General features: G+C 61.4%; 33 protein-coding genes and 1 pseudogene. 17 read left to right on the forward strand and 17 right to left on the reverse strand.

Annotated elements, in window-relative coordinates:
* Together VL202_RS09310 and VL202_RS09315 are read right to left on the reverse strand one after the other, a co-directional pair.
* Positions 1 to 369, reverse strand: a 369-nt coding sequence (locus tag VL202_RS09310) for an AAA family ATPase (protein ID WP_325463845.1), incomplete at its 3' end; no start/stop codon positions are given.
* 8 nt (positions 370 to 377) lie between these two features.
* On the reverse strand, positions 378 to 1,304 hold the full coding sequence (locus tag VL202_RS09315; RefSeq protein ID WP_325463846.1) for a GNAT family N-acetyltransferase: 927 nt from the start codon (positions 1,302 to 1,304) through the stop codon (positions 378 to 380).
* Positions 1,305 to 1,473: 169 nt separating this feature from the next.
* Between VL202_RS09315 and VL202_RS09320 the strand changes: the two genes are divergently transcribed.
* From VL202_RS09320 to VL202_RS09335, 4 genes are all read left to right on the forward strand, one after another.
* A complete protein-coding gene (locus tag VL202_RS09320) occupies positions 1,474 to 2,373 on the forward strand; it encodes a tyrosine recombinase XerC (protein WP_325463877.1) in 900 nt (299 codons plus the stop codon).
* 103 nt (positions 2,374 to 2,476) lie between these two features.
* Entirely contained in the window at positions 2,477 to 3,562 is a 1,086-nt protein-coding gene (locus VL202_RS09325) for a TraB/GumN family protein (protein ID WP_325463847.1), read from the forward strand.
* Between the two features lie 677 nt (positions 3,563 to 4,239).
* The gene (locus VL202_RS09330; protein WP_325463848.1) at positions 4,240 to 4,692 is read left to right on the forward strand and encodes a DoxX family protein; all 453 of its coding nucleotides are present in this window, start codon (positions 4,240 to 4,242) and stop codon (positions 4,690 to 4,692) included.
* Positions 4,693 to 4,805: 113 nt separating this feature from the next.
* On the forward strand, positions 4,806 to 5,636 hold the full coding sequence (locus VL202_RS09335; RefSeq protein WP_325463849.1) for an alpha/beta hydrolase: 831 nt from the start codon (positions 4,806 to 4,808) through the stop codon (positions 5,634 to 5,636).
* 168 nt (positions 5,637 to 5,804) lie between these two features.
* Here the strand turns inward: VL202_RS09335 and VL202_RS09340 are convergent, their stop codons facing one another.
* On the reverse strand, positions 5,805 to 5,975 hold the full coding sequence (locus tag VL202_RS09340; RefSeq protein WP_325463850.1) for a hypothetical protein: 171 nt from the start codon (positions 5,973 to 5,975) through the stop codon (positions 5,805 to 5,807).
* A 338-nt stretch (positions 5,976 to 6,313) separates the two neighbouring features.
* Between VL202_RS09340 and leuB the strand changes: the two genes are divergently transcribed.
* The 3 genes from leuB (at position 6,314) to VL202_RS09355 (ending at position 8,439) form a co-directional block, all read left to right on the forward strand.
* Complete coding sequence (leuB, locus tag VL202_RS09345; RefSeq protein ID WP_325463851.1) at positions 6,314 to 7,426, forward strand: 3-isopropylmalate dehydrogenase; 1,113 nt, start codon at positions 6,314 to 6,316, stop codon at positions 7,424 to 7,426.
* A 183-nt stretch (positions 7,427 to 7,609) separates the two neighbouring features.
* A complete protein-coding gene (locus VL202_RS09350) occupies positions 7,610 to 7,744 on the forward strand; it encodes a hypothetical protein (RefSeq protein WP_325463852.1) in 135 nt (44 codons plus the stop codon).
* On the forward strand, positions 7,741 to 8,439 hold the full coding sequence (locus VL202_RS09355) for a phosphatase PAP2 family protein (RefSeq protein WP_325463853.1): 699 nt from the start codon (positions 7,741 to 7,743) through the stop codon (positions 8,437 to 8,439). Before VL202_RS09350 ends, VL202_RS09355 begins: the two co-directional genes overlap by 4 nt.
* Before the next feature lie 75 nt (positions 8,440 to 8,514).
* On the opposite strand, the gene VL202_RS09360 is transcribed toward VL202_RS09355, so the two are convergent.
* Complete coding sequence (locus tag VL202_RS09360; protein ID WP_325463854.1) at positions 8,515 to 10,401, reverse strand: MFS transporter; 1,887 nt, start codon at positions 10,399 to 10,401, stop codon at positions 8,515 to 8,517.
* 494 nt (positions 10,402 to 10,895) lie between these two features.
* On the opposite strand from VL202_RS09360, the gene VL202_RS09365 reads away from it, so the two are divergent.
* Both VL202_RS09365 and VL202_RS09370 read left to right on the forward strand, forming a co-directional pair.
* Positions 10,896 to 11,930, forward strand: a complete 1,035-nt coding sequence (locus tag VL202_RS09365) for an aspartate-semialdehyde dehydrogenase (protein ID WP_325463855.1) — start codon at positions 10,896 to 10,898, stop codon at positions 11,928 to 11,930.
* 261 nt (positions 11,931 to 12,191) lie between these two features.
* A complete protein-coding gene (locus tag VL202_RS09370; RefSeq protein ID WP_325463856.1) occupies positions 12,192 to 13,013 on the forward strand; it encodes a lytic transglycosylase domain-containing protein in 822 nt (273 codons plus the stop codon).
* Positions 13,014 to 13,328: 315 nt separating this feature from the next.
* Here VL202_RS09370 and VL202_RS09375 read toward each other — a convergent pair whose 3' ends face one another.
* Both VL202_RS09375 and pdxY read right to left on the reverse strand, forming a co-directional pair.
* Positions 13,329 to 13,970 carry a carbonic anhydrase gene (locus VL202_RS09375; protein WP_325463857.1) on the reverse strand — a complete coding sequence of 214 codons (642 nt, stop codon included), beginning with the start codon at positions 13,968 to 13,970 and terminating at the stop codon, positions 13,329 to 13,331.
* A 232-nt stretch (positions 13,971 to 14,202) separates the two neighbouring features.
* On the reverse strand, positions 14,203 to 15,078 hold the full coding sequence (gene pdxY, locus VL202_RS09380; RefSeq protein ID WP_325463858.1) for a pyridoxal kinase PdxY: 876 nt from the start codon (positions 15,076 to 15,078) through the stop codon (positions 14,203 to 14,205).
* A gap of 285 nt (positions 15,079 to 15,363) precedes the next feature.
* Between pdxY and VL202_RS09385 the strand changes: the two genes are divergently transcribed.
* On the forward strand, positions 15,364 to 20,151 hold the full coding sequence (locus VL202_RS09385) for an NAD-glutamate dehydrogenase (RefSeq protein WP_325463859.1): 4,788 nt from the start codon (positions 15,364 to 15,366) through the stop codon (positions 20,149 to 20,151).
* A gap of 39 nt (positions 20,152 to 20,190) precedes the next feature.
* Complete coding sequence (locus VL202_RS09390) at positions 20,191 to 21,582, forward strand: MFS transporter (protein WP_325463860.1); 1,392 nt, start codon at positions 20,191 to 20,193, stop codon at positions 21,580 to 21,582.
* A 105-nt stretch (positions 21,583 to 21,687) separates the two neighbouring features.
* Here the strand turns inward: VL202_RS09390 and purH are convergent, their stop codons facing one another.
* The 4 genes from purH to htpX form a co-directional block, all read right to left on the reverse strand.
* Positions 21,688 to 23,301: a bifunctional phosphoribosylaminoimidazolecarboxamide formyltransferase/IMP cyclohydrolase gene (gene purH / locus VL202_RS09395; protein WP_325463861.1), complete on the reverse strand. Its 1,614-nt coding sequence runs from the start codon at positions 23,299 to 23,301 to the stop codon at positions 21,688 to 21,690.
* A gap of 121 nt (positions 23,302 to 23,422) precedes the next feature.
* Positions 23,423 to 25,108, reverse strand: coding sequence for a heparinase II/III family protein (locus tag VL202_RS09400; protein ID WP_325463862.1), 1,686 nt, complete (start codon positions 25,106 to 25,108; stop codon positions 23,423 to 23,425).
* 299 nt (positions 25,109 to 25,407) lie between these two features.
* The gene (locus VL202_RS09405) at positions 25,408 to 26,832 is read right to left on the reverse strand and encodes an RsmB/NOP family class I SAM-dependent RNA methyltransferase (RefSeq protein ID WP_325463863.1); all 1,425 of its coding nucleotides are present in this window, start codon (positions 26,830 to 26,832) and stop codon (positions 25,408 to 25,410) included.
* A complete protein-coding gene (htpX, locus tag VL202_RS09410) occupies positions 26,829 to 27,788 on the reverse strand; it encodes a zinc metalloprotease HtpX (RefSeq protein WP_325463864.1) in 960 nt (319 codons plus the stop codon). Before htpX ends, VL202_RS09405 begins: the two co-directional genes overlap by 4 nt.
* Before the next feature lie 118 nt (positions 27,789 to 27,906).
* Between htpX and VL202_RS09415 the strand changes: the two genes are divergently transcribed.
* Both VL202_RS09415 and VL202_RS09420 read left to right on the forward strand, forming a co-directional pair.
* A complete protein-coding gene (locus VL202_RS09415; protein ID WP_325463865.1) occupies positions 27,907 to 28,107 on the forward strand; it encodes a DUF1674 domain-containing protein in 201 nt (66 codons plus the stop codon).
* A 50-nt stretch (positions 28,108 to 28,157) separates the two neighbouring features.
* Complete coding sequence (locus VL202_RS09420; RefSeq protein WP_325463866.1) at positions 28,158 to 28,631, forward strand: thermonuclease family protein; 474 nt, start codon at positions 28,158 to 28,160, stop codon at positions 28,629 to 28,631.
* Between the two features lie 118 nt (positions 28,632 to 28,749).
* On the opposite strand, the gene acs is transcribed toward VL202_RS09420, so the two are convergent.
* Positions 28,750 to 30,699 (reverse strand): acetate--CoA ligase, encoded by a 1,950-nt coding sequence (gene acs / locus VL202_RS09425; protein WP_325463867.1) that lies wholly within the window; start codon positions 30,697 to 30,699, stop codon positions 28,750 to 28,752.
* A gap of 233 nt (positions 30,700 to 30,932) precedes the next feature.
* On the opposite strand from acs, the gene VL202_RS09430 reads away from it, so the two are divergent.
* Positions 30,933 to 31,634, forward strand: a complete 702-nt coding sequence (locus tag VL202_RS09430; protein WP_325463868.1) for a DUF1013 domain-containing protein — start codon at positions 30,933 to 30,935, stop codon at positions 31,632 to 31,634.
* A gap of 69 nt (positions 31,635 to 31,703) precedes the next feature.
* Here the strand turns inward: VL202_RS09430 and VL202_RS09435 are convergent.
* The 3 genes and pseudogenes from VL202_RS09435 to VL202_RS09445 all read right to left on the reverse strand — a co-directional run.
* Positions 31,704 to 31,877, reverse strand: a pseudogene (locus tag VL202_RS09435) (ectoine synthase); the annotation flags it as partial.
* Positions 31,878 to 32,012: 135 nt separating this feature from the next.
* Positions 32,013 to 33,920, reverse strand: coding sequence for a propionyl-CoA synthetase (locus VL202_RS09440; protein WP_325463869.1), 1,908 nt, complete (start codon positions 33,918 to 33,920; stop codon positions 32,013 to 32,015).
* A gap of 90 nt (positions 33,921 to 34,010) precedes the next feature.
* A complete protein-coding gene (locus VL202_RS09445) occupies positions 34,011 to 34,670 on the reverse strand; it encodes a YggS family pyridoxal phosphate-dependent enzyme (protein ID WP_325463870.1) in 660 nt (219 codons plus the stop codon).
* A gap of 214 nt (positions 34,671 to 34,884) precedes the next feature.
* Here VL202_RS09445 and leuS point away from each other — a divergent pair, with 214 nt between their 5' ends.
* The 3 genes from leuS (at position 34,885) to holA (ending at position 39,225) form a co-directional block, all read left to right on the forward strand.
* Complete coding sequence (leuS, locus tag VL202_RS09450) at positions 34,885 to 37,515, forward strand: leucine--tRNA ligase (RefSeq protein ID WP_325463871.1); 2,631 nt, start codon at positions 34,885 to 34,887, stop codon at positions 37,513 to 37,515.
* The gene (gene lptE, locus VL202_RS09455) at positions 37,502 to 38,020 is read left to right on the forward strand and encodes an LPS assembly lipoprotein LptE (RefSeq protein ID WP_325463872.1); all 519 of its coding nucleotides are present in this window, start codon (positions 37,502 to 37,504) and stop codon (positions 38,018 to 38,020) included. Before leuS ends, lptE begins: the two co-directional genes overlap by 14 nt.
* A gap of 170 nt (positions 38,021 to 38,190) precedes the next feature.
* A complete protein-coding gene (holA, locus tag VL202_RS09460; RefSeq protein ID WP_325463873.1) occupies positions 38,191 to 39,225 on the forward strand; it encodes a DNA polymerase III subunit delta in 1,035 nt (344 codons plus the stop codon).
* Positions 39,226 to 39,273: 48 nt separating this feature from the next.
* On the opposite strand, the gene VL202_RS09465 is transcribed toward holA, so the two are convergent.
* The 3 genes from VL202_RS09465 to VL202_RS09475 all read right to left on the reverse strand — a co-directional run.
* Positions 39,274 to 40,161 (reverse strand): ParB/RepB/Spo0J family partition protein, encoded by an 888-nt coding sequence (locus VL202_RS09465; protein WP_325463874.1) that lies wholly within the window; start codon positions 40,159 to 40,161, stop codon positions 39,274 to 39,276.
* Positions 40,162 to 40,205: 44 nt separating this feature from the next.
* Entirely contained in the window at positions 40,206 to 41,003 is a 798-nt protein-coding gene (locus tag VL202_RS09470) for a ParA family protein (protein WP_325463875.1), read from the reverse strand.
* 14 nt (positions 41,004 to 41,017) lie between these two features.
* A partial coding sequence (locus VL202_RS09475; RefSeq protein WP_325463876.1) for a 16S rRNA (guanine(527)-N(7))-methyltransferase RsmG occupies positions 41,018 to 41,350 on the reverse strand: 333 nt, incomplete at its 5' end.

Below are 41,350 nucleotides of genomic sequence, written 5' to 3' on the forward strand. Positions count from 1 at the left end.
CAACTCCTCCTCCTTCACCTGTGGCTCGAAGGCGAAACCGGCCGCGTCTATCGGTGGTCTCAACCCGGCCTCCACCCGGTAGTGAAAGCTCAGAGCCCGTTCCTCATCCAGAAGCTCCGCCTCGAGCTTGATGCGGACCGGGTCGCCGCTGCGACGCCTGCCGCTCCACAGGGTCGAGGCCATACCGCCTTCGCGGGCAATCTCGTGGGCAAGCCTGCCGCGCACCGAGGCCTGGACAAGCTGCAAGGCACGATAGAGATTGGACTTGCCGACACCGTTTTCACCGATGAACAGGTTGACACCCGCCATGTCCATTCGGATGGATTTCAGGGAACGATAATTGGCGGCGAACATGGAGCGAATCTGCATGACGCAGATTACCTGATCGTCTCGACAGGCGGAACCGGATTGCCGAACACCGCATCCCCATCCCGCGCCAGATCGAATACCGTGTGCCGCTCCAGGGCCCGTGTCACCTCCCCCGGATCGCCGTCGAGGGCATCGGGCGAAATGAGGTTGCCGATGGTGAAGTCGAACCGGTTGCCCTTCTTGTTCAGGAGCTCGTGAAAGACGGTCATGTCGCGCAGCTCGGTCGACCATTTGGCCAGCCAGTAGAACAGGCCGGAATTGCGCGCCGCCATGTGAACCGGAAGGATCGGCAGGTTGTACTTGCGGGCAAAGCTGACGGCCGATGTCTTCCACGGACGTTCGTTCAGCCGCCCCTCTGCCCAATAGGCAATGCGGCCGGAAGGAAACAGCACGGTCGCCTTACCGTCCGAGATCGCCCGGTTGGTCACCTGCAGCGTCTCGCGCGCCTTCAGCTTGCTCTTGTAGTCATCGCGCCATTCGACCGGGATGACCATCTCGACGAAACGCGGATTGACCCGGATGGCGTCACGATTGGCAAAGAACATCATGTCCGGGCGGCGGCTCTTCAGGAGATCGAAGACGGCAATCCCGTCGGCAATGCCGGTCGGATGATTGCTGACCATCAGGAAGCCACCGCTCCGGGGGATACGGTCACCATGGCGGACGCGGATATCGAGCGCCAATGTTTCGCTCAGATACTGGAAGGCCTGGAAACCCGGCAGGTTGGCAACACCATCGGCGAACTCGATCGCCTTGCGATAATTCAGAAGCGTGTAGAGAAACGGCCGCATGACCGGCCACAGCGGGTGCTTGACGATGCGCTGGCCGCGCTCGGCGATCAACGTATCGACTATATGCCCGGGCTGTCCTTGCGAGACCAGCGCGACCGTCTCTGCGAAATGCGTGAAACCGCCTGCCAAATCCCGTCTTGCCATGGTGTTATCCGCTGTGTTCGGCTGAGCTATCGCAGGTGAATATGATCCCACCATGACAAATTCCAAGGGCGTTAGGAAAAACATAACGGCCCGGCGCGCAAAGTCGGCCGATTACCTATCGCGGAGCAAGTGAGTGAACGAACTCCTGATCATTGGCCATCCCGAACTGATGGCCGAGCGCCAGAAATGGCTGGCGAGCCTCGACAACGAGCGTCGCCTGTCCAGCAAGACCGTCGAGGCCTATGAGCGGGATACGCGGCAGTTCCTGCACTTCCTCACCGGGCACCTCGCCGGTCCGGCAAAACTCAGCGACATCAGCGCGCTGCGGCCGGGCGACCTGCGCGGTTTTCTCGCCGCCCGCCGCCGCGATGGTGCCGGTGCGCGCACCCTTGGACGCGGCCTTGCCGGTCTTCGCTCTTTCCTGCGGCACCTGGAAAGGAAGGGTTTGGCCAACGCTGCCGGCGCCAGCGCCGTGCGTTCGCCGAAGCAGCCGAAATCCCTGCCGAAGCCACTGACCGCCGCGGATGCGCTGACGGTTGTGACCAATGACGCCCAACTGGCCGAGGAGCCCTGGATCGCCGCCCGCAATGCCGCCGTGTTGACGCTGCTCTACGGCTGCGGCCTGCGCATCTCGGAAGCGCTCGACCTGACGCCCGGAGATTTCGCCGGCACGCCGACCGCGCTGCGCATCCACGGCAAGGGCGGCAAGACCCGCGTCGTGCCGCTGATCACCGTGGCGGTGGACGCCGTCCGTGCCTATCAGACACTCTGCCCTTACCATCTCGGCGAAGACGGCCCGCTGTTTCGCGGCGCCAAGGGTGGCAAGCTGCAGGCAGCGATCATCCAGCGCGAGATGCAGAAGATGCGCGGCGCCCTCGGCCTTCCCGACACCGCGACCCCACATGCGCTGCGCCACTCCTTCGCCACCCATCTTCTCGCCGGCGGCGGCGATCTCAGGACCATCCAGGAACTGCTCGGCCATGCCAGCCTGTCGACCACCCAGGTCTATACCGGCGTCGATTCGGCCCGGCTGCTGGAAATCTACGACCGCGCCCATCCGCGCGCTTGAATTTCAGCCACGAACCACTGTTAACCATTTTCGTTAAGCCGGTCGTGAACCTTGCGCCGCTAGGGTTCTCGCAATCACCGAAATAGCGCGGACAGGACGGATCATGTTCCAGCAGTTTACAAAACCGGCGCGTGAGATCGCGGAGCGACTGGGCGACAACATCCTTGCCCTGATCGCCACCCTGCATGTGCTGTTTGCCGTCAGCCTGATCGCGACGCTGCTGTCGATCTCGCCGGCCCATGCGGCGAGCGATGGTTCCTGTGGCGGTAAGGATCTGATTGCGGAAATGCAGACCTCCGATCCCGTGCGCTATGCCGGATTGCAGAAGGAGGCGGCTGCCATTCCGAACGGCAAGGGCACGTTCTGGAAGATCGAGAAAGCCGGCGTCCCGACGTCCTACCTGCTCGGCACCATGCATGTGACCGATCCGCGTGTTCTGGCCATGCCGAAGGGCGCAGCGGCGGCCTATGAGACTTCGAAAACCGTCATCGTTGAATCCGACGAAGTGGTCGACGACCGCAAGGCGGCGGCGACCATGATGATGCAGCCGCAACTGATGATGCTGACCGATGGCAAGTCGATCAAGGATTTCCTCAAGCCCGAGGAAGAGCAGAAGCTCGCCGAAGGCCTGAAGGAGCGCGGCATTCCGCTGGCCGCCGTCTCCAGGATGAAACCCTGGATGATCTCCAGCTTCGTTGCCCTGCCCGCTTGCGAGATGAGCCGCAAGGCCGCCGGCGCCTCTTTCCTCGACAAGAAACTGGCCGAGGACGCCATCAAGCAGGGCAAGACCCTGAAGGGTCTGGAAACCATGGTCGAGCAGTTGCAGGCGATGGATTCGCTGCCGATCCAGTTCCACCTGCAGGCCCTGATCGAAACGCTCGAACTCGGCGATATCGTGGCCGACGTCATGAAAACGACCACCGACCTCTATCTCGCCCAGGAGATCGGCATGATCATGCCATTGATGAAATCGGTTTCCGAGGAAAAGTCCCAGAGCGCCGATGATGGCTATGCGGATTTCGAGCAGCGCATCGTCACCGATCGCAACAGGACGATGGCGACCCGCGCCAGGCCGATCCTGGACCAGGGCGCCGTCTTCATGGCCGTCGGCGCGCTGCACCTGCCGGGCAAGGACGGGCTGATCGAACTCCTGCGCAAGGACGGGTTTACGATCACCGCAGTGAACTGAATACGGCCAATCCGCCCCGCGCGGTGACCGCCGTGGTTTTGAATCTCTGCATCATTCGGACGGGGGCACTGGAAATCGCCTCTAACGAATGAAATATGACTGACGCCTTCCAGCGCCCCGTTTGGCGTTCTCTCGGGAGCTTTCCTCCCTACAGACCCCGACTTCGAACCCTCTGCCTCGGGATGATTGCGTTCCGTCGTTCTCCGGGACCGGCATTCAGCAACACAGCCCGGTACGTCACGCATCTTCTCCCGACATGTGCATCACACAGATGCGCCCACCCCATAAGGACGGAGGGGGTCCATGTTCCGGGGGCTCTCCTTCCGTTCCGCCTGACGTTCGCGGTCTTCCCATCGAAGACCCCGAGACTTTCCGTGGAGCGCCAGCCCTGCCTCGCCGCAAACGTCTTGCGGTGTATCCGCGGCAGGACGGGATGATCATGGCACGGGATCGGAGGGGCGGGGATGGACGGGGATGAGATTTGTGGAATTCGCGGTAGTGAACCGGGCATGTGGTTGTAGCCTTCGGCCCCTCATCCGACGCTCTGCGCCACCTTCTTCCGATGGAGAAAAGAGGAGCGGCCACTCCAAGCCCAAAAAACTTACCCTCACCATCTGGACCTCAAGACATGGCGATGTAGCATCCGGGCAAGTTGGATTACATTCAGGGGAAACACGATGCTGCTGAGAATGGAAGCGAAGCTTGCCGGCGCCTGCACGCCGGTTTTTACCAGCCATCCCGCCCGCTGGGCCGGGCTTCTGGCATTGTGTTCTCCGCATATCATCACCGGCGTGAACCGGCTTCTGGATTTCAGTGCGGCTGCCCGGGAAATGGAAGGATACGGATTGTTGCCGGGGCGGCCGATCGCCGCCGTGGTGATCCTTTTGCAACTGAGTGCGGCGGCGATGATCGTCAGCGGGTTTTGCCGCTGGATCGGCTCACTTTCGCTCTGCGCCTTCACGGTCCTGGCGACCTTCATTGCCTTTCGTTTCTGGGAAATGCCCATGGGAGCCGAGCGATTTACGGCAATGAACGTATTTTTCGAGCATATGGGGCTGGCCGGCGGTTTCCTGCTGGTGGCTTGGTACGACCTGCACAAATGGCGACGTGGCGGGCGCGACTGGAGCTGATCCATAAATAAGTATGACTTTTCCAAGGATGAGCTTTCGGCGTATTGCGGCTGACATGGACGACAGGCATTGTGCACTCGCTTTTCATCCCGCTCTCGAAAAGGAACCCGCAGATGAGCACGATCACCACCAAGGACGGAACGGACATTTTCTACAAGGACTGGGGTTCGCGCGATGCGCAACCGATCGTCTTTCATCACGGCTGGCCGCTGAGCGCCGACGACTGGGACGCCCAGATGCTCTATTTCCTGTCGCAAGGTTACCGCGTCATCGCCCATGACCGCCGTGGCCACGGCCGGTCCAGCCAGACATCGGGCGGCCATGAAATGGATAGCTATGCCGCCGACGTGGCGGAACTGACTGATGCGCTCGACCTCAGGAATGCCTTCCATGTCGGCCATTCGACGGGCGGTGGCGAAGTTGTTCATTACGTCGCCCGCGCCAAGCCCGGTCGCGTCGGCAAGGCCGTCATCGTCGGCGCCGTGCCGCCGGTCATGGTGAAATCCCCCACCAACCCCGGCGGCCTGCCGATCGACGTGTTCGACGGACTTCGCAAGGCGCTGGTCGCCAACCGCGCCCAGTTCTTCATCGACGTGCCGACCGGCCCCTTCTTCGGCTTCAACCGCCCCGGCGCCGAAATTTCGCAAGGGCTGATCGACAACTGGTGGCGACAGGGCATGATGGGCGGTGCGAACGCCCATTACGAATGCATCAAGGCGTTCTCCGAGACCGATTTCACCGAGGATTTGAAGGCGATCGACGTTCCCGTTCTCGTCATGCACGGCACCGACGACCAGATCGTGCCTTACGAGGATTCGGCCGTGCTGGCGGTGAAGCTTTTGAAGAACGGTACGTTGAAGAGCTACGACGGCCTGCCCCATGGCATGCTCTCGACGCACCCGGATATTCTGAACCCGGACATGCTGGCGTTTTTCAAGGGGTAACGGGAGCGCTGTTTTGCCCCTCACCCAACCCTCTCCCCGCATGCGGGGGGAGGGGGACGACGGGCTTGCCGCTTGTCCCTTCTCTCCCCATCGTGATCGAGAAAAGGTGGCCGAAAAGCCGGCCGCAGGGACAGCCGGGTGTGTTCGTGGAGGAAGTCAGCAGAAAGCTTAGTCGCAGATGCGGACCTTCTTGATGACCAGATTGCCGTAATAGTCGTAGGCGCGGACCTTCTTGATGTAGCAGGTGGGCCCGCAGTCGTCGGAGCCGGCCTGCGAGGGAGCGACGAAGGAAACGGTGGCGATGAGGGCGGCGGCCGTGGTCAGGATGAAGCTGCGCATGTGGTCTCTCCTTGATGTCTCTTGGGAATGCCCCTTGGGAATGCCCCGCTGGATGAGCCTCCCTCCCTCTTATGACCCGACTATCCCCCGAGACCGCGCTGCGCGCTGTTTCGGATGGAACAGGAAGGTCTGAAGTTCAAAATCCCCCCATTTTCCCGTGAAGGAACCATGTCCGGCGTTGCGGCAAGCGATACCGTCGCGGTCAGGCCGATGATTGGCTCACACGTACAATTCTTTCCGCAACCGCATTTTCCTTGAACGGAAGTTGCGCTAAGAACGCGCCAACAATTCCCCGTCCTTCGATGAGACAACCACCTTCGACTTAAAAGGAATGCCCCATGACAGTGCGCAATCTTTTCCTCCTGCCCGGCGACGGCATCGGCCCGGAAGCCATGGCGGAAGTCCGCAAAATCATCGCCTACATGAACGCCGAGATGGCGGGCGGGTTCACGACGGACGAGGGCCTTGTCGGCGGTTCGGCCTATGACGCGCATGGCGCGGCGATTTCCGACGCCGACATGGCGAAAGCGATGGCCGCGGATGCGGTGCTGTTCGGCGCCGTCGGCGGCCCGAAATGGGATGATGTGGCCTATGAAGTCCGCCCGGAAGCGGGCCTGCTGCGGCTGCGCAAGGATATGGAGCTGTTTGCCAACCTGCGCCCGGCGATCTGCTATCCGGCGCTCTCCGACGCATCCTCGCTTAAAGCCGAACTGGTCGAAGGCCTCGACATCCTGATCGTACGCGAACTGACCGGCGGCGTCTATTTCGGCTCGCCGAAGGAAATCATCGATCTCGGCAACGGCCAGAAGCGCGGCATCGACACGCAGGTCTATGACACCTACGAGATCGAGCGCATCGCCGGCGTTGCCCTCGAACTGGCGCGCACCCGCGGCAACCGGGTCTGCTCGATGGAAAAGCGCAATGTGATGAAATCCGGCGTGCTCTGGAACCAGGTGGTGACGGCGACGCACAAGGCGAAATATTCCGACGTCGCACTCGACCACATGCTGGCCGATGCCGGCGGCATGCAGCTCGTGCGTGCGCCAAAACAGTTCGACGTCATCGTCACCGACAACCTGTTCGGCGACATGCTATCCGACGTCGCCGCGATGCTGACCGGTTCGCTCGGCATGCTGCCGTCGGCCTCGCTCGGTGCGCCCGATGCCAAGACCGGCAAGCGCAAGGCGCTCTACGAGCCGGTGCATGGCTCGGCCCCCGACATTGCCGGCAGGGGCATCGCCAACCCGATCGCCATGATCGCCTCCTTCGCCATGTGCCTGCGTTACTCTTTCAATCTCGTGAAGGAAGCCGATACGCTGGAAAAGGCGATCGCCAACGTTCTCGACAAGGGCATCCGCACCGGCGACATCATGGCCGAGGGAGCCCGCCAGGTCGGCACGACCGAAATGGGCGACGCGATCCTCGCTGAGTTCAAGGCTCTTTCGGCCTGAGGTTGACGCGGTCGGTTAAACCCCTTCCCACGAGGGCAGGGGTTTAACCGAGGCATCCGGCCAAGTGCGTCGGGTGCCGTTTTTGTTTGGTGGGGTTGAATAAACGCGGCAAGCTCACACCTGATTTCCATGTACGGTCCTTTCCACTTCCGTCATTCCTGTCCTCGTCACAGGAATCCAGCCATGCACTTCCGTCGCATGGAAGAGTCCTCGCTCACCGACGTGAGCGAACTGGGTCCCCGCCACAAGGACGAGGATGACCGGGAACTGGGTATGCCGAACATGCAGAGAATTCAGTCCGAAAAGATCGCGCCATGAACCGCCCCCTATCCTCTTCCCTCTGGCTGCTCGTCGCAACCGCGCTCCTCGTGGCGGCGCTGCTGCCGTTCGACGGGACGATTTCGCAATGGGCGCAGGGATTGCCGGGCGGGGTCGTGACCTTCAACGAGAGAATCACCGATTTCGGCACATTCGCCTGGATGATCTACGGATCCGGCTCGATCGTCATCATCGCCTATATTCTCAACCAGGTGGGGCGGACCGCCACCTTCTCGTCGAAGACCAGGACTGCGTGGCGGCTTGGGCTCTACTTTCTCTTGACGATCGGCAGCGCCAGCATCGTCGTGCATCTGGCTAAGCTGGTGATCGGCCGGGCGCGGCCGGAACTGTTTTCCGAATACGGGTCCCGCAGCATTTCCTTCCTGTCCGGCCACGACTGGGTCTTCCAGAGTTTTCCCTCAGGCCATTCGGCGGCGGTCGGCGCCTTCTTCGGCGCTTTCTCGATGCTGGCGCCGCGCCTGCGTTTCCTGTTCGCGCTGGGCGCGCTTTCGATCGGCATCAGCCGTGTCGTGGTCGGCGCCCATTATCCGAGCGACGTGGCGGCGGGGCTGCTCGTCGGGCTTTGGACAGCGCTGATGGCGGCCTTCCTGTTTGCCCGAAAGAACTGGTTGTTCCGGCTGGACGACAAGGCGTGGCCACGGCCGAAGAGCAATATCGATGCAAGCCAGCTCTGAACCCGGTCCATGAAACGAAAGAACCCGGCGCAGGGGCTGCGCCGGGTTCATCATCCTTGGCTCAGGACAGGGGAATCAGTCCATCGTGTGAATGTCGCGGTCCTTTGTTTCCGGCAGGAACAAGAGGCCGATCACCAGCGTGATGCCGGCAAACACGATCGGGTACCAGAGGCCATAATAGATATCGCCCCTGGCCGCACTCATGGCGAAGGCCGTTGCCGGCAAGAGGCCGCCGAACCAGCCGTTGCCGATATGATAGGGCAGGGACATGCCGGTATAGCGGATGCGGGTCGGGAAAAGCTCGACCAGAAGCGCCGCGATCGGGCCGTAGACCATTGTCACGTAGATGACCAGCACAGTCAGGATCGCGATGATGACGACCCAGTTGACCCGGGCCGGATCGGCGACCATGGCAAAGGCGCCGCCCTTGTCGATCGTGTAGACCGGCATGTCGGTCACGCCGGCAGCTTCTTCCGCGGTCAAAAGCTTGGCCGCAACCAGCTGTTCGCCCGTCATCGTTGCCTTTTCGCCGCCACGGACGGCCGCGACATCGAGCGCCAGCTCGGGATTGGCGGCCACGAAGCCGTCAAGTTTGGCTTCCGAAACCTTGGCGGCGCCGCGGACGAGCGGATAACCGCTGTCGTGCAGTGCGATATTGACCTGCTTTTCGAAGGCGCTGCCCATGGCCTTGGCTTGGTCGCCGGCAGCAACCGCGTCATAGCTGGTGACCGTTTCTTCGCCGATCTTGACTGTCGCAGGCGTGCCGGCCGGGCCGGGAACGACGTCATAGGGCACCGAATTGCGGGTCAGGAACGAGGTCGCGATATCGCAGGATGTCGTGAACTTCGCCGTGCCGGTCGGGTTGAACTGGAACTTACAGTCGGCCGGATCGGCGGTAACGGTGGCCCGCACCGTGGACTGTGCTTCGGCCAGCGCCGGATTACCCGCCCAGGTCAGCGCCTTGAACAGCGGGAAATAGGTGAGCATGGCGAGTGCCAGGCCTGCCATGATGACCGGCTTGCGGCCGATCTTGTCGGACAGCCAGCCGAAAAAGAGGAAGAAGCCGGTGCCGATCAGAAGCGAGGCAGCCACCATGATATTGACCGACTGCCCGTCGATTTTGAGGATGTTTTGCAGGAAGAACAGTGCATAGAATTGCCCGCAATACCAGACGACGGCCTGGCCGACGACGGCGCCGAACAAGGCGAGAAGCGCGATCTTGGCATTTTTCCACTGGCCGAAGGCTTCGGTCAGTGGCGCCTTCGAGCCCTTGCCCTCTTCTTTCATCTTCTTGAAGGCCGGCGATTCGTTCATCTTCATGCGAATCCAGACAGAAACACCAAGCAGGATGAAGGAAAGCAGGAACGGCACGCGCCAGCCCCAGGCGGCGAAGGCATCCTTGCCGACCGCGAACTGGACGAGAAGAATGACCACCAGCGACAAGAACAGGCCGAGCGTTGCCGTCGTCTGGATCCACGAAGTGAAATAACCGCGTTTGCCCTGTGGCGCATGTTCGGCGACATAGGTCGCGGCGCCGCCATACTCGCCACCGAGCGCCAGGCCCTGCAACATGCGCAGCGCGATCAGAAGGATGGGCGCGGCGATACCGATCGAGGCGGCGCCCGGCAGGATGCCGACGAGAAAGGTCGACAGACCCATGATGACGATGGTGACGAGAAAAGTATATTTGCGTCCGACGAGATCGCCGAGACGGCCGAACACCAGGGCGCCGAACGGCCGCACGAGGAAGCCTGCTGCAAAAGCGAGCAGCGCGAAAATGTTACGCGTGGTTTCAGGATATTGCGAGAAGAAGGTCGCGCCGATATAGACGGCCAGCGAACCATAGAGATAGAAATCGTACCACTCGAAAACGGTGCCGAGCGAAGAGGCGAAGATCACCTTCTTCTGCTCCGCGGTCATGGGGCCGGATTTTATAGCCCCCACAGCTGCGACATTTGCCATTTCGTTTGTCCTCCACTCAAAAACGGCTTGTGCGCACCCTCTTTCTGCCTCCGAACCCTCCCTGATTCCGAAGCGGAATGCGCCAGGGAACAAAATGACAGAAAAGCGTTGCGCATATAAGCGCTGCTTTGGGATTATGACTTTAGTCGATGCGACGGCATGCGCAGACAGGTCGTTCTCGCATCGGCAAGCAATCCTGTTCAACTTCTTGTTGACTCCACGCCGAAAGCGCGTATGAGCAACAGCGGAAAAGGAACCGCTCCATGCACCGTTTTGGTTTTGCCATCGCTGCACTGATTGCCCCGGCATTCTCTGCCGGGCGGGTTCGCTCTTTCCCGATTTTTTCCAAAACAACGGCCAAAACGACGACGAAAACCGTCTGACGTCTCTGGCCACCGCTCTCTCCCCGGCACGGCCGGGGACCTGAAGCTTGGCATCTTGGCCGACCAGCTTCTCATCCCAGCCCCGCGGAGAGACAGAAAGAGAGCAAGACAATGGGTTTCAAGATTGCCATCGCCGGCGCGACCGGAAATGTCGGCCGCGAAATGCTGAACATCCTTTCCGAACGCGGCTTCCCGGCCGACGAGGTGGTGGCGCTCGCCTCGGCGCGCAGCCAGGGCACGGAAGTCTCCTTTGGCGACAAGACGCTGAAGGTGAAGAACCTCGAAAACTACGATTTTTCCGACACCGACATCTGCCTGATGTCGGCCGGCGGCGCCGTGTCGCTGAAATGGTCGCCGAAGATCGGCGCGCAGGGCTGCGTCGTCATCGACAATTCCTCGGCCTGGCGCTACGATCAGGACGTGCCGCTGGTGGTTCCGGAAGTGAACCCCGACGCCATCACCCAATTCACCAAGCGCAACATCATCGCCAATCCGAATTGCTCGACAGCCCAACTCGTCGTTGCGCTGAAGCCGCTGCATGACTTCGCCAGGATCAAGCGCGTCGTCGTCTCCACCTATCAATCGGTTTCCGGCGCCGGCAAGGACGGGATGGACGAATTGTTCAACCAGACCCGCGCCGTCTTCGTTGCCGATCCGATGGAGAGCAAGAAATTCACCAAGCGCATAGCCTTCAACGTCATCCCGCATATCGATGCGTTCATGGAAGACGGCTATACGAAGGAAGAATGGAAGGTGATGGCCGAAACCAAGAAGATCCTCGATCCGAAGATCAAGCTGACCTGCACGGCCGTGCGCGTTCCGGTCTTCATCGGTCATTCGGAAGCGATCAACATCGAATTTGAGAACGAAATCACCGCCGACCAGGCACGCGACATCCTGCGCGAAGCCCCAGGTTGCCTCGTCATCGACAAGCATGAGAATGGCGGCTACATCACGCCCTATGAAAGTGCCGGTGAGGACGCGACCTATATTTCACGTATTCGTGAAGACGCGACCGTCGAGAATGGTCTCAACATCTGGGTCGTCTCCGACAACCTGCGCAAGGGTGCTGCCCTCAACGCTATCCAGATTGCCGAACTTCTCGTCAATCGCGGTCTGATCAAGGCGAAGAAGAAGGCCGCCTGATCAGGAAGTTTTAACCAATTATACCGAACTCGATGATACCAACCCCAAGGGTTTTATCATCGAGGTTCGATTAAAAGCCTCGCATGATCCGTCAATGGATATGCGGGGCTTCTTTCATAAGAACGGTCTGCGACGATACTTCATTTCGGGAGGATTCACGTGAAACACCCCACCGGATGCTGTGAGATCATCGTGACAGAACCCGCAAAGACTGGCATTTTGCGGACACAATTTTGGATTCGGGCGATTACGGGGTTTTCCATGCACAAGCTGACGTGCGTACTGGCAGGTTTCACGGCAATGATTGCGGCGGCAATCCTGCCAACGGCGGCATCGGCCGCGCAATGCAGCAACACCTCGGCAGGCTTCGATGCCTGGGTGCAGGACTTCAAGGCTGAAGCAGCCGGCCGCGGCATCAGCCCCGCCGTGCTGAACAAGGCCTTCGCCAACGTCAACTACAACAAGGCGACGATCCGCGCCGACCGTGGGCAGAAGAGCTTCAAGCTGTCGCTCGACCAGTTCATGCAGAAACGTGGCGGCCAGACGATCATTTCGCGCGGCAAGAAGATGAAGGCGCAGAACGCTGCCCTGTTCAACTCGATCGAGAGCCGCTACGGCGTCCCCCCTGGCCCGATCATCGCCATCTGGGGAATGGAAACCGGCTTCGGCGGGTTCCTGGGCAAGGAACATACTCTGTCGGCCGTCGCGACGCTGGCCTTCGATTGCCGCCGCTCGGACTATTTCACCAACCAGCTCTATGCGGCGCTCACCCTCGTTCAGCGCGGCGACTTGAGCCCGAATGCACGGGGTGCGGCCCATGGCGAAATCGGCCAGACGCAATTCCTGCCGGCCAACGTCCTGAAATTCGGCGTCGATGGTGACGGCAACGGCCATATCGACATGGTCCGCTCCAAGGCCGACGCACTGTCCTCGACCGCCAACTTCCTGCGCGGCCACGGCTGGAGCGCGGGCGGCGGCTACCAGCCGGGTTCGGGCAATTTCGGTGCCATCCAGGGCTGGAACGCCGCCAGCGTCTACCAGCAGGCAATCGCCATCATCGGTCGGGAAATCGACGGCGGCTGAGATTGCCGCCTATCGGGATGAAACGATCCGCAGTTGGGAGAATCCGGCTGCGGATTTTTTGTGTCTGGAGGTATGCAAAGGTTCGAGCAGGAGACTCTCGCTCCCGTAAGAAAGGGGCGGCGGCCGATGAAGGCGCGCAACCCAACACTCCGTCATCCTCGGGCTCGACCCGAGGATCCATCAGCGTATCGGCTGGTGACGGGATTTTGGAAATCGCGCCTGCGAGCAAGGTGCGATACCGGCAGATCCTCGGGTCGAGCCCGAGGATGACGAAGTGTTGGGAGATTCGAGGCCACAAGCCTCGAGACCCAAAAATCACATGCCCGGACGGCCGAAGTCCCCGGTCTTGGCGTCCATGACCCAGAGTTCGCCGGTGGAAATGTCGAACCAGGCGCCGTGCAGTTGCAGCTTGCCACGCTGCTCGAGGATCTGGACGCAAGGAAAGGTACGCAGATTGGCAAGCGAGTTGCGGATGGAGACGCGCTCGAGCGCCCGCTGGCGTTCACCCGCAGTCATGATCTCGTTGCTCTGGATCTGTTCGGCGGCAGGCTTCAGGAGGTGCATCCAGCGACCGATGAAATCGCCCGGAGACAGAGGCTCGGCATTGATATCGAGCGCTGCCTTGATGCCGCCACAGCGGCCGTGGCCCATCACGACGATATCGCTGACCTTCAGCACCTGAACCGCGAATTCGAGGGCAGCCGAGGTGGAGTGATAATGACCATCCGGCTCATAGGGCGGCATCAAGTTGGCGACGTTGCGGACGACGAACAGTTCGCCAGGACCGCTGTCGAAAATGGTTTCCGGCGCGGCGCGGCTGTCACAACAGGCAATGACGAGGGCTTTGGGCTGCTGTCCGGTTTCGGCCAAGGCCTTGTAACGCTGCTGTTGCTCGTTGAAGCGGCCGCTCATGAAGTTGTTGTAGCCGTTCAGCAATTGTTTTGGAAAACGCTGCATGGTGCTCGATCACTCCGACTTATATATAAGACAGTTACGATGTACATCGCATGCCTGCGGTCCGGGGAATACCGTTTGTGCGCCGCACACAGCAAATTTCAGGCAAACGGGGTCAAATTTCCGGCAAACGAAGTCGCCGGTAATGCCCGCAAGATTTATGTCGCTCCTTCAGGATCGATCCGGTTTATTCGTCAGGGCAGGGGGTGGCAAGCGGAACCTGAGCCGCCAGGCATCAAGACCGGCGTTTCTGCCCCGGATGCATCAGCCGCCGCATCTGCACCATGGCCATCGGCGTCGACAGGCTGGCGGCGTCACGCTCCAGCGTCAGTTCGTCCTCGCCACGCTTTCGCGTGCGGGCGATGACCTCGAAGACGCTGGCGGTCGAAAGCTGCAGGGCACGCTCCTCGTTCATCCCTTCCAAGAGGCGCGCGACGAACAGGGCGGCGAGCAGGTCACCCGTGCCGTTCGGCGGATTGTCGATCAGCCTGTGTTCGGCAAGCAGGGCCGAGTTGCCTGAAAGATAGAGATTGCCGGTGCTGCCCTGCATCATCGGGATCGCCGAGGTGACGAGCATGCGGGCAGGGCCCAAGGACAGGGCCGCCTCCAGGATGGCCGCGTTGGTTTCCAGCGCCGCGCCGCACAGCCAGGACAGCTCGAACCGGTTGGGTGTGGCGAGCGAGGCCAGCGGCAGCAGCCTGTCGCGCATGGCGATCGCCGTCGCCTCCGGCACATAGAGCCCACCAACATCGCCCATGACCGGATCGCAGGCATAGAACAGGTCGGGATTTTTCTGTCTCAGGGCCTCAACCAACCGGGCGACGCCTTCCGCCTGATGCGGGCCGCCGAGATAGCCGGAGAGAACGGCGCGGATCTCGCCGATCCAGGGCGCGCGGATCAGGTCGTCGATCAGCCGGTTGAACTCGTCCTCGCCAATCGTCACCCGCGTCGAAGGACCGTGGCCAGGGTGCCAGGGAAGGATGACGGTGGGGAGCGCCCAGACGGGATAGCCCAAGGTCTCGAGCGCGAAAACCGCCGCCCGGTTGCCGACGGAGCCGCGAATCACATGACTGGAAATGACGATGACGGCACCGGTTGAGGTCTCGGACATTTCAGGAATTCCGTTGTTGCGACATCATCTGATCGCCCGACAGTCATGCCGCTGTCAACCGCGCCTGCCAAAAGGCAGAGGGGTGATGGAATTAGGGGTGGATAAGCAGGATCGAATAGACGCAATACAACCGATTTAATCCGCAAACCGGTCCGTTTTCGTCGAAATTTTCATGATTCCATTCCGAATTTGATCAATCCGGAGCAAAAACGGCTACAAAAACAATCGCCAACGGCCATTCTTCTGTTAGGTTCGGCCAAATGGTGATTGCGGGGAGAGACTGTCATGGGCACCAAATACAACCCGAAGAAAGACCGGCATTTCGGTGTGGTCGGTGAGGCCGGCAAGGCACTCGGATTGAAGATGCTGGCGCCGGAGATCCTGTTCCGCCGCGCCAGCCATGACGATCTCGACGCATACACGCCGGACATGCTGGCGCTGACCGCGGCCCATGCGCTGAAGGACGTCAGCCGTGGCGAAAACGGCGAACCCGTGGTCTCCGTCGCGACCGTCGACGGCGTCACGCCGAACGGAACCGAGGTCTCGATCCTGTCCGTCACCGACCGCAACATGCCGTTTCTCTACGACTCGATCATGGGCGAGGTGACCAGCACGCACCGCGACATTCATCTGGCCGTTCACCCCATCCTGGTGCTCGCGCCCGGCAAGCCGGCTAAGGTCTTCGTGCCCGAAGAGAAGAGTGATCCGGAGACGCGCTTCAGCCATATCCAGATCCACCTGTCGAAACTGACGGATAGTGAGGCCCAGGACCTGAAGGAACGGGTCGGAAACGTCCTGTCGCAGGTGCATCAGGCTGTCGGCGACTGGAAACAGATGACGGCGCTGCTCGACCAGGCGATGGGCGAGCTGGAAAACCACGCGCCAGCCAGGAAAAAGGGCGACCGTGACGAGGCGCTGGCCTTCTTGCGCTGGCTGCGCGCCAACAATTTCACTTTCCTCGGCATGCGCGAATACACCTATTCCGGCAAGGGCGAAAATGCCGTGGTGGAGCGCGGCGAGGGACGCGGGCTCGGCATCCTCTCCAATCCCGATGTGCGCGTGCTGCGCCAGGGCAAAGACGCGGTGCTGACCACGCCGGAAATCCTCGCCTTTCTCAATGGCCCCGATTTCCTGATTGTCACCAAGGCCAACGTGAAGTCGGTCGTTCATCGCCGCGCCTATATGGACTATATCGGCGTCAAGCGCTTCGACGCGAACGGCGATGTGACCGGCGAGCTGCGCATCGTCGGCCTGTTCACCTCGACCGCCTATACCCGCCAGGCAGCGGAAATTCCGCTGCTGAGGCACAAGATCGAGAAGATCGTCGATCATTTCGGTTACGACCCGCAGAGCCATTCCGGCAAGATGCTGGCAAACACGCTCGAATCCTATCCGCGCGACGATCTCTTCCAGATCGACATCGGACTGCTTGCGACCTTCTGCGAGCAGATCAACGAACTGGCCGACCGACCGCGCATCCGCGTTCTGCCGCGCATCGACCATTTCGATCGTTTCGTTTCCGTCATCGTCTACGTGCCGCGCGAGCAGTACGATTCCGACGTGCGCGAAAAGATCGGGCTCTATCTGAAGACGGTCTATGACGGCCGTGTCTCCGCCTATTATCCGGCTTTTCCGGAAGGTGGCCTGGCGCGCGTGCATTTCATCATCGGCCGCTCCGGCGGCAAGACGCCGCGCATGCCGCAAGCCAAGCTTGAAAATGCCGTGCGTGACATCGTCACCCGCTGGATCGACCGGTTCAACCTGCTGGCCCGCCACGACGACGTGACGATTTCCGTCAACGAGGCCTACCAGGCGGCGTTCACGCCGGCGGACGCCCATGCCGATCTCGCAGATATCGCCGCCTGCTCGCCGGGTGACCCGATCCGCATCGCCTTCTACCAGAAGCGCGGCAAGGGTCCGGAATCGATGGAACTGAAGATATTCCATGCCGGCGAGCCAGTCTCGCTCTCACATCGCGTTCCGCTGCTGGAAAATCTCGGCTTCCGCGTCATCAGCGAGCAGACGCATGACATCGGCGTTTCGAGCGCTGAGGGCGGCGACCGGCTGGTCGTGCTGCACGACATGGAGCTGATCTACCGCGACGGCCATGTGCTGAATCTCGACAAGACCGGCCCGATGCTGGAAGAGGCCTACCTCGCCGCCTGGAACGGGCTGATCGAGGATGACAGCTTCAACCGGCTGATCCTGCTTTCCGGATTGACCGCGCGCGAAGTGACGGTGCTGCGCGCCTATGCCCGCTACCTGCGACAGACCGGCATCACCTATTCGCAGGGCTATCTCGCCGACACGCTGAACAAATATCCGGCGATCGCCTCTGATATCTTCAAGCTGTTCGTCACCCGGATGGACCCGACGCTGGAAGACAAGCCGCGCGCCAAACGGGTGGCCGCCCTGCAGGCGGGGATCGAACAGGCGCTGAACAATGTGCCGAGCCTCGACGAGGACCAGATCCTGCGACGCTACGTCAATGCCGTCACCGCCACGCTGCGCACCAACTATTTCCAGCGCGACACGGACGGCAACCCGAAGCCGATGCTGGCCTTCAAGCTCGATCCGAAGATCCTCGATGGCCTGCCGGAACCGCGGCCTTTCCGTGAAATCTTCGTCTACGGCACCGAGGTCGAGGGCGTGCACCTGCGCTTCGGCAAGGTGGCGCGTGGCGGACTGCGCTGGTCGGATCGCGCCCAGGACTACCGCACGGAAGTGCTTGGCCTCGTCAAGGCGCAGCAGGTCAAGAATGCCGTCATCGTGCCGGTCGGTGCCAAAGGCGGCTTCTATCCGAAGCAATTGCCGCTAGGCGGCACGCGCGACGAGATCTTCAGGACCGGCACCGAAGCCTACAAGACCTATATCCGCACGATGCTTTCCATCACCGACAATATCGTCGGGCAGGATATCGTGCCGCCAGCAGACACGCTGCGGCTCGATGGCGACGACCCCTATTTCGTTGTTGCCGCCGACAAGGGCACGGCGACTTTCTCCGACACGGCCAACGGCCTGGCGCAGGAAGCCGGCTTCTGGCTCGATGACGCTTTTGCCTCGGGCGGTTCGGCCGGTTACGACCACAAGAAGATGGGCATCACCGCGCGGGGTGCCTGGGAAACCGTCAAGCGGCATTTCCGCGAGATGGATATCGACATCCAGACGACGCCTTTCACTGTTGCCGGTGTCGGCGACATGTCGGGCGATGTTTTCGGCAACGGCATGTTGCTGTCGGAGAAGATCCGCCTGCTGGCCGCCTTCGACCACCGCGACATCTTCATCGATCCTGATCCGGATATCGAAAAATCCTTCGCTGAGCGCAAGCGCATGTTCAACCTGCCACGCTCCAGCTGGCAGGATTATGACCGGGCAGCCCTGTCAAAGGGTGGAATGATCATTCCGCGCACGGAAAAATCCGTGACGCTGACGCCGCAGGCGATGGCGGCGATCGGCATCGACAAGAGCCAGGCAACGCCGTTCGAAATCATGACGGCAATCCTGAAAAGCCCGGTCGACCTGCTCTGGTTCGGCGGCATCGGCACCTATGTGCGCGGACCAAGCGAGACGGACGCGGATGTCGGCGACCGCGCCAACGATCCGATCCGCATCACCGCGGACGAAGTGGGCGCCAAGGTCATCGGCGAGGGCGCCAATCTCGGCGTCACGCAGCGCGGCCGTATCGGCTTCGGTCTCAAGGGCGGCCGCTGCAACTCCGACGCCATCGACAACTCGGCCGGGGTCAACTCCTCCGACTTCGAGGTCAATATCAAGATCGCGCTCGCCTCGGCCATGCGCGACGATCGCCTGACGCGGGCCAAGCGCAACACGCTGCTGGCATCGATGACCGATGAAGTGGCCGCACTCGTGCTGCGCAACAACTACGAACAATCGTTGTCGATCTCGCTGACGGAAATGCTCGGTGCCGGCAACCGGACAGGCCTTGCCCGGCTCATGACCCGGCTGGAATCGGACGGACACCTTAACCGCAAGGTGGAGGTGCTGCCGAACGACCAGGCGCTTTCCGAACGCTACCAGAACGGCAAGGCGCTGACGCGACCGGAAATCGGCGTGCTTCTGTCCTATGCCAAGATCGTGCTGTTCGACGAGATCGTGGCGAGCGAACTGCCGGATGATCCCTATCTGCTCACCACGCTGCGGGATTATTTCCCGGCGAAGATGCACAAGGCGCATGCCGGCGACATCAACGAGCACCGGTTGCGCCGCGAGATCATCGCAACGGTTCTTGCCAACGACGTCATCAACCGGGGCGGACCGCCCTTCGTCAGCACGCTGATCGACCAGACCGGCTTCATGCCCGCCAATGTGGTGAAGGCCGCCATCCTGACCCGCGACGGCTACGACCTGAAACGCATCAACAGCGAGATCGACGCGCTCGACAATGTCATCAGCGGCGTGGTCCAGAACGAACTCTACCTCGAAGTGGCGCATATCTTCTCGATCGTGACGGAGCGCACGCTGCGGACGAGGGCGATGCAGGCGCCGCTCGGCGAAGCGATCCAGGAGTTGCGGGACGCCCTGCAGAAGCTGAAATCGACGCTGAAGAGCGCCATTCCCGAAGATGCCACGGTGGAAGTCAGCCAGCGGGCTGCCTATTTCGCCGAACGTGGCGTGCCTGCCGCCCTGGCCGACGAGATCGCCTCACTTGCGGTCATGACCTTCGTGCCGGAAATCATCCAGATTTCCGCCGATACCGGCGTGACGCTTGCCCGCACGGCGCAGAGCTATTTCGGCGTGACGCAGAACCTGCGGATCGCCAAGCTTTTGGCCGCGGCGGAGCGGGTTTCGGCCACCGAACAGTACGAGGCCATGGCCCTGTCGCGCAGCATCAACGACATCGCCACGGCGCGCAAGGACATCACCATTGCCGTGCTGACCGACAAGAAGGACGAGCGCAATCCTGTCGGCGCCTGGCAGGATGGCGACCGGATCCGCATCTCCCGCGTCACCGGCCAGCTGACGCAATTGACCGAAAAGGGGGAAACGACGCTGGCGAAGATCACCGTCGCGGCCGGCCTGCTCAGCGATCTTGCACAGAACCGGACGAGGTGACACTGTCGGCGCCGGGATGGGGTGGCAGCGGAGAATCGGGTGAGCAACACCACGGCAGGGGCCGGCGACGAGCCAAATGTATCGCGCACCGGCCTCGCCGGCTGGATGCTGTTCGACTGGGCGGCCCAGCCGTTCTTCACTGTCATCATCACCTTCATCTTCGGGCCTTATTTCGTTTCCCGGCTCACCGACGATCCGGTCTACGGGCAGGCGATGTGGGGCTATACGCTGACCATTTCCGGCATTGTCATCGCCATGCTCTCGCCGGTTCTCGGCTCGATCGCCGACCAGACAGGCGCGCGCAAACCCTGGATCGGCTTTTTCGCCGTCATCAAGATCGTGACGCTGGCGCTTCTATGGTTTGCCGTTCCCGGATCGCCGATGGTCTATCCCTTCCTCCTCATCATCCTCGCTTCGATCGCGGCGGAATTTTCGATCGTCTTCAATGATTCCATGATGCCGCGGCTGGTCAGCGAAAAGGAAGTCGGCCGCATATCCAACCTCGCCTGGGGGCTTGGATATCTCGGCGGCATGATCGTGCTGATCGCCGTCGTCCTGTTCGTGGCAGGCAGCCCGGAATCCGGCAAAACAGTTCTGGGCGTGGACCCGCTGTTCGGGCTCGATGCCGCAAGCGGCGCGGATGCCCGCATCACCGGGCCGATCTCGGCACTCTGGTATCTGGTCTTCATCCTGCCGATGTTTCTGTTTACGCCGGATGCGCCGCGGTCGCGGATGCCGGCGAGCACGGCGGTTCGCAACGGCATGGCGGAACTTCGCCAGACGATTGGCGAATTGAAGCACCGGCCCGGCATTCTGCGATTTCTCGTCGCCCGGATGATCTTTCAGGACGGCGTCAACGGGCTTCTGGCGCTTGGCGGCACCTTCGCGGCCGGCATGTTTGCCTGGCAGACGATGGAGCTTGGCGTCTATGGAATCATCCTCAATGTCGTGGCGATCGGCGGCTGCCTCTATGCCAGCAGCCTTGACGCAAAGCTCGGTTCGAAGGTGATCGTGACCGCCAGCCTTATCTGCCTGACCATCGCCACGATCGGCATCGTGTCGACCGGTCCGGGCTACACACTGTTCGGTCTGCTGCAATTGTCGACCGAGGATGCGGGCGGGCTGTTCGCGACGACGGCGGAAAAGGCCTATATCCTCTACGGCCTGCTGATCGGCATCGCGTTCGGTCCCGTGCAGGCCTCGGCGCGATCCTATCTTGCCCGTAGCGTCAGCCCCGCAGAGGCGGGCCGCTATTTCGGGATTTACGCCCTGTCCGGCCGGGCAACGACCTTCCTCGCGCCCGCTTCCGTCTCCACCGTCACGCTGATCACCGGATCGGCGCATATGGGCATGCTGACGCTGGTGGCTTTTCTGGGCGTCGGCCTGATCATCCTGGTCAGGACTCCTTATCCGGCGAACAGGCCGGTGTGAGAAAACCCTATAGGGGTCATCCTCGGGCTTGACCCGAGGATCCATTTCCTGAGCTATGGATGGGTCGGGTCAAGCCCGACCATAACCGAGGGAGAAGGCCAGCACTCAGTGCCGGAAATGACGCATCCCGGTGAAGACCATGGCGACGCCGGCCTCATCGGCGGCGGCGATGACTTCGGGGTCGCGCATCGAGCCGCCGGGCTGGATGACGGCGGTTGCGCCGGCGGCAATCATCGAGAGCAGGCCATCGGCAAACGGCAGGAAGGCTTCTGAGGCGACGGCGGAGCCGCGGGTCAGCGGTGCAGGAAGACCGAGCGCCCTGGCGGATTCCTCGGCTTTCAGGCCGGCGATACGGGCGGAATCGACACGGCTCATCTGGCCGGCGCCGATGCCGACGGTCCGGCCATCCTTGGCGTAGACGACGGCATTCGACTTCACATGCTTGGCGACCTTGAAGGCGAACTTCATGTCCTCCAGTTCCTGCGCCGTCGGCGCGCGCTTTGTGACGACCTTCAGCTCAAGATCCTCAACCATGCCGTTGTCGCGCGTCTGGACCAGCAGCCCGCCAGCGACGGTCTTGGCCGACAGGCCGGGAATGCGCGGATCGGGCAGGGCGCCGGTCACCAGCAGGCGCAGATTCGGCTTGGCGGCGATGGCGATGCGGGCGGCTTCGCTGACCGAAGGCGCGATGATCACTTCGGTGAACAGCTTGACGATTTCTTGTGCCGTCGCGCCATCCAGCTCCTGGTTGAGCGCGATGATGCCGCCGAAGGCGGAGGTCGAATCGCAGGCGAGCGCCCGTTCATAGGCCTCGAGCAGGGTCGCGCCGGTGGCGACGCCGCAAGGGTTGGCATGCTTGATAATGGCAACGGCCGGCGCCTTTTCGGGCAGGAACTCGGCGACGAGTTCGAAGGCCGCGTCGGTATCGTTGATGTTGTTATAGGAAAGCTGCTTGCCCTGCAGCAGCGTCGCCGTGGCCACGCCCGGACGGTTTTCGCCGGTAAGATAGAATCCGGCTTTCTGGTGCGGATTTTCGCCGTAGCGCATGTCTTCCTTCAGCGTGCCCCCGATCGTACGGTGGAGCGGCATTGGCGTGTCCAGCACCTCGGCGAACCAGCCGGAAATGGCTGTGTCATAGGCGGCAGTGCGGGCATAGGCCTTGGCGGCCATCTTCTGACGGAAGGAGAAGCGAGTGGCGGCACCCTCGCCGAGCTCCGTCAAAAGCCGGGCATAATCGGAAGCATCGGTGATGATGGTGACATAGGCGTGGTTCTTGGCCGAGGCGCGGATCATCGCCGGGCCGCCGATATCGATGTTTTCGACGGTGGTCGGATAGTCGCCGCCCTTGGCGCGCACATCCTCGAACGGATAGAGATTGATAACGGCGAGATCGATGCCGGTGATGCCATGCGTCGTCATTGCCTGGACATGGTCTTCATCATCGCGAATGGCAAGGAGGCCGCCATGGACGCCCGGATGCAGGGTCTTGACCCGGCCATCCATGACTTCCGGAAAACCCGTGATGTCGGAAACGTCGGTGACCGGCAGGCCGGCATCGGACAGCGCCTTGTGGGTGCCCCCGGTCGAAACGAGGCGGATGCCCTTGTCGTGCAGCGCGCGGGCGAGATCGACGATGCCGGTCTTGTCCGAGACGGACAACAGCGCAGTGCGGATGGTGACCTGATCGGGGGCGGGAATTTTCTTGGAGGCGACAGCCATCATCAAGCTCCTTGGGGCGGCGCCGGATATCGGGGCCGGCAGATACCCGCCTGCCGTTAACACAGCTTTTCCCGTGAAGAAACCGGGCTCGGCACCCAAGACCGCGTCGCGGGCACGATTGTCAGCCCTCGCGGGTGAAAATCCACTGGATTTCGGGCTGCGAAGCGGCCGCGAAGGTCACCGTGATCTGTGAACTCTTGCGCACACCGGAGGGGTCGGCGAAGAAAATGTCCTCCTCGATGACCACTTCGCTGTCGCGACAGGTGAACAGCCAGGTCTCTCCATCGGGCGCCGTCAGGTAGATCTCGTGCGGGCTGTGCTGGCGCAGGGTGATCGACGGATGGATATGAAAGCGGGCAACGGCGATGGCGGTGTTGGTATCGGCCGGCTCCGAACCATCCGGCTGGTGCAGCCGATCACGGCCCCGCACCATATTGCCCTGGGCATTGATGCTTAGATCGCGCTCATGCACCAGGCCGAAGGCGCGGACGTAACCATCATGGCTGGCGATGATCGCATCTGGCTGGCCCTGACGCTCCTCGCGGCGCGCCGCGACCTTCGAGATGCCGCCGGTGACGATCGGGCCGAGAAACCGCGATTCCGACAGGCGTGAGGACGAACGATCGTTGATCGTCACGGTCGAATGCGCCGCCGTCAAACGCGCCAGCTGGCGAAACCGTTCGCCGGCAAACTTTGGCGATCCGGAATTGATCACGAAGCGATAGCGGCCCGAAGACATTTCGAACGACAGGCAGCCGGCATGGGCCGTGCGCGACAATTCCGCCGACAGCGGCATTCCGGTATCCATGATGATGACGACATTGCCGGTCGCCAGGCGCTCATACTGGATCAGCGGCAGCGCCTTGAACACCGCGCCAGCGGTCTCGTCGTAACGCAGGACCGACATCAACTCATTGCCGAGCGTCGAGGTCGCGCCGTTGAACAGAGCCAGCTCACCACCCTGATGCCGGAAGAAGCGTAGGGCCGGATACATGCGGTCGATACAGGAAATCAGCCGTTGCGGCACGTCATGGCCAAGATTGACATAGGTCTGGCGCAGCGGCAGCAGGTCGAACAGCAGCTCGAGGCCGGCCCGCGGATTGCGCGAACTGTGGCCGCCATCGGCAAGGATCTGCCGGTCCAGTTCCTGATCGAGATTGCGCGCCGCCTTGCGGATCGTATTTGCCGAGGCCGGCATGGCGACGGAGGCCATGGCGAGCGCGATGCGCGCCCTCAACCGGGCTTCGCCATCCGCCGTCGTATCGGTGATATGCTTGAGATAGCGCACCTGAAAGGCGAGGCTCTTCAGGAAGCGGCGATAAAACGGATGTTCGGCATTGCGCAGGATGATCGGCGAATGCGACAGCCAGGAGACGATTCGCTGGGCCAGAATATCCGCTTCCCAGGCGATGCCGCCGAAATAACGGCCATGGGTGTCAATCCAGTCGTTGACGATACCGCGCAACTGGCCGAATGCTTCCTCGTCCTTCACCGAACGCATATGGCGAACCCAGCTGAAGGAATGTAGCCGGACACCGAATTCGCGCGAGGGAAGGTCGATTTCGAAGGGAGACTCGCCTTCCGTATCCAGCACGCGGCCAGCAAGCGGAAAACGACCCTGCAGAATTTCCTGGGCAACGAAGGGATCGACGGCGCGCAGGTCGGTCGGCGCAACGATCAGGCGGTCCGGCGCGGTACCGGCAAAACGCAGCGCGGAATTCCGGCCCAAGGCAAGCCGTCGCGAGAAGCGGCGCCAACCCTCACGCAGATACAGATAGAAAAGCCTTTGCCGGTCCGAAATCTGCATCGTTGACGCCTGCGTCTTCCCTCATTTCCCGGACGGGGCCATGCCGCAGATGAGCGGGAATGACGGCTGTCCGTACCAGATACAATCAGGACGCCGATCCTGCCTGAAAAGTCATTAAACTTTTATGGATCGTCGCACCATTGTTAGGCAAACGCGGGGAACCCGTCAATTGACGGCCCGAACCTGCCTGTTGATGAACAAAATCTACAGCGCGGCGCGTCAAATATGACGCAAAGGTCGCTGTAACACTTTAAATCTGCTGCATGATTTTATCCTTACATCGATTCCGATTGAAGGAATTATGCAGTAGCGCCACGGCGCAGGATGACGGCATAGAAGCCGTCGAGACCGCCGGCATAACCGTCCTGGGGCTCGATCATGGCCGGCGTCGTGCGGAATTCACCGAGCGGCGTGACGGCCGTTTCGAGGCCTGGCCAATCGGCCGGATCGATTGCCACGCGTTCACAGCCGCCATTGGCAAGGACCCGCTCCACCACCTCTTCACCCTCACGCCTGTCGAGCGAGCAATTTGAAAAGACCACGACACCGCCCGGCTTTACCAAAGTCAGTGCATGGCGCAGCAGCTTTTCCTGCAGCACGGCCAGCTTCTCGATATCCTCCGGACCCTTGGTCCAGAGCACGTCCGGATGGCGGCGGATCGTGCCGGTCGACGAGCAGGGCGCATCGAGCAGGGCCGCATCGAACAGCTCGTCGGTTTGAAAATCGGCCATATTGATTTCCTGCGTCACCGCACTCAATCCGAGACGGGTGAGGTTGCCCTGCAGGCGCTTCAACCGGCTTGCCGACTGGTCGAGCGCCGTGACATCGGCGCCAGCCTGAATCAACTGCGCCGTCTTGCCGCCGGGAGCGGCACAAAGATCGACGACGCGCTTGCCCTCCAGGGAACCGAACAGCTGCGCAGGAAGGGCGGCGGCGGCATCCTGTACCCACCACTCGCCATCCTCGAAACCTTCGAGCGTCGGCACGGCGCCGGAAAACGCAGCGAGACGCACGGAACCGGTCGGCAGAAGGCGGCCATTCAGCTTTCGCGCCCAGTCTTCGGCATTCGACTTTACGGTCAGGTCGATCGCCGCTGGGGTCAGCAGGGCCTCGGCGATACGCGCGGCTTCCTCGGCCCCGTAATAGGCGACCAGCCGCTTGTGGAACCAGGCGGGAATGGCCGGGATTTTGGCGCCGACAGTCTCGATCAGCTCCTGTTTCTCGCGGGACATGCGCCGCAGAACGGCATTGACGAGGCTGGCGAAGCGCCGGTTGCGCGGATCGATCTGTGCCTGCTCGACCGCGAGATCGACGGCCGAATGATCGGGAATATCAAGATAGAGGATCTGCGCGGCGGCGACCGTTAAGACGTGATCCAGCGCACGCGCGCCTTCCGGCAACGGATTTTGCAGCAGCGAGCCGATCATTGCGTCGATGCGCGGCAACTGGCGCAGCGCCGAGTTCAGAATGGCCCGCACAAGCGCGCGGTCCGCCTCGTTCAGTTCGCGGTAGACCGGGTTGCCGTTGGTTGCATCGAGCATGCCATCCAGCGACGTCTTGCGATCAATCACCGCCGCCAGCATCTTTGCGGCTGCCTGGCGAGCCCGGATTCCGGGCTTGTCGCTGCGCTCACTAGCCGGATTTTCTCCACCTTGTTCCCCTCGGCGGGGTACGCGGCGGTTTCGTTTCGGATGCGAAGCGTTCGAGTTTTCGTCGGATGTCAAGACCAGGGACCTTTTGGTGGTTCGGAACCACCGCGACCCCAGCCTGTCGGCGGCACGGAGCGCGATTTGCGCACCGCATTATCAGCCCTGACCGGCGGCGTCGAGACCGACTGCACCTCGCGCGCCATCTGTTCGAGCGCAGCGATGCGGTTTTCGGTGGCCGGATGGGTGGAAAACAGGTTGTCCATGCGCTCGCCCGACAGCGGATTGATGATGAACATATGGGCCGTTGCCGGATTGCGCTCGGCATCCTCGTTCGGCACCTGGTGGGAAAAGTTCGAGATCTTGGCCAGCGCCGAAGCAAGCGCCAGCGGCTTGCCGCAGATCTCGGCGCCACGCCGGTCGGCGGAATATTCGCGTGTCCGGCTGATCGCCATCTGCACGATGGCTGCGGCAAGCGGCGCGACGATCATCGCGACGAGAACGCCGATGAAGCCGAGCGGGTTGTTGTTTTCACGATTTCCCCCGAAGAAGAACGCGAAATTGCCGAGCATGGAAATGGCACCGGCCAGCGTCGCCGTCAGCGTCATGGTCAACGTATCGCGGTTCTGCACATGCGCCAGTTCATGGGCCATGACGCCGGCCACCTCGTCATGGTTCAGGGCATGCAGAAGGCCCGTGGAGGCGGCGACGGCGGCGTTTTCCGGATTGCGGCCAGTGGCAAAGGCGTTCGGCTGCGGATTGTCGATGACGTACACCTTCGGCATCGGCAGGCCGGCGTTGCGGGCGAGATCGCGGACAATGCCGTAATATTCCGGCGCCGATCGCTCGTCGACCTCCTGGGCGCGGTACATGCGCAGCACCATGCTGTCGGAGTTCCAGTATGAGAAGAAATTCATGCCGGCGGCGATCACCAGCGCGATCATCATGCCACCTCTGCCGCCGATCAGGAATCCGACCGCCATGAACAATGCGGTCATGAAGGCCAGGAGCATTGCGGTGCGTATCAGGTTCATCGATCGGTCTCCCATAATCTGCCGGCGTTTCACGTGAATCATGGTTTCGCCGGCACGCGAGTTTCCCTATATGATGGTGCGAGAGAGCGTATTCTTCAACATTTTCGTGGAAATTCGCATGCAGAACGACAATGACAACCAACAGGTCGAACCGCGCAAGCCGCTGACGCCGGCCGCCAGACGCGCCCTTGCCGAAGCGGAAGAACGTCGCCGGACGCAGAAACCGGTGGAACTTGCCGAGGAACGCGGCGGACGCGGCGGCGCCGAGCCCTCCCGTTTTGGCGATTGGGAGATCAATGGTCGCGCCATCGATTTTTAAGGAAATAATTCCTGTTGTAATTCCGTCATGGCCGGTATATTTTCCTATCCATGATGTTCCGCACCGGCCCCGCCATCCTTTTCATCCTGACGGCGTTTTTGCTCGCCGGACGGGCGCTTGCCTCCGAATCCGACGCGCGATTTGAAATCTCGGGTCCGGTAAGGGCCGAGATTATCCGTGTGATCGACGGCGACACGATCCTCGTTGCTGCCCGCCCCTGGCCGCAGCAGACGATGGAAGTCTATGTGCGCCTGCGTGGCATCGACGCCCCGGAACTGAAATCCTCCTGCGCGGCAACGCGCGACGCCGGGAAGCAGGCGTGGGACGCCTTGACGGACCTGACGCGGGACCAGACGGAAATCCATCTCTCCCATATTTCCGGCGACAAGTATTTCGGCCGGGTCCTCGCCGATATCAGTTTTTCCGACGGTCGGAATCCGGCTCAGGAAATGCTTTTGGCGGGCTATGTCACGCCCTATGACGGTGGTCGCAAGTCAAAAGGATGTGCGTCGTCGATCTGGTGACGTGAAACGATGGGGGTGACGGCGGAAGCCGGCGCGCGCGACACACTCCAATGGTGGCCCGTCGGCCCATCCGGCCTGCGGGTCCCCTTCTCCCCGGTGAGGAGAAGGGGAAGCCGCCTTATTTCTTGTTCTGCCGGTTGGCGATCAGATCGTCGACGACGGCGGGGTCGGCAAGCGTCGAGGTGTCACCGAGCGCGCCAAAATCGTCCTCGGCGATCTTGCGCAGGATGCGGCGCATGATCTTGCCGGAGCGGGTCTTCGGCAGGCCGGGGGCAAACTGGATCTTGTCGGGAGAGGCGATCGGCCCGATTTCCTTGCGGACATGGGTGATCAGGTCCTTGCGCAGGTCGTCTGTCGGCTCGACGCCGCTCATCAGCGTGACATAGGAGTAGATGCCCTGACCCTTGATGTCATGGGGATAGCCGACCACGGCTGCTTCCGAGACATCATGGTGCGACACCAGCGCCGATTCCACTTCCGCCGTTCCGAGCCGGTGGCCGGACACGTTCAGCACGTCATCGACGCGGCCGGTGATCCAGTAATAGCCGTCCTCGTCGCGGCGGCAGCCGTCGCCGGTGAAGTACTTGCCCTTGTAGGTCGAGAAATAAGTCTGGATGAAGCGCTCGTGATCGCCATAGACGGTGCGCATCTGTCCGGGCCAGCTGTCGGCGATGCAGAGATTGCCGTCAGCCACCCCTTCCAGGATGTTGCCTTCCGCATCCACCAGTTCCGGCTTGACACCGAAGAACGGCACGGTTGCCGAACCCGGCTTGAGATCGATGGCGCCCGGCAGCGGCGTGATCATATGGCCGCCGGTTTCCGTCTGCCACCAAGTATCGACGATCGGGCTGCGGGCATCGCCGACGACATGGTAATACCATTCCCAAGCTTCCGGATTGATCGGCTCACCGACCGTGCCGAGCAGCCGCAGCGAGGAGCGCGAGGAGCGCTTCACATAGTCGTCGCCGGCGCCCATCAGCGAGCGGAGCGCCGTCGGCGCGGTGTAGAAGATGTTGACCTTGTGCTTGTCGATGACCTCCCAGAAGCGGCCCGCATCGGGGAAGGTCGGAATGCCCTCGAACATGACCGTGGTGGCGCAATTGGCGAGCGGCCCGTAGACGATATAGGAATGGCCGGTGACCCAGCCGACATCGGCGGTGCACCAGTAGATGTCACCGTCATGATAATCGAAGACATATTCGTGCGTCATCGCGGTCCACACGAGATAACCGCCCGTCGTGTGCAGCACGCCCTTCGGCTTGCCGGTCGAGCCGGACGTATAGAGGATGAACAGTGGATCCTCGGCCTTCATCTTTACTGGAGGGCAGTCGGCCTTCACCGTGACGACTTCCTGATGATACCACAGATCGCGACCGGCGGCCCAACGCGTCTTGCCGCCGGTGCGGCGTACCACCAGGACATTCTTGACATGCACGTGATTGCGCGCGGCGATATCGATCGCCGCATCGGTGTTTTCCTTGAGCGGCACCGGCTTGCCGCCGCGCAGGCCCTCGTCGCAGGTAATCACGAAGGTCGATTCGCAATCGATGATGCGGCCGGCGAGCGCTTCCGGCGAGAAGCCGCCGAACACGACGGAGTGGACCGCGCCGATGCGCGAACAGGCCAGCATCGCATAGGCCGTTTCCGGGATCATCGGCATGTAGATGGTGACGCGATCGCCCTTCTTGACGCCACGCTTCTTCAGAACGTTAGCCAGCCGGCAGACATGCTCGTAAAGCTCGTTATAGGTGATCTTCTTGTCGATATAGGGATTGTCGCCTTCCCAGATGATCGCGACCTGCTCGCCGTGCTTCTTCAGGTGCCGGTCGATGCAATTGTAGGAAATGTTGGTCTGGCCATCCTCGAACCACTTGATCGATACCTTGCCCTTGAACGAGGTGTTCTTGACCTTGGTATAGGGCTTGAACCAGTCGATCCGCTTGCCGTGCTTGCCCCAGAACTTTTCCGGATCCTCGATACTGTCGCGATACCAGTTCTTGTATTTCTGGTTGTCGATGAGCGCGCGATCCCGCGCCGATTTCAAGACAGGATATACCTTGGCGGACATGCTGTTTCCTCCCTGTTCAGGCAGTCTCGAGCGGCACATCTCCCCGTGCACGCCCCTCTTCGGGCGCATTCATATCAGGTCAAGGCACCGCGTCCATTAGACAAAAGGTCATTTCACCGAGAAGAATTGCATTTCTGAGACGACAAGGGTATAGAGGCGCTAATTTCCCGGAAATGAGTGGTTACACCCCACGGCCCGCGACACCGGCGCGGACGGACAAAAGGACTATATCCATGGCTCAACAACTGCTTATGCCCAAAGCGACGGCCGTATGGCTTGTTGACAACACTGCCCTGTCGTTCGAGCAGATTGCCACGTTCTGCAAGCTTCATCCGCTTGAAGTGAAGGCTATCGCCGACGGTGAATCCGCGCAGGGCATCAAGGGCCTCGATCCGATCGGCACCGGCCAGCTGTCGCGCGACGAAATCGCTCGCGCCGAAGGCAACCCGAACCACAAGCTGAAGCTTTCCGAGCCGAAAGTGCGCGTTCCCGACAGTAAGCGTAAGGGCCCGCGCTATACACCGGTTTCCAAGCGCCAGGATCGTCCGAATGCCATTCTCTGGCTGGTTCGCAATCATGCCGAACTGAAGGATGCCCAGATCTCGCGTCTCGTCGGCACCACCAAATCGACGATCGAGCAGATCCGCGACCGCACCCATTGGAATTCGACCAATCTGACGGCGATGGACCCGGTCACGCTTGGCCTCTGCACGCAGATCGACCTCGACCTCGAAGTCGAACGCGCCAACAAGGGCCGCCCGCTGCCGACCGCCGACGAACTCGGCGCAACGCTCGAAGCCTCGCGCGAGACCGAGAAGCTGCCTTTCTCCTACGAACGCGAAGAGGAAAAGGAAATCGACGCCGACGCCGTATTCTCCAAGCTCAAGGCGCTCAAGTCCGACCGCAAGGATGAGGACGAAGACGACGCCTACTGATTGGGACGCATTGTTCCCGCGCAAAAACCGGATCGGCTGATCCGGTTTTTTTATGCCTGAAAAGCTGAATCAGCAAGCGGAGCCTTCGCCTGCATCGAGCCTGTGCCGCTCCGTACCCTTGAGCGGCGGATTGAAGATGCCGACAAGGATCAGGTCGTCGTCCTTGCCGCCCCGCAGGTAGTGTTTGTCGTTCCTGTCGAGCACGTTGATATCGCCGGGGACGATCGAGGCGACCTTGTGATCCTCTCCGACATCGAGACACCGAGCGACGAAGGGCTATTCCATGATCACGGGGAGACCAGCAAACCAACCAGCACGGCAATTTCGCGACTGGTTTTCCGCCGTCTTCCGACGCAACGCCGAATCCGGCTAAGGAGATCAGATGCCGATGCCGCGTCCGTGCAAGGCAGCGGTGATTTCATCGAGGACCACGGGATCATCGATCGTCGCCGGCATCTTCCAGCTTTCCTTGTCGGCGATCTTCTGCATCGTGCCGCGCAGGATCTTGCCGGAGCGGGTCTTGGGCAGTCGTTTGACGCAGATCACGGTCTTGAAGGCGGCGACGGGACCGATCCTCTCGCGCACCAGTGCCACGACCTCGCGTTCGATCTCGGTTGTTTCACGGGAAACATTGGCATTAATGACCAGGAAGCCGGCGGGAATCTGGCCTTTGATCGGGTCGGCGATACCAATGACCGCGCATTCGGCGACATCCGCGTGACTGGCGCAGACCTCCTCCATGGAACCTGTCGACAGGCGGTGGCCGGCGACATTGATGATATCGTCGGTGCGCGACATGATGAAGATATAGCCATCCTGATCGATATAGCCGGCGTCGGCGGTGCGGTAATAGCCCGGAAACTCGGCGAGGCAGGCCTGGCGGAAGCGCTCGTCGGCATTCCAGAAGGTCGGCAGGCAGCCCGGCGGCAAGGGCAACTTGATGACGACATTGCCAAGCGTGCCCGGTCCGACAGGGTGGCCGGCGTCGTCGAGCACCTGCACGTCATATCCCGGCAGCGGCACCGCGGCCGAGCCGTGTTTCACCGGCAGCAGTTCCAGCCCGATCGGATTTCCAGCCACCGGCCAGCCTGTTTCGGTCTGCCACCAGTTGTCGATGACGGGAACACCAAGTTTGTGTTCCGCCCAGGCGAGCGTGTCGGGATCGGCCCGTTCGCCTGCAAGGAACAGGGCGCGGAGTTTCGACAGGTCGTATTTCCCCATCAGCGCGCCTTCGGGATCCTCCTTGCGGATGGCGCGGAAGGCCGTGGGCGCGGTGAACAGCGTGACGACGCGATGCTGTTCGATGACACGCCAATAGGCGCCGGCATCCGGCGTTCCGATCGGTTTTCCTTCGTAGAGAATGGTCGTGCTGCCATTGAGGAGCGGTCCATAGACGATATAGCAATGACCGACGACCCAGCCGATATCGGACGCCGCCCAGAAAACGTCGGCTGGCTGGATGCCGAAGAAGTGCTGCATCGACCATTTCAGCGCGACCATATGGCCGCCATTGTCGCGCACCACGCCCTTGGGCTGGCCGGTCGTACCGGACGTATAAAGGATATAAAGCGGATCGGTCGCCAGCACCGGCGTGCAGGGAACGTCCTCGCCACGCTGCTTGGCCGACTGGACGGCTGAGGCGAAATCGATATCCCGACCGGAGCGCATCTCCGCCTGCAGCATCTCCCGCTGAAACAGCAGACAGTGCGCTGGCTTGTGCGTACTGAGATCAATCGCCGCATCGAGCAGCGGCTTATAGGCGATATTGCGGCCACCCTCGATACCGCAGCTTGCAGATACGATCAGTTTCGCCTCGCTGTCGGTGATGCGTGTCGCAAGTTCGGTGGCCGCGAAACCGCCGAAGACGACGGAATGGACAGCGCCGATGCGGGCCGCGGCCAGCATGGCGAACACGGCCTGCGGGATCATCGGCATGTAGATGATGATCCGGTCGCCCTTGCCGATCCCGAGTTCGCGGTAGACGGCGGCGACAGCGACCACTTCATCGAGGATAGCACGATAGGTCCAGTGCTCGACGGTATCGGCGACCGGGCTGTCATAAATGAGCGCCGTCTGGTCGGCGCGGCCGATGGCGACCTGATGGTCGAGACAATTGTAACACGTATTGGTCTCGCCGCCGGAAAACCAGTGGCCATAAACCCCCAGTGCCGGATCGAACACCCGATCAAACGGCTTGAACCATTGGATTTCCCGGGACGCCTCGGCCCAGAAGGCCTCGGGATCGATTTTCCACGCGCCATAAACGTCGGAATAGCTGCCTGCCATAACCGCCTCCTCCATTCCCACACCGGACGGGCCGGCCTCCGGTACGGACCATAGGGGATTACGCGGAAACAGAGAAGTAAGACAAAAGGCTCAGCGTGTTCCGAAAATCGCGGAACCCACGCGCACGCTCGTCGCGCCGAACTGGACGGCCGTTTCGAAATCGCCGGACATCCCCATGGACAGCTTGTCGAGCCCACAACGTTCGGCAAGCTTGGCCAGCAACGCGAAATGCGGACCAGGGTTCTCATCCGCCGGCGGAATGCACATCAGGCCTGCCACCGGAATGCCGATCTCGTTGCGGCAGAGCGTCACGAAAGCCACCGTCTCGTCCGGGGCAATGCCGGCCTTTTGCGGCTCGAGGCCGGTATTGACCTGGACATAGAGGCGGACGGGCTTTCCCTGGCGGATGATTTCGGTGGCCACCGCCCGGGCGATCTTTTCCCGGTCGATCGTTTCGATGACATCGAACAGGGCCACGGCATCCGCCGCCTTGTTGGACTGCAGCGGACCGATCAGGTGAAGCTCGAGATCAGGCGTCTCCGCCTTCAGCTCCGGCCACTTGCCCTGCGCTTCCTGGACGCGGTTTTCGCCGAAGATGCGCTGACCGGCCTCAATGGCCGGGCGAATTTCTTCGGCATCGAAGGTTTTGGAAACCGCTACGAGCGAAACGCTGGCGGCATCGCGCCGATGATAAGTTTCGGCGCCGCGAATCCGGCTCAGGACATCGTTCAACTGCTCTTCAACGCTCATCGCCGTCTTCTCCGTCCATTGCCGCTTCTCAGGCGCAATACCCAAACAAGCCCCGACTGCCAACCGGCAATCCGCCAAACCACCTTCAAATGCCCAAAGTTTTTGCCGCAAAGCCTTCCAAAACTTGACGCTACGCTTGTTTCATGGTGAAGGTCACGCCAAATATCGGAGGGGTTGATTTCCCCTCGCACACACTTTCCGGAACATCGATCATATGGCTACCGAACGTTACAATCCGCGCGATGCTGAACCCCGCTGGCAACAGGAATGGGACCAGAAGCACGTCTTCACGACAGACAATAGCGATCCGCGTGAAAAATATTACGTGCTCGAAATGTTCCCCTATCCGTCGGGCCGGATCCATATGGGCCATGTCCGCAACTATGCCATGGGTGACGTCGTTGCCCGCTACAAGCGCGCGCGCGGCTACAACGTCCTGCATCCGATGGGCTGGGATGCCTTCGGCATGCCGGCGGAAAATGCCGCCATGGAGCGCGGCGTACACCCGGCCACCTGGACCTACCAGAACATCGCCTCGATGAAAGCGCAATTGAAGGTGATGGGCCTGTCGCTCGACTGGTCGCGCGAATTCGCCACCTGCGATGTCGACTATTACCAGCACCAGCAGCATCTGTTCCTGGACTTCCTGGAAAAGGGTCTGGTCTACCGCAAGCAATCGAAGGTCAACTGGGACCCGGTCGACAATACCGTTCTGGCCAATGAACAGGTGATCGACGGTCGCGGCTGGCGTTCCGGCGCGCTGGTCGAACAGCGCGAGCTGACGCAGTGGTTCTTCCGCATCACCGATTTCAACCAGGATCTGCTCGATTCGCTGGACAGGCTGGACCAGTGGCCGGAAAAGGTCCGGCTGATGCAGAAGAACTGGATCGGCCGCTCCGAGGGGCTGACGATCCGCTGGGAAATCGTTCCCGGAACGGGCGCAGCCGACGCGACCGAGGTCGCCGTCTATACGACACGCCCCGACACTCTGTTTGGCGCCTCGTTCCTGGCCATCGCCGCCGACCATCCGCTGGCGCGGCAGGCCGCTGCCGGCAATGCCGGGATCGAAGCCTTCTGCGAGGAAACCCGCCGCGCCGGCACTTCGCTGGCCGCGCTGGAAACCGCCGAAAAGAAGGGCATCGACACCGGCATCCGCGTGAAACATCCGCTCGACCCCAACTGGGAACTGCCGGTCTACGTCGCCAACTTCGTGCTGATGGACTATGGCACCGGCGCCATCTTCGGCTGCCCGTCCGGCGACCAGCGCGACCTCGACTTCGCCCGTAAGTACGGCCTGCCGGTCGTTGCCGTGGTGATGCCGAAGGATGGCGACGCGGCGAGCTTCACGATCGGCAACGAAGCCTATGTCGGCGACGGCGTGATGATCAATTCCCGCGATCTTGACGGCCTGACGATCGACGAGGCCTTCGCGAAGGTCGCCTCGACACTGGAGCAGACCACGCTCGGCAATGCGCCGCAAGCGGAGCGCAAGGTGAATTACCGCCTGCGCGACTGGGGCATTTCCCGCCAGCGCTACTGGGGCTGCCCGATCCCTGTCATCCATTGCGATGATTGCGGCGTCGTTCCCGTGCCGAAGGCCGACCTTCCGGTCAAGCTGCCCGACGATGTCACCTTCGACAAACCGGGCAATCCACTCGACCGTCATCCGACCTGGCGCAACGTTTCCTGCCCGCATTGCGGCAAGGATGCGCGGCGCGAAACCGACACGATGGACACATTCGTGGATTCGTCGTGGTATTTCGCGCGCTTCACCGCGCCCTGGGAAAAGACGCCGACCGACCGGACGGCTGTCGATCGCTGGTTGCCCGTCGACCAGTATATCGGCGGCATCGAGCACGCGATCCTGCATCTGCTGTATTCGCGTTTCTTTACCCGGGCAATGAAGGCCACCGGCCATGCCGGTCTGGACGAACCCTTCAAGGGTCTGTTCACGCAGGGCATGGTGGTGCACGAAACCTATAGCCGCGGCGAAGGCGCCCAGCGCGAATGGGTGACGCCGGCGGAGATCACCATCGTCGAGACCGACGGCAAACGTCAGGCCACCCTGATCGAAACCGGCGAACCGATCGCCATCGGCTCGATCGAGAAAATGTCGAAGTCGAAGAAGAACGTCGTAGATCCCGATGACATCATCGCCTCCTACGGCGCTGATACGGCCCGCTTCTTCGTCCTGTCGGACTCACCGCCGGACCGCGACGTCATCTGGTCGGAGGCCGGCGTCGAAGGCGCGCATCGTTTCGTCCAGCGCCTGTGGCGGCTGATCTCGGAAGCCTCCCCGGTGCTGAAGGGCGCGGAAGCGGCACCCGCCTCGAGCGGAGCGGCCCTCCCGATCTCCCAGTTCGCCCACAAGACGCTGAAGGCGGTTCAGGCTGACTATGACAAGCTCGCCTTCAACAAGGCCGTGGCACGGCTCTATGAACTGGTGAACGCCCTTGCCGGCCCGTTGAGCCAGGTTGCCGGCGGAGCCGCCGACCAGGCGACCGTCGCGGCCGTGAAGGACGCGACGGCGATCCTGATCAGCCTCGTCGCTCCGATGATGCCGCATCTGGCCGAACAGTGCTGGCAGGAAATCGGCGGAACCGGTCTCGTCGCCCAGAGCGCGTGGCCGGTCTATGGCGAAGCGCTGGTGGCCGAAAACGAAGTCACCATGCCGGTCCAGATCAACGGCAAGAAGCGCGCTGATTTGACAATTGCGCGCGATGCGGATCAGACTGCAATCGAGGCAGCTGTTCTCGCCCTCGACCCCGTCAAGGCTGCGCTGGGCGGCCAAAGCCCGAAGAAAATCATCGTCGTGCCGCAGAGGATCGTGAATGTCGTTGTCTGAAAAAGCTCAAAGATCCGCATGGCTTCTGGCGCTCGGCACGGTCGCGCTGCTCGCCGGCTGCCAGGTCAAGCCGCTTTATTCCGATGGCCCGCAGGGAAAGGCCGGGACGGCGCTGGCGTCGATCGAGATTTCCGAGGCTGGTGACCGCGTCGAGCAACTCGTACGCAACGATCTGATCTTTTTGACTTCTGGCGGGGCCGGTGAACCGGCCAATGCCCAGTACAAGCTGGCGCTCAACGTAACCAGCGACGTCAAGGGCGTGCTCTACGACCAGGAATCGGATACGGCTGGCGCCGGACGCCTTGTCGTCATGGCCGACTATAACCTGACACGGTCCGATACCGGCGAAACCGTACGCTCCGGCAATCGCAGCGCAGTAGCGCTGGCCGATTTCCCGGAACAGGAGTTCGCCAAGGTCCGCGCCACCCGCGACGCCGAAAAACGGGCCGCGAAGGAACTTGCCGAAATCATCCGCGCCGACCTCGCGGCGGCTGTGGGCCGTTAAAAAGGATTAGGTCGGTCCCGGCTCCCGCGGCACCACAGCCGGGATCGTCGTCCGTCGGAAAGCCGGGCAGAGTTTATCTGGCCGGCTATTGGAGTCTTGGCAGTGTTTCCTCGCCTCCGCTATTCCTCCTGCCGGTGCGAAACAGGGCATCTTCATCGAAAGGGCTCTTCATGACAGAGATCAAGTCGCATGAATTTGAAGGCTTCCTGCAGCGCCCATTGCGCGATCATCGCCTCTACCTGATCTATGGGCCGGATCGGGGCCTTGTCTCCGAGCGTGCCGGCCAGATCGCCGCCAAGAGCGGTGTCAGTCTGGACGACCCGTTTTCGTTGATCAAGCTGGATGGCTCAGACCTGCAGCAGAGCCCGGGACGGCTTCTCGATGAGGTCAACACGATCGGCCTGTTCGGGGGTGAAAAGCTTGTCTGGTTGCGCGCCTCTGGCACGGAAAAAACGCTGATCGATAGTTTCACGGTTCTTTCCCAGCAGCCGCCCGAAGCAAGCTATGTGATCATCGAAGCCGGAGATCTGAAAAAGGGGACGGGGCTGCGCAAGCTCGCTGAAACCGCACGTTCCGTGATCGCCGTTGCCTGCTACAGCGACGATGCGCGTGCCGTGAACGCGTTGATCGATCAAGAACTGAGCCAAGAGAATCTCAGAATCTCACCGGCTGCCCGCGAGCGGCTGAACGAAGCCCTGGGCGGCGACCGCATCGCCTCCCGCAACGAGATCCGCAAGCTGGCGCTCTATTGTCGCGGCATGGGCGTGATCGAGGAAGAGCATGTGATGGAGATCGTCGGCGATGCCAGCGCCGTCTCCGTCGATGATGCGATCGACGCCGTGTTGAAGGGCGATGCCGACGGTCTGCAGCATGCGATCCGCAAGATTACGGCGTCGAAGACCGCCATCTTTCTTGTTCTCCAGGCCTGCCTGAAACAATTTCAGCTGATGGACCTGATGCGAGCGGAGATGGACGACAAACGCCAGCAGCCGGCACAGGTGGTGGCGACGCTTGGACGCCATCTGCATTTCCGCCGAAAGCCGCTGATCGAGTCAGCCCTGAAAACATGGACCCTGCCGGCAATCCGACGCGAACTTGGCCGGCTTCAAACCGCCATCTTCCAGAGCCGCGCGCGACAAAGCCTGGAAGACAGTATCGCCATGCAGATTTTACTGGCGATCACACTGCAATCGGCACGAAAATAAGTCCTTGATTTGTCATCGATAATCGAATCGTTACGCAGCCGAAACGATTTATCGGCGCTCCAGCAGGCGGCAAATCTCCTCCAGCTGGTCGAGCGTCTTGTACGAAATCCGCAATTGACCGCCGGACGCCTTGTGGTTGACGGTAACGTCCAGGCCAAGACTGTCCGACAGCGTGCGCTCCAGCGCCAGCGTATCAGCATCCTTCTCTTCCTTGGGAACCGGCTTGCCATAGTTCGGATCGTTCTGGGAACGAATATCATTTTGCGCCAGGCGCTCGGTATCACGCACGGACAGGCCCTTGCTGACAATCGAGCGGGCAAGGCCGACCGGATCCGATGTCGGGATCAGGGCACGCGCATGGCCGGCCGACAGCGTTCCGGAAGACAGCATGTCGCGAACAGGTTCCGGCAGCTTCAAGAGCCGCAGACTGTTTGCGACATGGCTGCGGCTCTTGCCGATGATTTCGCCGAGGTCGTTCTGGGTATAGCCGTGTTCCGCGATGAGCTGGTCGTAACCGAGCGCCTCTTCAAGCGGATTGAGGTCCGAACGCTGCACGTTTTCAACGATCGCGATTTCCAAAGCGGTTCGGTCGTCAACATCGCGAACGATCACCGGGATATCGGTAAACCCAGCCAATTGCGCTGCGCGCCAGCGGCGTTCGCCGGCGATAATCTCGTAACGCTCGTCGGCGATGGTGCGCACGACGACGGGTTGGACGATGCCATGTTGACGGATGGAACTTGCCAGATCCTGCAGTTCCGCCTCATCGAAGGATCGACGCGGGTTGCGCGGGTTGCGGGTGACGAATTCGATTGGAATCCGCCGGTCGGCATTGACCGGAGCAACCGGCCCGGAGGCCTGCGGCGGCTGATCCATTTCACCGATCAGAGCTGCCAGGCCGCGGCCCAGTCTGCGTCTTGAATTGTCGTCATTCATCGGCTGTACTCACACTTGTCGTTACGATGTCGAATCGATCGCAGTCAGGCAGCCTTTCGCTGCCTTTCACGCTGGATTACTTCCGAAGCCAGTTGCAGATAGGCCTGACTACCGGCGCATTTCAGATCATAGAGGATCGCCGGTTTACCATAGGATGGCGCTTCGGAGACCCGCACATTGCGCGGGATCAGCGTATGATAGACCTTTTCCCCCAGATGTGTCCGAACGTCGTTGACAACCTGCTGGGCAAGATTGTTCCGGGAATCGAACATGGTCAGCACGATGCCCTGGATGTCAAGAGTCGGGTTCACTGACCGGCGTACCTGATCGACCGTCTCCAGAAGCTGGCTCAAGCCTTCCAGTGCGAAAAACTCGCACTGGAGCGGCACCAGCACCGAATGGGCGGCCGCCATTGCGTTCATGGTCAACAGGTTGAAGGAAGGCGGGCAATCGACCAGCACATAAGAATAGGCGAGAGCTTCATTCGATGCCAGCGCCTTGCGCAACCGGAAGACCCGATCGGCGTCTCGCGACATTTCCATCTCCACCCCCAGCAAGTCCATCGTCGAGGGAATGATGGCGAGGTTGGGTACGACGGTATCCTGGACGATATCGGCCACCGTATGAGAGCCGATCATCAATTCATAGGAGGACAATTTTCGATCCCGGCGCTGGATCCCAAGACCCGTGCTGGCATTGCCCTGGGGATCGAGATCAATGATCAGAACCTTCTCACCGATCGCGGCCAAAGCGGTTGCAAGGTTGATCGCTGTCGTCGTTTTGCCAACGCCACCCTTCTGGTTGGCGACGGTAATAATCCGGTTCTTCTTTTCGCCTGTCATGCCACAGCCCGCCGCTATTGAATTTTCCGCGAAAGATTTGCGATTTCGAGAACAACGGAATCCGGCTCGATGACGCTGGTATGTTTTATCAGATCAAACTGAAAGCGGCCAACGGCTTTGTCGACTTCCTGCTGATAATCCCGGCCTTTGTGGAAGAATGCGGGCGGTTTCCCAGCCATCGTCATCCACGGCGCGCAATATTCCAGCAATAGGGGGAGATCCGCGAGCGCCCGCGCAGAGATCGCGTCGCAGGAGGGGATAGAAGCAGGCGCGGATTCGATACGAATCGGATGCACGGAGCCGCGTGCCCCGGTTTCATTCAGTGCAACACGCAAGAACGCAGCCTT

The sequence above is a fragment of the Pararhizobium sp. genome (assembly GCF_035497515.1).
In the GTDB taxonomy this organism is placed as follows: Bacteria; Pseudomonadota; Alphaproteobacteria; order Rhizobiales; family Rhizobiaceae; genus Pararhizobium.

Bases quoted from the DNA above. Each gene is read 5' to 3' on its own strand.
- VL202_RS09420 (WP_325463866.1), top strand. From the start codon at position 28,158: ATGATGTTCCGCACCGGCCCCGCCATCCTTTTCATCCTGACGGCGTTT.
- VL202_RS09315 (WP_325463846.1), bottom strand. From the start codon at position 1,304: ATGGCAAGACGGGATTTGGCAGGCGGTTTCACGCATTTCGCAGAGACG.
- pdxY (WP_325463858.1), bottom strand. From the start codon at position 15,078: ATGTCCGAGACCTCAACCGGTGCCGTCATCGTCATTTCCAGTCATGTG.
- holA (WP_325463873.1), top strand. From the start codon at position 38,191: ATGACAGAGATCAAGTCGCATGAATTTGAAGGCTTCCTGCAGCGCCCA.
- VL202_RS09350 (WP_325463852.1), top strand. From the start codon at position 7,610: ATGCACTTCCGTCGCATGGAAGAGTCCTCGCTCACCGACGTGAGCGAA.
- VL202_RS09370 (WP_325463856.1), top strand. From the start codon at position 12,192: ATGCACAAGCTGACGTGCGTACTGGCAGGTTTCACGGCAATGATTGCG.
- VL202_RS09445 (WP_325463870.1), bottom strand. From the start codon at position 34,670: ATGAGCGTTGAAGAGCAGTTGAACGATGTCCTGAGCCGGATTCGCGGC.
- VL202_RS09430 (WP_325463868.1), top strand. From the start codon at position 30,933: ATGGCTCAACAACTGCTTATGCCCAAAGCGACGGCCGTATGGCTTGTT.
- VL202_RS09465 (WP_325463874.1), bottom strand. From the start codon at position 40,161: ATGAATGACGACAATTCAAGACGCAGACTGGGCCGCGGCCTGGCAGCT.
- htpX (WP_325463864.1), bottom strand. From the start codon at position 27,788: ATGAACCTGATACGCACCGCAATGCTCCTGGCCTTCATGACCGCATTG.
- purH (WP_325463861.1), bottom strand. From the start codon at position 23,301: ATGGCTGTCGCCTCCAAGAAAATTCCCGCCCCCGATCAGGTCACCATC.
- VL202_RS09400 (WP_325463862.1), bottom strand. From the start codon at position 25,108: ATGCAGATTTCGGACCGGCAAAGGCTTTTCTATCTGTATCTGCGTGAG.
- VL202_RS09340 (WP_325463850.1), bottom strand. From the start codon at position 5,975: ATGCGCAGCTTCATCCTGACCACGGCCGCCGCCCTCATCGCCACCGTT.
- VL202_RS09365 (WP_325463855.1), top strand. From the start codon at position 10,896: ATGGGTTTCAAGATTGCCATCGCCGGCGCGACCGGAAATGTCGGCCGC.
- VL202_RS09375 (WP_325463857.1), bottom strand. From the start codon at position 13,970: ATGCAGCGTTTTCCAAAACAATTGCTGAACGGCTACAACAACTTCATG.
- VL202_RS09360 (WP_325463854.1), bottom strand. From the start codon at position 10,401: ATGGCAAATGTCGCAGCTGTGGGGGCTATAAAATCCGGCCCCATGACC.
- acs (WP_325463867.1), bottom strand. From the start codon at position 30,699: ATGTCCGCCAAGGTATATCCTGTCTTGAAATCGGCGCGGGATCGCGCG.
- VL202_RS09385 (WP_325463859.1), top strand. From the start codon at position 15,364: ATGGGCACCAAATACAACCCGAAGAAAGACCGGCATTTCGGTGTGGTC.
- VL202_RS09330 (WP_325463848.1), top strand. From the start codon at position 4,240: ATGCTGCTGAGAATGGAAGCGAAGCTTGCCGGCGCCTGCACGCCGGTT.
- VL202_RS09335 (WP_325463849.1), top strand. From the start codon at position 4,806: ATGAGCACGATCACCACCAAGGACGGAACGGACATTTTCTACAAGGAC.
- VL202_RS09320 (WP_325463877.1), top strand. From the start codon at position 1,474: ATGGCCGAGCGCCAGAAATGGCTGGCGAGCCTCGACAACGAGCGTCGC.
- VL202_RS09325 (WP_325463847.1), top strand. From the start codon at position 2,477: ATGTTCCAGCAGTTTACAAAACCGGCGCGTGAGATCGCGGAGCGACTG.
- VL202_RS09355 (WP_325463853.1), top strand. From the start codon at position 7,741: ATGAACCGCCCCCTATCCTCTTCCCTCTGGCTGCTCGTCGCAACCGCG.
- leuB (WP_325463851.1), top strand. From the start codon at position 6,314: ATGACAGTGCGCAATCTTTTCCTCCTGCCCGGCGACGGCATCGGCCCG.
- leuS (WP_325463871.1), top strand. From the start codon at position 34,885: ATGGCTACCGAACGTTACAATCCGCGCGATGCTGAACCCCGCTGGCAA.
- lptE (WP_325463872.1), top strand. From the start codon at position 37,502: ATGTCGTTGTCTGAAAAAGCTCAAAGATCCGCATGGCTTCTGGCGCTC.
- VL202_RS09470 (WP_325463875.1), bottom strand. From the start codon at position 41,003: ATGACAGGCGAAAAGAAGAACCGGATTATTACCGTCGCCAACCAGAAG.
- VL202_RS09440 (WP_325463869.1), bottom strand. From the start codon at position 33,920: ATGGCAGGCAGCTATTCCGACGTTTATGGCGCGTGGAAAATCGATCCC.
- VL202_RS09415 (WP_325463865.1), top strand. From the start codon at position 27,907: ATGCAGAACGACAATGACAACCAACAGGTCGAACCGCGCAAGCCGCTG.